Here is a 57,671-nt window from a genome sequence, read left to right on the forward strand (position 1 = left end):
ATCACATTCCAAGTAATTCCAACGACCGCACGTTGCCCATCCGCCTCTGCAGCCAGCTGCATGGAGGTCTCGAAAAGTGCTACGAGTGGAACAACCAGCCGGAATGGGAGACCGCCAACACTTGGAATTCGCGCCAGGTTGCCCAAGAGCCCGACGGGTGCCCCAAGGGCGAAAGCTGCTATTCCCCATGCAAGTATACCAGAGTAATTTACCTCGCCGGTGGCACCAGATTCCAGTCCGGCCGGGGTGGTGGGGCTCAGGCCTTTGAATAGATAGTATGCGACCACGCCGATAGCCAACCCCAAAGAGGACAGCAAGGCTGACTCGATTTTGGATCGGCCGAAATACCCTACCAAGAATGCGTAACAGACCCACGACCATCCATCGGAAAAAGCAACATTCAGAGGGGCGCAAATGGGATTGTCCCATTTTTCGGTAAGGGGACCAGCTAGTCCAAGTAGAAAACCGACCCCGAGGGGCACTGCGAGCGGCGCAACACGAGTGCGCGGAAAGTGTGCGATTTCTTCTTCCCTGTTCCGTGATTAACTCAAAGTAGGAGGTGGCGCCACTCGGAGACTGCGCGGGCAACGGAACAGACCCGAGCGGCCCATCAACCTACCCCACCTACCGAAAGGGTCGCCGCAGGATGCGGGGATCAGACATCTACTCAGAAAGACCGTAGAAGGCTTCGCAGGTGTAGGCAGCGCCCGCCGTCCGGTTGGCGTAGGAGGTTTGGCCAGCGAACGCGTAAGCCTTATTCGAGGCCCCGGCAATCTTGGCCGTGGAATGGTGGTCCTTAGTGCGGTGATAGTAGTTCGAGTAGCAGTACTTACCGTCGCTGGTCAGGTCGTAGCCATAGCACCAGTTTCCGCCACTGGCACCAATACAGGCCTTCGGCGTAACGGTCGAATCGTCCATCTCGATCACCACCGCAGCCCATTCTGAGGGGTTACCCAGCTCTGCGGGCGGCTTCGTCCCGTCACCCTGCTTGTGGAAGGTGACCTGGCCGACCTTGGAACCATCTGCGGCGACGACAGTACCGTTCGCCGTAACGGTGACAGCCTGAGAGGCGTCTGCGGCAGCCGGCGTAGCGAAGCTAAATAATGCGAGTGCGGCGCTCGCAAAGCCGAGAACGACCGATCTACCAGATATCTTCACGGTATTCCTCCCCTAACTCCCCCATTGGGAGTTTGTGTAATGATCTTGGGCGAGGGGGTGGGTCGCAGTCAATAGCCTCGATAGAGACTGTCCGAAAAAGGACTGTCTGCTAAAGGACTGTAGTGCAGTATTCGGCAGGGTGTGGCCGGTTCGCCGTCCTTGACCTGGACTTTTGTGGGCCTACGGTACGGGTCAAAGCCTCGCAACCCGTACCGGATTTGCCCGACGTCGTATTCCGGTGAGATGGGGTCGCCGGAGTCGATGTCGGTGCAGTAGGCGTCGAAGACTTCTCCAGCCGTGAGGGGTTCGAGGTCTCCCGCTCGCAGCCGCCAGCCCTATAGGCGTGCCAAGCGGCCGGGCCAGCGACCGATCCCGATAGAGGTACGAATCAGAGGAGCCTGACATCCACGGTGGACATCAACGACGGCGGACGGAGGTGTACAGGAGCACTCCTGTCCGGTCGCAGTGGTGCCAGGCCACGCCGCCCGGGCCAGCTCCCGATCGAACTCCTAATGCGGTGCTCACGCACGAGCGCCCTCCCGGGCCGTCCTAGGGCCGTGGAAGGGCGCTCAACGATGACCAACGTCGACAGCTGCCGACAGCTCAGCAGCAGGTCAGGACGTTGATCGATTCGACGGCCGCAGGTCACGGCCGCCGATGATCAGTTGTGGCTGTGCAGCAGTTAAGTGCCGCTCAGGGGCGTGCACGCGCGACGGGGCCTCGTCCTCGGCTGGTCGCTACTCGCAGCACGTCCCGCAAAGCGCTGGTCAACTTGGCGGCGAGAAGATGGAGCTCCTCTAGGTCTTCGGTCTCGTCGTCGAGTACCTGGCTTGAGTGCTCCAGCAGTTGGGACGCCATCCCGAGTTGGAAGGCCTCGATGTGGTCCGCCAGGCGGGACACGTAGCCGCCTTGGTCATCGGTGCTCAGGTAGCACGATTTGCCGTCCGGCCCCGCCCACGGGAGAAGTCTGAGTTCGTCCTGTGTCGTCATCCCTGCGTGCGCCTCTCGGTGATCTCGACGTTCGGTGCCGGCGTGCCGGTGGATGCCGAGTCGCTCACAGTCTTAATCCCGGGCCCGGACTGACCCGGTGCCGAGTGGTGGCACACGCATTCGCACGCCTCGTAGATCAAGGGCAGGTCGACCGGCGCTGATTCCGGAGACGACTCCGCGCAGGCGGGGTGCGTGCCGATCTGGCAAGCGGTCGAGCGGTACGAGATGGCCGAGGCGTCCGGGCCAAGAGTCTGCCGCTGGGAGGGCATCAGTGGACCCCCAGGAGTGTCGTCCAGGCGTCGGTCGGCATCCGCGGAGCGATGACGACCGTCGGGTGCCGTCGTGCGCGTTCTTCGTGCGCCAGTACGTAGGGACGGACGAGTGCGGTGTCCTCGCCCCTGAGCGGCTGCCAGCAACTCGCCCTGTCGAGGTCCTGGCCCAGGACGGCCGTCGGCTCGTCAGCGGATGCAGCGGAAGCGGGGGCGGGTGTCGGCCGGGACGGCCGTAAGGGGCGGCGGTGCCTGCCCATGGGGAAGTACCGCGCTCTGGTGAGCGAGGCGGCACGGCGGATACGGTTGAGCACGCTGGTCAGCTCCTATCGCTGATGGCTCGGTCCCCCGACATCGCCCGTCGTGGGGACCGTTTTGCGTACGACCGCCCAGAGGGTGCGGCCATTCAGGCTAGTGGCGAGAAGCCCGAATTGATCGGCCTCAGCCACCGCTTCCAGGACCTCCCGCCATAAGTCGGCGGTGAGTGATTCCGGTACCTCCGCCTCGACCGACGTGTGCCGGTCGTGCTCTTCCAAGCGCGCGGGAAGCCCGAGGTCGGACAGCCGGGCAGCGATGGCTGCCGCGCGAACTCCCGAAGCGGGCACAGGGCAGCCTCCGTCACCGGCGATCACTTTGAGTAAAGCTAGTTAACTAAATTAGAGCTAGTGGACTAGATTTTCCATATGCCTGAGCAGCCGCCCTACCTCCGCATCGCCGACGAACTCCGGCGGCGGATCGCGGAGCACGTGTGGGAGCCGGGGGATCGACTGCCCTCCCGCGCCCAGATCGGCCAGGAGTGCGGCGTTGGCGAGAACGTGGTTCGCCGGGCGCAGGAGCTGCTGATCTCCCAGGGCGTGCTGGAAGGCCGCGCTGGATCGGGGACCTACGTCGCCGAGCCCCGGCAGCGAGTACGGGTCGTCCGGTCATCTGCGCGCGAGCAGCCCAGCGGATCGCCCTTCCGGGCGGACATGAAGGCCGTGGGCAGGCAAGGAGATTGGGAGAGCCGGACTGACGCCAAGATCCCCGCCCCGGCCGACATCGCGGCCCGGCTCGGCATTGCCGAGGGCGACCTGTGCGTCAGGACGTCGTACGAGTTCCTGGCCGACGGCAGGCCGGTGCAGCTGTCGACGAGTTGGGAGCCGTACGACCTCACAGCCGGCACACTCGTCGTCCTCCCCGAGGGAGGCCCGCACGCCGGGGCCGGTGTCGTGAACCGCATGGCCGCGATCGGTGTCACCGTCAGCCACGCCGTGGAGCAGCCGGAACCGCGCCAGGCGACCGCCGAGGAGGCCTCTCTTCTGGGCATCCAGAAGGCCGCACTCGTCACGCACATCCGGCGGACCTACTACAGCGACCAGGGGCGCCCCGTCGAGACAGCGGACATCGTCGTGCCCGCCGCTCACTGCGAGATCGTCTACGAGATCCCGATCAACCGGTAGGCACAGGCTTCGCGGGCGGACTGCGGCGGCGCTTCGGCGCGTCCACGTCAGTCATGCGGTGAGGGCGGTCAGCCCTGCCCTACACGTCGCGACGGTGGCCCAACCCCGCACAACGCTGCCATTGAGATCATCCCTGGGCCGTTCCCGGGCCGTGCGAGGGTGCCCGAGGCCGACCAACGGCGACCGACAGTGACAGGCGAGTCCAAGCCGTCCACCACGAACCCCCAGGTCACAGCCCTCACCACATACGCGTTTCCACCCAGGGCTGGCGGTACGGCAAGATGGGGTGTATCTGCCCACTGCCGTATTCAAGCTGCCGGACGGTTTCTCTTGGCTGAGTTCATTTACACCATGCGCAAGGCGCGTAAGGCGCACGGCGACAAGGTGATCCTCGACGACGTGACGACCAGCTTCTACCCGGGAGCGAAGATCGGCGTCGTCGGCCCGAACGGCGCCGGCAAGTCGACCATCCTGAAGATCATGGCCGGGATCGAGCAGCCGTCCAACGGTGACGCCTTCCTCACGCCCGGCTACACGGTCGGCATCCTGCTCCAGGAGCCCCCTCTGAACGAGGAGAAGACCGTCCTGGAGAACGTCCAGGAGGGTGTCGCCGGGATCAAGGGCAAGCTCGACCGGTTCAACGAGATCGCCGAGCAGATGGCGACCGAGTACACCGACGAGCTCATGAACGAGATGGGCAAGCTCCAGGAGGACCTCGACCACGCCAATGCCTGGGACCTCGACGCCCAGCTCGAGCAGGCCATGGACGCCCTGGGCTGCCCGGCCGGCGACTGGCCCGTCACCAACCTGTCCGGCGGTGAGCGCCGCCGTGTCGCGCTGTGCAAGCTGCTGCTGGAGCAGCCCGACCTGCTGCTGCTCGACGAGCCCACCAACCACCTCGACGCCGAGTCCGTGAACTGGCTGGAGCAGCACCTGGCCAAGTACCCGGGCACCGTCGTCGCGGTCACCCACGACCGGTACTTCCTCGACAACGTCGCCGAGTGGATCTGCGAGGTCGACCGCGGCCGCCTCTACCCCTACGAGGGCAACTACTCGAAGTACCTGGAGACCAAGGCCGCCCGCCTCAAGGTCGAGGGCCAGAAGGACGCCAAGCGGCAGAAGCGCCTCAAGGAAGAGCTCGACTGGGTGCGGTCGAACGCCAAGGGGCGGCAGGCCAAGTCCAAGGCGCGCCTGGCCCGCTACGAGGAGATGGCCGCCGAGGCCGACAAGATGCGGAAGCTGGACTTCGAGGAGATCCAGATCCCGCCGGGCCCGCGCCTGGGCAACGTCGTCGTCGAGGTCAACAACCTCACCAAGGGCTTCGGCGAGAAGCTGCTCATCGACGACCTCAGCTTCACGCTGCCGCGCAACGGCATCGTCGGCATCATCGGCCCGAACGGCGCCGGCAAGACGACCCTCTTCAAGATGATCCAGGGGTTCGAGGAGCCCGACTCCGGTTCCATCAAGGTCGGCGACACCGTCAAGATCTCCTACGTCGACCAGAGCCGCGAGAACATCGACCCCAAGAAGACGCTGTGGGCGGTCGTCTCCGACGAGCTGGACTACATCAACGTGGGCCAGGTCGAGATGCCCTCGCGCGCGTACGTCTCCGCCTTCGGGTTCAAGGGCCCGGACCAGCAGAAGCCGGCCGGGGTGCTCTCCGGCGGTGAGCGCAACCGCCTGAACCTCGCGCTCACCCTCAAGCAGGGCGGCAACCTGCTGCTCCTCGACGAGCCGACCAACGACCTGGACGTCGAGACCCTCTCCAGCCTGGAGAACGCGCTGCTGGAGTTCCCCGGTTGCGCCGTGGTCGTCTCCCACGACCGGTGGTTCCTCGACCGCATCGCCACGCACATCCTCGCCTACGAGGGCGAGTCCAAGTGGTTCTGGTTCGAGGGCAACTTCGAGTCGTACGAGAAGAACAAGATCGAGCGGCTCGGCCCGGACGCCGCGCGTCCGCACCGCGCCACCTACAAGAAGCTGACCCGGGGCTGATCTTGCGGCACCTCTACCGCTGCCCGCTGCGCTGGGCGGACATGGACGCGTACGGCCACGTCAACAACGTGGTGTTCCTCCGCTATCTGGAGGAGGCCCGTATCGACTTCCTGTTCCGCCCGGAGAAGGACTTCAAGCAGGGGTCCGTGGTGGCACGCCATGAGATCGACTACAAGCGGCAGCTGGTCCACCGGCACACCCCGGTGGACATCGAGCTGTGGGTCACGGAGATCAGGGCGGCGTCCTTCACCCTCACCTACGAGGTGAAGGACGACGACCTGGTCTACGTCCGGGCCTCGACGGTGATAGTGCCGTTCGACTTCGAGGCCCAGCGCCCGCGCCGGCTCACCCCGGAGGAACGGGAGTTCCTCCGGGAGTACACGGACGATGCCGAGGCGGAGGCCGTCGCCGCATGACGGTGCTCCACCTCGCCGACGAGGGGGAGGCGGCGGACCTCGCGGCCTTCCTCTCCCGGCTGCTCCACTACGACCGCGGGGCCGCGGTGCGCCTCCAGGCGGCCGGCACCGCCCTGGCCGTGTTCGGGCGCCCGCCGTCCTTCGAGGTGCTGGCCGTGCGCGCGGTGCGGCTGGCGAAGCCGTACGAGGACGGGCTCGATGCCACGCTGGACGTGACCGTGTCCGCCGGGGAGCTGCTGGAGTCGGTGGACGAGAAGGGCGCCACAGCCGTCGTGCCGGGCGCGGTGACGGGCCCGCCGTGGGCGGGCGTACTGCCGCCGCGCGGCGGCTGGCGGCCCGAGCCGGGACTGCCGGCGCCCGACGCGCTGCGATCCCTCGTGGCCGCCTCCGTCGCCGAGTTCCGGTCCCGTACGCAGGAGTTGCCGGCCGAGCGGCGCACGAGGGCCGAGCTGGACGGGATCGGGCGGGACATCTGGTCCCGTACGGTCGGCGACACCCGGCTCCCGGTCCGGGCCGTCCACGCGGCACAGTCGCTCGGCTTCCTGCGGCCCGGAGCACCACTGGGCCTGTTCTCGTCGGGCGCATGGCTCAGGCTGCGCACGCCGTACGGGTCGGTCGCCGTACGGCAGGCCGGGCTCGGGGCGCTGGACGTCAGCGTCCGCTGACCCCCGCCACGCCCCTGCCTGTCGGCCTGGGATGTCAGCCCGGGGTGTTCACCATCGAAGCCGCCGCGTACGTCAGGTAGTTCCACAGCGTCTGCTCGTGCTCCTCGGAGAGCCCGAGCTCCTCGACGGCGACCCGCATGTGCTTCAGCCAGGCGTCGTGCGCCGCACGGTCGACCGTGAAGGGCACGTGCCGCATCCGCAGGCGGGGGTGGCCGCGGTTGTCGCTGTACGTCGTGGGGCCGCCCCAGTACTGGATGAGGAAGAGCGTGAGGCGCTCCTCGGCCGGCCCCAGGTCCTCCTCGGGGTACATGGGCCGCAGCAGTGGATCCTCGGCGACTCCCTCGTAGAAACGGTGGACGAGCCGACGGAAGGTCTCCTCCCCGCCGACCTGCTCGTAGAAGGTCTGCTCCTGAAGCGTGCCGCGCCGAATCTCTCTCACGCCCTCCATGCTCTCAGACGCGGGGGCATAGGACTCAAGGCCTAGGACCAGCTCCGGTGCCCTTACTGTGGGGGTATGGGCGGGCATGCACCCGACAGGGAACCGGACGATCCCGCCGCCTCCGCGCGGGCGGCGCTGGTGCGCCGGATCGACGCGAGCGGAGCCTGGGCCGACGACCCGGTGTGGCGGGAGGCGTTCGCGGCGGTCCCGCGTCACCTCTTCGTGCCGTACTACTACGTCGGTGTCGCGGGCGGCTTCGAACGCCGGTGGGGCGAGAGCCCCGACCCGCGGGCGCGGGAGCGGTGGATACGGGGCGCCTACCAGGACACCCCGCTGGCGACCCGGCTGCGCGACGGCGAACTGCTCTCCTCCAGCAGCCAGCCGTCCCTGATGGCGGACATGCTGGCCGCGCTGCGCGTGGAGGACGGGAACACGGTTCTGGAGATCGGCGCCGGCACCGGCTACAACGCCGCCCTGCTCGCCCACCGGCTGGGCGACGACCGCGTCACCACCGTCGATCTCGACCCGGAGATCACCGAGTCGGCCCGCCGGCACCTGGCCGCGGCCGGGTACCACCCGGTCGTCGTCACCGGCGACGGCGCCCGGGGCGTGCCCGAGCGCGCACCGTTCGACCGGATCATCGCCACCTGCGCGCTGAGCACCGTGCCGCGCGCCTGGCTCGCCCAGAGCCGCCCCGGTGGCCGGATCCTGATGCCGCTCGCCACCGGCCTGGTGGCGCTCACGGTGACCGACGCCGGCCACGCCGAGGGGCGTTTCCTGCACACGCCCGCCTACTTCGTGCCGCTGCGCGGCGGGAGCCGGCCCGGGGGCGAGCCGCTCCCACTGGGCGGCGTACCGCGCCGGGCCAGGGAGGACGACTTGTTCCGGTTCCTGCTGGCGCTGACCCGCGGCACCCTCGACCCGCAGGAGGCGCACTCGCTGTGGGAGCAGGAGGGCAGGCCCCGGCGCGAGCGCTACGGCATCACCGTCAGCGGGGACCGGGAGTGGGCCTGGCTGGACGACCCGGAGGGGCCATACGCCTGGCCCCTCCCGTCGTGACAGGGCTGAGCGGGGTGCTGCTCAGCCGCGGCGGATCGTGATCGTCGTCCAGGCGCCCACGTGCACCCGGTCGCCGTCCTGGAGCGGCACGGGGACGAACGGCTGGATCGGGTCCTCCGAGCCGTTGACCGTCGTGCCGTTCGTCGAGTTCTGGTCGACGACCGCCCAACTGCCGTCGGGCTGCTGGACCAGCACCGCGTGCTGGTGCGAGACGCCCGGGTCCTCCGGCGGCACCGAGAGATCGATGTCGGGGGTGTCGCCGGTGGAGTGCCGGCGACGGCCGATCGTGATCTGGTTGCCGGTGAGGGTGCGCTGCTGCTCGGGCGAGTACGCGGGCAGGTTCAGGCCCGCGGCCTCGGGGCCGGAGCGCTGCATCATCGCCATGAAGTACTCACGGTCCGGGCCGATCGTCGCGATCCAGGTCGCCGGCCCCTGGGGAGCCTGGGGCTGCTGCGGGAAGCCGCCGGGGCCGGGACCGGGCGGGGCCTGGGTCACGCCGGGCTGGGGGTAGCCGTAGCCACCACCGGGGCCGGGTGGGGCCTGGGTGGCACCGGGCTGCGGATAGCCGTAGCCACCGCCCTGACCGCCGGGGCCACCGGGCCCGCCAGGGCCGCCGCCCGGGCCGCCGCCCGGGCCGGTGGACGACGGCGGGGAGATCACCCAGTCGTCACCGCCGCCGCCGAAGGACTGACCGCCCTGCTGCGGGCGCTGGGTCTCCTGCGGGAACCCGGGCGGAGCCGGTGGGCCGGACTGCTGGAAGCCCTGCGGTGCGCCGCCGGGGCGACCGGGACCACCAGGACCGCCAGGACCGCCAGGACCGCCATGGCCGGGCGGGGGCGGGACCGGCCGCGAGGGGTCGGGGCCGAATCCGGGCGGACCGGGAGGACCACCGGGGCCGGGAGGGCCGCCGGGACCGGGAGGACCACCGGGACCGGGACGGCCCCCGGGGCCGCCGGGGGCGGGGTGGCCCGAGGGGTCGCTGCCGAAGGGCGGGAGCGGCTCGGCCGGGCGGTTCACCTGCGACGGGCGGGAGCCCTGGTACTCGTACGAGTCACCGCCGCCGTACGACGGACCGGACGGGCCGGGAGGACCGGACTGACCGGGCTGGCCCGGCGGCTGGAAGCGCACGCCCGGGCCGGGCGCCGGCGGGGGCGGGGCGGCAGGGGTGTACGAAGTCGCCGTGTTCGTCAGGAAGTTCCACCGGCACTCCTCGCAGAACGGTGCGCCGCCCTCACGCGGCGTACGGCACTGCGGGCAGAGCTCCGGCTCGGCGTTCGGCACGGCGGACAGGTGCGGAGGACGCCCACCGGGCGGGCCACCGGGACCACCGGGACCTCCGGGAGGACCGCCAGGACCTCCGGGGCCGCCGGGGGGCGGGAAGCCGTAGCCGCCGCCGGGCGGGGGCGGCGGGGGAGGAGGCGGAGGCACGGCACCCGCCATGCGGTGACCGCAGACCTCGCACCAGTCGTCGGAACCCGACTGGTGTCCGTTCGGGCAGGTCGGCATGTCGGCGCGTCCCTCCTTCGATTCCTTCTAGGTCACTTCTTCACACGAACAGTCTTGGTGGACCGGGTCTCGAGCGTCATCTCGTCGGCCTCTTCGACCTTCGCCTTCAGTCGCACAGTACCGGTCGCGGCGTCGACCACGTCCACCACCTTCGCAAGCAGTTTCGCAGTATCGGCGTTCCCGGAGGCACTCGCGAGCTGAACGGCCCGGCCCAGTTTGGCCGTTGCTCCGTCCATATCTCCAGACTTACGGAGATCCAGCCCTTGTTGGATGACTTGTGCCAGTTCGGCCTGCCCGGTGTAGTGGGCGACCTGGGGGTTGATCGACGTCGAGGCGACCATGTCGTCCGTCCACACGGCCCGCACCAGGCCCTGCGCGCCGAGGTTCTGGACGGTGCCGTCGGGCTGCGGAATGACCAGCGAGATCCGGGCCGCCAGCATCTCCTGCCCGATGTTCGCGGCCGGGACCTCGACGCAGACGTGGTAGTCACGGGACTCGTCTCCCCAGGAACCCAGGGGGTAGTCGCCGGCGCGCGGGCCCGCCTCGGTGCGCCGGCCGGTCAGTTCCTCGACCGTGGGGGCGACCTGCTTGACGAACTTCACAGTGGTGTCGACCGGGGTCCACAGCCGCAGGGAGACGTCCGCGACCTCCTTGCCCATCGCCGTCTCCATCATCTGCGTGAAGTCGGCGGCCAGCCCGGCCGGGTCGGCGACGATGTCGGCGGTGCCGAGCAGGGCGGAGGCGATCCCTGTGACTTCTTTCACTTCCCAGTCGGTTCCCACGCCGCGCGCGTCACAGGTGAAGCGCCCCGCGCACGCGTCGAGCGCGGCCTTCAGATCCTGGGGCGCCTCGTGTTCGTTGCGGCCGTCGGTGAGCAGGATGCCGTGCCGGATGGCGACGTCCGCGGAGGACAGCAGGCGGTCGGCCAGTTTCAGCCAGGTGCCGATGGCCGTGCCGCCGCCCGCGCTGAGCGAGCGCAGCGCCCGTTTGGCCTGCTCGCGGGTGGTGGGGTCGGCGACCGCGAGCTTCCCGCCGCCCGGGTAGACCTCCTTGGCCACGTGCGTCCCGCCGATCACGGCGAAGTGCACGCCGTCGCGCAGGGTGTCGATCGCGGCGGCCGTGGCGTCGCGGGCGTTGCGCATCTTGGTCGCCGGGTAGTCCATCGACCCGGAGCAGTCGACCATGATCGCCACGGCCGCGGACGGGCCCTGGCCGGGCGAGAAGAGGTGGGGCGCCGAGACCGCGCTGCCGATCGTGCCGCCGCCGGTCGCCGTCACCGTGACGATGGCGTTGACCTCGCCGGCGCCCTCCGGCAGGTACTCGTTCTGATAGACGTCCACCGAGAACTGGGGCACGTTCGACTTCGAGAAATTGGCCATGCCTGCTTCGATCCCCCTCGAAAGCCCCCGCCTTCGGCGAGGTGATGACGGTAGGCGGACCGGTCCCCTCCGGTCCGCTGAGGCGTCCCCGTGACGCGGCCTCAGGCCGATCCTGCCCCCTGGGAGACCGCCGGGAACGGCACGAGGGCCACTGTTACGTTGTCGTGGCCCCCGCCGTCCAGGGCATGGCCGACGAGCACCCGGGCGCTGTGCAGCGGATGCGCGGCGGCGTCGAGCGGGACGACCCTGGCCATCTCGTCTGCCGCCTCCGCGTAGTTCCACAGGCCGTCCGTGCACACCACGACCACACCGGGCCGGTCGGGCTTGAACGCGGCGGTGTGCGGTTCCAGTTCGTAGGCGTCCGCGCCGAGCCAGCCGGTGATCGCGTGGGCGCGCTCGTCGGCGTAGGCCTCGGCCTCGCTCATCAGGCCCGCGGCGACCATCTGCGCGGCCCACGAGTCGTCCTCGGTGAGCCGGGCGGGGGGTGCGCTCCGGTCGACCGGGACCCAGTAGGCGCGGCTGTCGCCGACCCAGCCGACGATCAGCAGGCCGGGCGTGACGACGGCGCCGACGATGGTGCACGCGGGGGCGTTCTGGTGCGGGGCGTGCTCGCGGGCCGTGGCGGGTTCCGCGGCGAGCGAGTTGACCGCGCGCGAGGCGGCGATGATCGCGTCGTGCATCGCCTGCTGCGGGTGCGTGCCGCGCGGCAGGGCGGCCAGCAGTGCCTCGCTCGCCGCCTTCGACGCCGCCATCGAGGCGTCGTCGGGGCGGGTCGCCGAGGAGACGCCGTCGCAGACGATCGCCACGGATACGGGTGAGCCGTCCGGCAGCGCGGTGCTGCCGATGGCGAACGCGTCCTCGTTGCGGTGGTGGCGCAGGCCGCGGTCGCTGACCGCGGCCACCGGGCCGGACTCCTGCTCCATGTGGTCCCGTTCGCGCGGCTGGGCGTGGCCGCAGTTCTCGCAGTAGCCGTCGTCGTCCACGCGGCCGGCCCGGCAGGCCACGCAGACCTTGCCGCCGGCGCCCGCGGACTGGGCCGCCTGGTCGGCGGACACCCGTGGGTCCGGTGCCTGGAGGAGGTACACGTCGGGCTGCTGTGCCTGGTGGGTCTCGGACTGTGCCGGATATCCCTCGGGCTGCGGGGCGTAGCCGCCGGGCGGCGCGGGGTGTTCCCCGGCCCGGGGATGTCCCTGGGCCTCGGGCGGGTTGTCGAAGCGGACACCCGCGGCCGGGGCCGGCGGGGCGCCGGGAGGCGGGGGTGTGCCCGGGGGCAGGGCATGCGGGGCGCCGGGCAGCGGGGGTGTGTCCGGGGGCAGCGCGGAGCCGCCCGAGTCCGTGCCCGGGAGGTCCATCGGCTGGTGCGCCGCCTGCGATCCGCCCGCGCCGTCCGGCCCGGGGGCGGGCCAGGGCGCGCCCGTGGGCGGCACCGACGGCGGCTCGGGATACGCGCCGGGCGGAGCGCCCTGCGCGGGCACCGAGCCGTTCATGGTGATGGTCGGGTTGTCCTGAGGCCGTACCGGCACGGCGGACAGGTCGTATCCGCACGCGCCGCAGAAACGGTCACCCGATTCGAGGGGTTCCTCGCAACTCGGGCAGGCGGACAACTGGGGCATCTGCGACATCAACTACACCCACGTCCGGGGGCGGTAACGATTGGCACGTTCCACCAGGTCGATCCTCTCCTCGCCGCCGCGCGCCAGCCGGGCCAGCGTGCGGTACGAGCGTTCCAGGCCGAAACGCAGGCCCCGCTCGTCCAGGCCGCTGCCGAGCAGCGTCCGTCCTCCGGCGGCGGGAGGGGCGGAACCCTGGCCCCCGGAGAGTACCCAGTCGAGCGCGCAACCGAGGACTTCGGCCGACAACTGCTCGCGGCGCGCCGGGTCCAGACCGTACGCGTCCAGGGCCTCGACCTGCGCCGCGGCGGCCGTGAGGTCCTCCAGGAAGGGTACGTCGGAGGCGGTCGCCGTGCGCCGGCGCAGCCGCGCCCGGACGGCGGCCACGCGCGCGGCCGTGTAGTGGATGGAGGACTCCGGGACCGACTCCAGCGTCCGTACGGCACTGCGCCGGTCCCCGGTCGCGAGCTGCACGCGCGCCAGCCCGAACGCGGCGCTCACATAGCTCGGGTCGGTCGACCACACCAGCCGGTAGTACTCGGCGGCGTTGTCGAGCTGGCCCAGCACCTCCGCGCACAGGCCCAGCGCCAGCTTGGGCGCGATCTCGCCGGGGAAGGCGTCGTAGATCGCGTCGAAGGCGAGCGCGGCGCCCTCGTCGTCGCCCGTCACCAGCGCGGCCACGCCCCGGTACCAGACCACCCGCCAGTCGTCGGGCCGCTCGCCCTCCAGTGCGACCAGCGCCTCCAGCGCGGCGGCCGGATCGCCGGTCTCCAGCCAGGCCCGGATCTGCCGCAGCCGCGTCTCGATCGACGGGGCCGGAGCCGCCGCGAGGGCGCCGAGCAGCTCGGCCGGGGCGGAGGTCATCAGGCCCGCCAGGAAACCGGCGTTGGGGTCGGACGGGTCGACGCGCGGGACGGGCAGGGCGAGGGCGGCGGCGCGGGTGTCGACGGGTTTGACGAGGCCGTGGGGGCTGGGCAGGCCCGGCCCCGGCGCGGCGCCTTGAGGGCCGGGGGCGAGCTGGGCGGCGTGAGGCTGGGAGGGGACAGCGGGCAGCGGCGCCGCCGTCGCGGAGTTGCGCCGTTTCCGCACCACCCTCGCCCCCAGCCGGGACACCTCGCCGTCCAGCTTCGGGAACAGCTCCGTGTCCGTGACCCGCAGTTCCGGCCCGAACAGCGTGGAGAGGGCGGGCCGGGCGCGGCCCGACTGCAGGGAGACGACCTCCCGCAGGACGCCCGTCAGCTGCTCGGTCATCTCCTGCGCGGAGGCGAACCGGCGGGCCGGATCGGGGTCCGTGGCGCGGACCAGCAGGCGGTAGAACGACTCGTACTGCCGGAAGACCTCGATGTTGTCCGGGTCGGGCAGGGAGTCGACGTAGACGTTCGTATAGCCCTGGAAGTCGAAGGTGAGGACCGCGAGCGTGCGGGCGACGGTGTAGAGGTCGCTCGCCACCGACGGGCCGGCCTCGGCGACCTCGGGCGCCTGGTACCCGACCGTGCCGTAGATGGCCGACTCCTCGTCGTCCATCCTGCGCACCGCGCCCATGTCGATCAGCTTGAGCTGGTCCTCGGTCTGGATCGCGTTGTCGACCTTGAAGTCGCAGTACAGCAGGTTCCGGCTGTGCAGATGACCGAGCGCCTCCAGGGCCTCCAGGCCGTACGCGCAGGCCTGCTCCACCGGCAGCGGGTCGCGCCTGCCGTGCGGGGTGCGGCGGGCGTTGGCGATCTCCTTCAGCGACTTGCCGCCGACGTACTCCATGACGATGTAGCCGTCGAGGGAGCCCGTGCGCTGGTCCAGGTGCTCGACGAAGTTGTAGATCCGCACGATGTTGGCGTGCTCGATCTCCGCGAGGAAGCGCCGCTCGGAGATCGCCGCGGCCATCGCGTCCTGGTCGCCCGTGTCCAGCAGGCCCTTGAGGACCACCCAGCGATCGGAGACCGCCCGGTCGACGGCCAGGTAGATCCAGCCCAGTCCGCCGTGCGCGAGGCAGCCGACCACCTCGTACTGGCCGTGTACGACGTCCCCGGCCTTCAGCTTCGGAACGAACGAGTAGGGATGGCCGCACTTGGTGCAGAAGCCCTCCGTACGTCCGGGCCGGTCGCCGCGCGCCCGGCCCACCTGGGCGCCGCAGTCCGAGCGCGAGCAGAACCGCTTGCGCTCGGGCACTTCGGGGTTGTCCAGGACCATTTCGCGCGGGTCGGGCCGCGGGATCGGCGGGACCTGGACCAGTCCCGCGCCCAGCCTGCTCCGGGAGGAGGAACCGGCGGCGGCACCGGAGCTGCGCACCGACACCGAGCGGCCCGTCGCCTTGCCCGACAGGGAGCGCGAGAGACGTCCCGACACCGAGCGGCGGGACTTCGACGACTGGGACGACGTACGGGAACTGCGGCTGCTCGTGCGGGAGCTGCCGCTGCGCCCCGAGCCTCCCGAGCCGCGTGAGCCGCCCTTGCCGCCGGCGGTGATGCCGGTGGGGGGCGACCCGACCAGGCCGTTCGGTGCGACGACCGGGGCGAGGCCGCAGGTGTCGCAGTACAGCTCGCCGCCGCCGACGTCCTCGTAACTGCCGCCGCAGGCAGGGCGCTGGCAGGCTCGCTGCGGCCCGCCCTGAGCGCCGCCCTGAGCCTGGCCCGGTGACTGGCTCGGTGGTTCGTTGGGTGGTTCGTTCGGTGCCTGACTCACGGACTTCCCCCTGTCGCTCATGCGCCCGGCCCCCTCCGGTCGTCCTCCGGCACGCCCTGGTCCGGCACCCGCGGGCCACCGAGCACATCCGCCGCGGCCTGCTGGTAGCGCAGCACGGCCTGTTCGGCGGCGCGCAGGTCGCACGGGGCGCTCCACAGCATGCGGCGGGCCTTCTCGTACCGCTCCACCAGCAGCGTGTCCTCGGCGAAGCCGTGCCGGGCGACCTTCGCCTTGTACGCGTCGAGCCGGCCGCGCAGTTCGGCGCGGACCGCCAGGGGTGCGGTGACCGCGGTCAACGACTCGCGGGCGCGCAGCAGTTCGTCCTCCGCCTTCTGCTCCAGCGACTCCAGCAGCGGGGACAGGCGGTGCCACTGGGCCTGTCTGCGGTACTCCGCGGCCGTCGCCAGCTGCTCCTGCAACGCGGTCGGCGGTCCGCTGACGACCGGCACCTCCGTCGCGGCGATCTTCGCGAGGACCTCGCCGCGGGCGGTGCGCGCCTCGGCGAGCGTACGGTCCGCGCGGCTGAGGACGTCGCGCAGTCTGACGATCCGCTTCTCGGCGTCCTGCCGTACCGTCAGCACCGCGTCGATCTCCCGGCGTACGTCCTCCAGGGCGCGCGCCTCCCGGTCGTACACCGTCGTGTCCGGCCTGCCGCCGCCCGGAGCCGAACTGCCCTCCGCCGCAAGCCAGAACGCCAGCGGGTCCGAGACCACCTGCTCGCGCAGCTTCGTGAGCGTGCGGGTGATGCGCTCCAGGTCGTCGCCCGCCGGGTGCTCGCCGGGGCGCACGCCGACCGAGTGCGCGAGCCGGCGGGTGCGCTGGAGCTCGGCCGCCAGCAGGTCGATCCGGGCCGGCAGCGCCGACCAGACCGCGTCGGCCGCGACAACCATGTCCAGGCTCGTCGCGTACAGCTCGTTCATCCGGTCGACGAGGGTGGTGAGCGAGTAGCGTTCGCTGAGTTTGTTCCCCGTGCCGTGCAGGGTCGGCGCGTTGGCCGTCGCCGTGGCGCTGCCCGCGACCGTGACCGACTCGCCGTTCAGCAGCTCCGTCAGCTCCACCAGGTCCTCGCGGCTGGACCAGCGGCGGCGGGCCCGGATCTCCCGGGCGGTGCGCAAGGCGTCCGTGTACGCGTCGAAGTACGTCCACAGCAGCGTGATCGACGCCTCTGTGGACGTCCAGCGCTCCTGGGTGACGCCGGTGAGCTCGGCGCCCTCCAGGAGTCTGCGGCCCGCGTGGTCTTGGAGGGCGAGGAGCGAGGTCTCGATCGCCTCGTGCTCCGCGCCGAGCCGCGCCAGCGCACGGTCCACCTCGTCCCGGTCCATCACCGGCCCGGTGGATCCCGTGACGCCCATCGATCACCTCTCGCTGCGGTTGTGCCGGCCCGGGGGTCGGTGCGGTGGTCAGGTCGTGCGCAGGTACTGCGGTGCGGGTGGTTCCGACTTCTCCGAATCCCTGCCCAGTGTCGCCGACAGCCATTTGCCGTACGACGCCTGCCAACCGGTCGCGGTGTCCTTGCGGTAGTCCACCAGGATCTGGTTGACCCGGCGTACCAGATCGTCGGCGTCCTTCTTCATCGCCACGCCGTAGTACTCGGCAGTGAAGGCGTCGCCCTTGAGCTGGAGCGTCGGATCCTGTGCCGCCTGGCTCGCGGCGAGCGCCCCGTCGGTGACCACCGCGTCGGCCTCGCCGAGCTGGAGCCTGACCAGGCAGTCGAGTTGGTTCGGCACGGTCGTGGAGATGTCGGTGGTGGCGGGGAGTTTGCCGCTCTTCTTGTCGGCTTCCAGCGTGGAGTACGCCGTGGAGCCCGCCGCCGTGCAGACCCTCTTGCCGGCGAGCGTGTCGTCGTAGCCCTTGACGGGCGAGGACTTGGGGGCCAGGACCTGCTGTCCCGTCTTGAAGTAGGGCGCGGAGAAGGCGACGTCCGCGATGCGCGCGCAGTTGATCGTCATCGTGCGGACGACCATGTCCACGCGGCCGTCCCGGATCGCCGGGATGCGCTGGTCGGTGGGGATCGCCTTGAACTGGACCGCGTCACGGTCGCCGAGTATGTCCTCGGCGATGCGGTGGACCAGGTCGATGTCGAAGCCCTCCAGCTCCGCGGTCTTGCCGCTGTTGGGGTCGCGGTAGCCCCAGCGGTAGCTGTTCTGGTCGACCCCGACGATCAGCTTGCGCTTCTCGCCCTTGCGGTTCTTGATCGCCTGGATGGTGTCGCCGTCGGCCGAGGAGGGCGACAGGGTCTGCTTCTCGGGGGCCTCGCAGTCCTCTTCGGCCTTCTCGGCCTTGATCCGGGCCGACTGGGCGACGGCCTGGCCGTCCACGCTCCTCGGTGCGGACAGCGGGACGCACAGCGCGAAGACCGCCACCAGGGCGCAGACGACCGCCATCGCGGCCACCCCGCCCCAGCCCCTCAGCCTGGCCCGCAGACGTCGTGCTCGCATGGTCGCGCCCCCTTTCGCCCGTGTCCCGTTCATCGGTACTCCGACAGCCTGCGGCCGATGCCGAGCACCGCGCCCGCCGCGCCGAGCACCGCGAGGACGGCCGCGCCCGCCGACAGGCCCGTCAGGGCGTCCCGGCCGTCGTCGGCCGCGCGCTTGAACTCGGTTTCCTCGTGCGCGAGTGCCGTGCGCAGGTTCTCGTCGACGCTGTCGAAGCACTCGCCGGTCGTCTTCCCGGTGCCGATGACCTTGTCCAGCGCCTGCTGGTAGTTGCCGTTCTCGTCCTGCTCGCGGGCCGCGGTGTGGCGCTTCTTCCACTCCGTCATGTTGCCCACGGCGGCGGTGACGGGCTGTTCGCCCGAGGGGTCGTCGGCGAGCTTCGCGGCGTCCGCCAGGTACGTGCCGAGGGCGGCGATGTCCGTGCGGAAGTCGTAGTCGTAGGCGTCGTAGGTGTCTTCGCCGACCTTCTTCGTCTCTGCGCCTCGGGCCACCAGGGTCAGGTTCTCGTTGCCCCGTGCCTTGAGGGAGGCGATACGGGCGTCGTGCAGCACGTTCAGCGAGCGGACGCCGTGGTCGTAGGAGTCGTTGAGGCCCGCGCGGGCGAGGCTGTGGCCGACGACCAGCCAGAGGAGGACCACGGTCGCGGTGGCCGTGGCGGCGACCAGGCCGTGGTTCAGGACGCGGTTCGTGCGCTGGTAGTTGCGGTGCTGGGCCCAGGCGAGAGCGGCCAGGGCGGCGATGCCGAGCGCGATGGCGCCCCAGGGGTAGGGCGTGGCGTCCGCGTAGTCCGCGCGCAGCCGCTGGTTTTCCTTCTTGTACAGCTCCTCCGCTGCCGGGAGCATCTGCTTGTGCATCTTCTCGTTGGCGTAGCGGAGGTAGGCACCGCCGACCGGGAAGCCCTGGCGGTTGTAGGTGCGGGCGCGCTCGACCAGGCCCTTGTACTCCGGGAGGAGTCTGTTGAGCTTGGCGATGGTCGCCGCGGACGGGGAGTCCGGGTCCGAGTTGGCGGCGGCGTTGACGAGTTTCTCCGCGGCCGTGCGGATGTCCTTCTCGTAGCGGTCGCGGGAGGCGGCCGTCTCCTGCCCGCCGGCGAGGAAGCCGCTGGAGGCGGCGGTGTTGGCGTCCGCGAGGGAGCGGTAGATGTCGGCCGCGTCCGAACTGAGGGGCTGACTGCTGGTCAGGACGTCGTCGGCCGCTGCCGCGCGGTCGGTCATCTGCCAGGCGGTGACGGCGCCGAAGGCGACGACGAGGAGCGCGAGGAGGGCGCCGATGATCCGGAGACGGCCGGGCTCCGTGGTGGCGGCGGCGCGGAGCCGGTCCAGTCCCTCGGCGAAGGCGGTACGGCGGGGCTGGGGCTCCCTACGGCCGTGCGGAGCGTGCGGCGGCTGCGCCGGTGCCGGTTGGGCCGGTACCGCCGGGAGGGTGGGCAGGCCCGGGCCTGTTGGTGGTGTGCTGCTCGTCGGCAGGTGTGTCACTGTGACCTCCCCCATGGTCATCCGTCGCCGCAAGTATCCCTTCCGGCACTGACATCCGCACCGCCCTTGCCACGATCTTGATCTGATCGCAGCGCGAGGCACCACCCCTTGCCCAGAAACACGTCCGTGGGACCGGTTCGGTTCCCGCCGGGCATGCGGGCGGCTACTCCACGTAGCGGACCTTGTCACAACCGGCCGTCTCCCCAGCCGCACGGCCGCCTTGAGATCCCCGGAGACGGCGAAGCCGAACCGTACGACTTCGCGCACCCGGAATGCCACGTCCTCGTGGTGACGACCACGCCGGTCCCCGACCCCACCTTGCGGACCCGGTTGGAATCCATCGACGGCCTCGTGCATCTGGGGCACGAGTCGGTATGAGAACCGGCGTCGGCGGGCCGGTCCGGCTCAGTCCCCCGTCGGAGCCTCCCTGCGGCGGAGCACGATCAGGGTCGTTCCGCCGATCAGGACCAGGGTGATGGCGATTCCGGCGATGAGGGGCGTGACGCCCGAGCTGCCGGTTTCGGCGAGGTTGGTGTCCGTCGCCGTGCCGCCCACCGAGGCCGGGCTCGGTTCGCTGAGAGTCTGCGTGGCCGTGCCCGTCCCGCTGCCCTGGACCTGGCAGTCCAGCATGCCCGTGAAGCGCTGGGTGAAGCCGCCCGGGCCGTGGATCGTGAAGTCGTACGCCTGGTCCTCCTGGAGCGGAACCGTCACCGTTCGGGACTCTCCCGCGGCGATGGTGTGCTCAAGGCCCGCCAGTTCGAAGGTGAACGGCTCGTCGCCCTTGTTGGAGGCGATGATGTCCACGCCGCCCTCGGCGCAGTTCTTCGCCGCGGACAGGGCCGGGATCGCGCCCTTCTTCGCCCAGGTCGCGCCCGCCGTCGCCGACACCGTCGACTCGCTGGAACCGGCCAGGATCTGCGTCTGGCTCCGGCTCTCGGAGGCGAAGGCACGGCCGACCGGCACCGTCGTCGAGGCCTGCGCGGTCAGTTCCGCCGTGCCGGCCGCCGCCTCCTCGGGCACCTCGAAGAACACCTGCCCGCCGTCGGACGTGGACGTGACGGCCTTGCCCTGCTTGTCGACGATCCGCACCCCGCTCGTGGCGGCGTCCGCCGGCGGGCTCACCGTCACGCTGCCGGCGTTGGTGTGAACCGTCACCGGGCCCAGCCGCTCCCCCGGCCTGCCGGAGACGGCAGGCGGGTCGAGGGTGAGCGAGGCCCGGGGCTCGGGCAGGCTCCCGGCGTGCTTCTCCAGGTAGTCCGCGAGCTGCTCGGCCTGCGGGTCGAGGGCGTCGACCGCCACGTCGTCCGAGTACCGCCAGATCGCCACCTGCGTGCCGGCCGCCGCGTCCTGCTCGGTCAGCGCGCCACGGACGCCCGCCTTCCGGGCCAGCGCCGCGAGGTCGTTCACCTGCGGGTAGGAGTTCTGCAGGATCCAGCGGATCCGGCCGGCGTCCTTGTTGGCCCCCAGGGACGTGCCGCTCCAGGGCGTCTCGTGGTACTCGGCGTCCCGCTGCGTCGGGTTGTGCAGGTCGACGCAGTACGTCTGGAGCATGCCGCCGCCCTCGACGGACATCTCGAACAGGCCCGCCGACACCTGCTGGTCCCCGGTGGCGCCGTGTATCACTGCGGTGCCGAAGGTCTTGAGCCCGGCTATCGTCGCGGTCGCTCCGCCCTGACTCGGCGTCGTCTCCTCTGCTGCCGCCTGGCCGGCGCCGGCCAGCACACCCGCGGCGACGAGCCCGGACACGAGCGTCGCGGCACCGAGGCGGGCAGCCCCTCGCCTGCGTACGAACACCGCAGAGAACGAAGCAAACACCAAATTCCCCTTCGAGCAGGACCCGTCGATGTGGGGGGTACGGTCCCACCAGCAGAATCACAGACCTCACGGGCCGCAAGAGCCCCGAGAGCCATGCCCGGCATCCTAGGTACGCGACGGACACCGCTCGCCGGTGAGACCGTCGGACGAGTGATCCGACTCGGAATCGTTATCGCCAAGACCCCTTGTGAGCAGGGCTTATCGACAGTTCACCCCCGATTTTTCGGTGCGCACTCGTCAATAAGCCGCAGTTCGGGCACGCAGCTGCGGGTGTTTGACGTTACGTCAATACAGCGGATTCCGGAGGTCGTTGGGCCGAAGCATCAACCGTCTCCGGTGAACCCTCCTGCGACGTCTCCCAGTTGGGCTCCGGCTGCGTGGGCGCCGGGGCCGTTTCCGGCTTGCCTCCGCGGCGGAACGCCGAGGTGCCCCAGGCCAGGTCGTGCCCGATCGCCACCGCGTCGATGTCCGCCGACGTCCAGCTCTGCCCCTCGCGCACGTCGGTCCGCACCTTCAGCCTGCCCTGGACGATCACGGGCTCGCCGACCGTGAGCGACGCCGCCGTGTTCGTGGCGAGCTGGCGGTTGGCCCACACCGTGAAGAAGTTGGTGTGCCCGTCCGTCCACATGTTCTTCTCGCGGTCCCAGTAGCGCGCGGTCACCGCCAGCCGGAACCTCGCCGACGGGCCGGACGCCACCTCCCGGTACACCGGCTGCGTCGCCACCCTGCCGACCGCGCAGACCATCGTCTCGTTCATCGCGAACCCTCCCTCGCCCGGACTGCGACACCGGGCCGACGCGTACGGGCCCGTCCCGTACGGCTGTGTCTGCCAGACTGCCGTCGCAGGGCCGGGCCCGCTGTGCGCTGTGGATCACCGCCCGGCCTGTGGACAACCCCGCCACCCGGACGGGTGACACCGAGCGGTCAGTGACGCCGTAAGGCGAGCAATCCCCCCCGAGCACCCCCCTTCGGAGACGTCACGTCCCCGCCCCCACCACCTTCCCGTACTGCTCCCGAACCTCCTGGTACCGCAGCAGCTCCGCCGCCACCGGATCCAGCACCCTGGCCCTGCCGCACCCGGCCGCCGCCTCCCGCAACCGGCGTTCCGCCTCCAGCCCGTAGCGCCGGGCAGGCCCCCGCGCCGCCATCCGGCAGCTCCACTCGATGAGCGGGCCGCCGACGATGCCGATCAGCATCAGCAGCACCGGCACGCCCAGGTTCGGCGACATGACCCCGACGATCTGACCCACCAGCCACAGGCCGCCCAGGAACTGAAGGATCGTCATGGACGCCTGGGACAGCACGGCCACCGGCCACCACCCCGGCCGCGGCGGCCGCCCCGTCGGCACTCCCGCACGCGCACTCAACTCGTCCAGCGCCTCGGGCAGCCCCTGGGAGCCGCGGACGGCCGCCTCGCGCACCGCCTGCGCCCAGGGCGCGGGCAGGCCCGCACAGGCCCGGTCGGCCACCGTCCGTACCGCCTGCTCGACCCGCTGCCGGGCGGTGGCCTCCTCGTCGGCCTGCGTACGCGAGGGGAGCCGTCCCGTGGTGGGCTCGCCGCGGTCCTGGTACCAGCGCCACAGCCGCAGCCAGGGCGTACCGCAGGCGCGGTTGGCGTTGCGCAGCCACGCGCGTTCGGCGGCCTCGCCCGCCGCCGTGGCGCCCACCGCGTCCGCGAGCCGGTCCGCGAACTCCTCCCGGGCCTGTTCGCTGAGCCCGGTCCGCCGCCGCGTGGCGTAGACGGGCAACAGCCGTGCCGCCGCGATGTCCACGTCGGCCGAGATACGCCGGGCCGGCGCCGTGCGCTCAGCGACGAACTGGCCGAGCGCCTCGCGCAGTTCACCGACGCCGTCCCCGGTGAGCGCGGACAGCGCGAGCACGGTCGTGCCCGGTTCGCCGTACTCCCCGAGCGCGATGCCGTCCTCGTCGAGGAGCCGCCGCAGATCGTCGAGGACCTGCTCGGCGGCCTCCCCGGGCAGCCGGTCGACCTGGTTGAGGACGACGAACATGACCTCCGCGTGGGCCGCCATCGGCCGCAGGTAGCGCTCGTGGAGGACGGCGTCGGCGTACTTCTCCGGGTCGACGACCCAGATGACCGCGTCGACGAGCCCCAGGATGCGGTCCACGTGCTCGCGGTGCTGTACGGCGGCGGAGTCATGGTCGGGCAGGTCGATGAGGACGAGCCCGCGCAGCTGGGACTCCGCGTCCCCGGTCGGCAGCGGACGCCGGCGCAGCCGGGGCGGGATGCCGAGCCGTTCGATGAGGCTCGCGGCCCCGTCGCTCCAGCTGCACGCGATGGGCGCGGCGGTGGTGGGACGGCGTACTCCCGTCTCCGAGATGGCCACCCCGGCGAGCGCGTTGAACAGCTGCGACTTGCCGCTGCCGGTGGCGCCCGCGATGGCGACGACGGTGTGCTGCCCGGAGAGCCTGCGGCGGGCGGACGCTTCGTCGAGCACCCGGCCGGCCTCCGCCAGCGTCCGGCTGTCGAGCCGGGTGCGGGAGAGCCCCACGAGCTCGCGCAGGGCCTCCAGCCGGGACCGCAGCGGCCCGTCGTACACCAGCGGGGAGACCGTCGGCGGGGCCGCGGGGCGGCTGTCCAGCACGGCGTACTGGTGCCCTCCGGCGGTCTCGTCGACCCGCCGCGCGATGAGCCCGTCGTCCCAGGAGCCGGCGGATCCCGGGGAGGCCGGGGAGGCCGTTGGGCCCGGGGAGGCCGTACAGGAGGCGGAGTCGCCGTCCGGCACGCGCGCGTGGGTGCGGTCCGTACTCTCACCCCCGGAGGCGTTCCCGGAGGCGTTCCCGGGGGCGTTCCGGGGGGCCTTCGCCGACGGGTTACCGGCGGCGGCTGCCCCTGCCTTGTCCCCGTCGCCCGGCTGGTCGGCGCGCTCGTCGTGGTCCTGGTCAGTGACGGCGGTCACCGGTCACCTCTCCTTCTGCAGTACGGACAGGGCGGCGATGAGTTCGGCCTGGGGCTCGGCGTGGACGTCGAGGGCGTCGAGCGGGGCCAGCCGGCGCTCGCGTTCGGTGTGCAGGACCCGGTCGACGTGCTCGGCGAGCAGCCGTCCGGCCCGGTCGCGCAGCCGCAGCGCGCCGTGGGCGCCGATCCGCTCGGCGAGCCCCTCCCCCGCCATCCGTCCCCGGCGGCCGCCCAGCAAGGAGGTGGCGACCAGGGCGGCCACCAGGTCAGGGTCGGGCGAGAGGTTCCGGTCGAGCTCACGGACCTCGTCCTCGGCGTACTCCTCCAGCTCCCGCCGCCACCGCCGTACGGCGAGACCGATCCGGTGCTCCGCGCTCTCCGCGGCGGGTTCGCGGTCGGCGAGCCCGGGTGCGGCCGCCGCGGGTTCGCGCCGCCAGGCGTCGTCGATGCGCTCGTCGGCGGCGGTGACGGCGCACAGCAGCAGCGTGCTCAGGCTCTCCACCAGTGCGTCGAGGAGTTCCCCGGCGGTGCAGTCCAGGGGGAAGGCGCGCCACCTCTTGAGAGCGTCTCCCGCGAGCACCGCCCCGGCCTGCAACCGGCCCCGCACGCGCGTGTGCTCGCTGTCGTACGCCCCGTCGACGGCGGCGGTGAGCCGCAGCGCGGCGGCGTACTGTGCGGCGGCGGCGCCGGCCAGCTCGGGCATCCGGGCCTTGAGGGAGTCGAGGACGCCGTGCGCGGTGCGGGCGACGGCCTGCTGCCGGGCCGCCGGGTCCTGGACGTGATGGATGAGCCAGGTACGCAGCTGGGCCACGGCGCTGGCGGGCAGGAGCCCGCCGCCCCAGGCCGACTCGGGCAGCTCGGGCACGGTGAACCGCGGCACGTGCCCGAGTCCGGCCTTGGTGAGCAGGGCCCCGTACTGCCGCGACACCTCGGCGACCACCTGGTGGGGTACCCGGTCCAGGACGGTGACGAGGGTGACGTCGTACTCCTTGGCGGTGCGCAGCATGTGCCAGGGCACGGCGTCGGCGTAGCGGGCGGCCGTGGTGACCATGATCCAGACATCGGCCGCGCAGATGAGCTCGGCGGCCAGGACACGGTTGTCGGAGACCAGGGAGTCGATGTCGGGGGCGTCGAGGAGGGCGAGGCCGGGCGGCAGCGTTTCGACGGTCTCGACGCGCAGCACGCGCGCGGGGTTCTCGCCGGGCAGCAGCAGGTCGTCCGCGGACTCCTGCTGGGGCACCCACACACGGGTGAGGTCGGGCAGCACCCTCATCCCGCTGAACCAGTGATGGTCCTCCGGATGGCAGACCAGCACGGGCGTCCGTGTCGTCGGCCGCAGCACCCCCGCCTCGCTGACCCGGCGTCCCACGAGGGAGTTCACCAGCGTGGACTTCCCGGCTCCGGTGGAGCCCCCCACGACGGCCAGAAGTGGCGCTTCGGGGTCTCGCAGCCGGGGCACCAGGTAGTCGTCGAGCTGGGCGAGCAGTTCGTCGCGGCTGGCACGCGCGCGTGGGGCCCCCGCCAGGGGCAGCGGGAAGCGTGCGGCGGCGACACGGTCGCGCAGGGCGGAGAGTGCGTCGAGCAGCTGAGGCCGTACGTCCAAGGTCACCACATGCGAAGAATGCCCAATTTTAGGGGAATTCTGAAGCATATGAGCATGTCTGCGCGCCGATGGAACACAAGGGACGGAAGGGACGACTGCGACACGGGCCCACTCCAGGCATAACGAGTGCACAACACCCGATGCCTCTGACGCCAAAAGCGGTGCACGATTCGTACCTGCCTGCGATTATCAGGACCGCTTCACCGAACCTCCACATCGAGCCACGGAGGCGAAGCAACCAGGACAAGGAGCCGGGAGCCCTATCCTTGTCCCCGGCAACGTCACGGATCAGCCCACACCCGGGCACCGCGACAGAGGCCACCACACCAGGCCCCCGTAGCTCAGTGGATAGAGCAGGCGCCTTCTAAGCGCTTGGCCGCAGGTTCGAGTCCTGCCGGGGGCGCCACTGGCGTCACGCCAGAATGACTGCGTTTTCCCTGGTCAGACTGTGTCTGATCTCCGCACGTCTCCAGCGTACGCCGGACCTTCGAGGAGCGTGGGAGTCCGGCTGACACCGGCTGAAACTGGGTTTCTGCGGGTGCCTGTCCCCCATGCGTCCCCCAGCTTCCACCACCCAGATACATCAAAGGGACGTCTGCCGAGTAACACCGAAGGGCGGTGTGGGACCCAATGCACCGGGGTCCCACACCGCCCTTCTCGCATCCGGCTTACCCGGCCTTGCCGACATACCTGACGTCGTAAATCTGCTTCAGGTAGTTGTCCCGCTGGCCGACGATGCACCGCGCATAGATGGCCAGAAGTACGGGCACGCTGTTCCCGGCCCACTCGGCGACCTGGGCCGGGGGTATGCCCTTGTTGAGCCACGCGGTGAGGCAGGTGTGGCGGCAGTCGTACACGCGCTTACCCGCCGGCGACTTGTATTCGTGGGGCTGGAGGACCGCCTCTCGTGCCTTGTCCCAGACCCGTCGGAACACCGAGCCCGCCAGCCTGCCGCCGAACTCTCCAGGGAAGAGGAGATCGGTCGGCTTGAGCTTGTACTGGATGACCACCTCGCGAAGGAAGGCGACAAGGTCAGGATGGATGGGAACGGTCCGGGTGTCGCCCTCCGCTCGCCCCTTCAGGTCACGGTCGTCGTGAGGCTCTCCGCTGTCGGTCCAGTGGCTGCCGACCTCCGGCCGGGCGCTGTGGACGATGAACTCGCCCCAGCCCGTTTCGGGCAGCGTGGCGTCGCTCACATGAAGTGCGACGGCTTCCTCCGGACGGAGGCCGGCGTAGCAGAGGGTCGCGAAGAAGGCTCGATAAAGAGGCCCCCGCCGCAGGGGCCGTGTGCCGATCCAATCGAGGAGCGCGGGGTTCAGCAGAGAGCGTTTATCGATGGCCTGCGCGACCTTGGGGGCGCCCCCTCCACTGCCCTTGCCCTTGGGCAGGGGGTTCTGGCGGAGGATGCCGTGGCGGACGGCGTACTCCATCCAGGTTCATGATCCGCCGGTTGCGGGACACGGAGCTGGCCGCTGCGGCAGTGCCGTCCAGCAGCGTTCCGAGAGCGGAGACGACCGTGTCGATTCGGTCCGACTGCTCCCACGCTGCCATCGACAGCGTATTGCGCTGGACCCAGTCGAGGATGACGCGAACCTCGTCGGGCATCGGCTCTTCGGGGTTGGTCCGGCGCTTGGAGTTGAAGGCCCACTCACGCAGCGCCATCCGCACCTTGACGGGGTCGAACTGCTTCGGAGGCATCCGGAGCAAGGCGATGGTCGCGGCTGTCATCGCCTTGGCCACGTTCTTCCGCTGATTGGCGGAGAAGTGCGGCCAGGACTTGTCGACGAACTCGACTGCGAAGTCGTACCAGTTGGTATCCACAGCCTTGCTGGCGTACGAGAGCGGCATGCCGGTCTCGGTGCTGAAGGGCTCGCCATGCTTGACGGCGGTCAACAGCTCGGAGCGTCGAGCATCCGCGAGTGCTTTGGTCGGGTAGGTCTTGCTGTGCTTCTTGGTACCGACCTTCCAGACCACCTTGTAGGTGTACCCGTTCGCTCGTGTCCGGCGCTCGATGTTGTAGATCCGTACGTCAAACGTGCTGTCGATCAAGGGGCATCCTCACAATCACTCAGCCAATTTTCAAAATCGTTGTGCCGTATCCTGAGACTGCCGTTGGGAAGCCGGATGCAGCGCGGACCTCGCCCCTTCTGCCGCCAGTCGTAGAACGTGGACCGAGCTATCCCCAGCTCGTCACACACGTCATCGACCGTCAGCTTCTCCCGAGACCGGACTGCTACCGCCATGCCGTCACCTCGCCGCCGCCGCGAACGGTGCTCGGGGCCGTGCCGAGGCAGGAAAGGGCAGGGGGTAACGCGGATCGGTTCATGGAAGGGTTTCCTTGCTGGGGAGCGAGGAGCGACAGGAATGCAGCAGCTTCACCTCGTGCGGAATGCACCAGGACGGCCACCCGCCAGTGGCACGCGCTGCCCACGGCAAGACGCCGCAGCAGAGCCACCTCGCGCCTCCTCTTGCCAACGCGAAGCTGCTCGCGTCCGCCACGGCTCCACCGCCAAGCGCAGCCGAAAAGCGAACACCTCCATGGTCACGACGATCGCCGGTTTGGCTAACCGGCGATCGTCGGCTATGTTGCGCGCCGCATCACGTACCCGACCTCTGCTCCGCCTCGCAGTCGGCGGGGGGAGACAGGTTTGAATACTGAGGTCCAGGCGCGTCGCCCGAGGCGACGCCTAGGGGCCGTCACCCGTAAGCCGTTCTAGATTCACTGTGGGCCGCCACTGCGGAAGACCGGGGACGCAAGTGAAGCGAAGAAAGCAGATCGGGTAGCGGTTTCAGACAGACGGCCCTCCAAAGCTGAAGCCACGCCAGCGGACTTACCCACTCGACGCGCCAATCCGAGCATTTTCCAGATCGTGATCGCAGTCGAGCGCTAGCACCATCTGACCTGGTGTTTTGCGGGACGTTGTACGTTGACATAGCCGTGCCGCGGCTATCCAGTCTTACGGCACTCTTTCTTGTCTGCCGTCGGCGAATGCTCGGGACTTCGCCTGCCGCGCGGACGAGACGCTCAACGCAGGCAAGGCCATCTCAGGGCGGTTGCAAGTTCCGGGTGTGTGCGGCTGGTCGGGTTGCGACCGGTTGGGGCGCATAACTGGGCAGGCACGGGCTTCGTGATCATTGTAGTGTCTAAGCCTGATGATCACGGGTCCCGTGCCTGCCGCTGCATCTTCTCCCGTTCCCGCCGTGCTGGTGAAGCTGGGTCCGCTGGGCGTCGGTCGAACCGTCATCTGGCCAGCTCACCGACGCACATAACCCGACCTACAGGGGCTTCTGATAGACCTGGAAGACGGCAGTCAACCAGGCGAGGTCCTGCGCATGCTGGCCGAACCGGCCGGATCCGTCGGGCACTGGGGCGAACGCGCCCTGCAGCGCTCCCTCCTGGCCACGGCCGAGCACACCGGCCGGCGCATCGAGGCATACGCCGATGACCCGGCGAACACCCCCTTCCAGCTCGTCGTCGGCGCCCGCCGCGCCCTCGCCGACATCGCCGCCGTCCGCACCCGCTGGCAGAACGCCACCGGAGCCACCCCGCCACAGCAGCGGCGACCGACGCCCGCCATCCGCGCAGGCCCGCCGACCACCACGGCCGCACACGGCGCCCGGCCGACACGAGCAACCCGATAACTCGCGATTACGCCGGTGGCCGGACCCGCAGGCCCGGCCACCGGCAGAACAGATGAGACCCCCACGTGACTCCCGCCATCGACGCCCATGTCCGCCTCGACGCCCACCCCACTCACACCCCGTCAAGGTCGAGCAGCAACGTCGTATCGTTGAGCAAGCCCGTGGCTCCTGCATGATCGTTCTGCGTAGAGAACAGAAATGATCACGCAGGGCCACGGGCACCTTGCATCCAGGGCCAAGCAACCCGACCCAACACGGAGCGTGACGCCGTGTCAGCAAATCGAACCAGCGCACCGCTCAACTTCGAAGACGCACGCGCGCCGTTCGAAGAACACTGGAGCTGCCGAGCGGGCGTCCGCAGACGAAGCCACCCGACGTTCCGGGTGGACGACGTAGGGTTCCGGGTGGCGCGGTCGGGGGTGGGGTCCCAGTCCGGGCGCGGACCTCGGCGATCCGCTGCCGGTCGGCCGAACGCAACCGCGCCCGTTCCTCGGCCAACCGCCCCTGCGCGGCCCGCGCCGCCTCGATGACGGAGGTGTCCGACGCACCCTTGGCCTCCTCGGCTGCGATGAGCGCGTGTACGCGCCGATAGCCCCGTTGACGGCCTCGATGGTCCGCAGCGTTGATCGCTACCGTACGCGACGCAGGGTGACGTTCCAGGAGATTTTGTTGGGGTGGTTGATCTGCACGACCTCCCAAACCTCCTGCCCAAACTCAAATGTTTCTCCTTCGGTCAGGATTTCCGTCCGCTCGTCTCCGTCGGCAGGAATGATGGCGAGCTTCACCCGAGCAGGCAGCTCCGCGGTTGCTGGAACGCTACTCATTCCGCCAATTTCTCCCGCCCGCGCCCTGGCGACCGTGCCGCGTAGAACCATCAGTTCCTCGGCTGTCATCCGGCATCGTCCTCTCTACAGGAGCGTGGTGTAATCACCACGACCACCCTTTGGTTGAAATGCGTCCACGAACTCGTCCATGGTCAACGGCTTCGGATGCATAGTGTTCCATGGATTACGCAGATGAATCCTTTCATCCTGCACCGAGATGACCTCGTACGCGTGGCCGTCAACGACGCCACAGGGAAGCTCGATCTCCCCACTGTCCGCGTCCAAGCCCCGACTCCCCGTCAAGACTGGTTTTCCATTGGCCAGCTGATACGCGAAGTGACTCATTAGGCTTGAATTCGCGTCAGGGCCTTCAGGGAAGAGGTATACGGCACTTTCCTGACCCGTCATCTGAGTGAGCATCTCAGAGCGATCCCATGATGTCGACCCACGATTAAGGCGCTCATATCCCTCGGGGGTCGGGCCGTCCTGCAGTCCCTGACTCGATTTCTCCTCGCCCCAACGCGCTTCCCACTCCTCACGCCGGCCGGAACCCCACGTCTGGTCGACACCGGCCATCGCCTTCTCCATCAGAGCACACCATGCGGTGCCCTCTGTCCTCGCGAGCACCGAAACCCCAGGCTGATCCTTGACGGCAGGAAGGTCCGGGGTCAGAACGAGTTCCATCTGTCGACCGGTCGGACGCGCGATCCCGTCTACACCACGCTCCGTCTCGTGCAGGGAGACCGAGTATGTCCCGTCGCCGTTTTCCCGGATGCTGCTGAATATCACATCCGGGCGATGCCCTGCCACGGCACCGAGCGTGGCGATCACGCCGCAGTCGTACAGCGATCCCTGTGCGGTTTGTTCACGGGTGGGCGGGCCGTAGAAGAGAGGAATCCGTTTGCCACCGGAATTGATCGGGTCCCCGTACTCTGAAGGCGGGAGCGGGCGCTCATACATGTGCTCCACGCGGGGACGGTCAACCTTTTCCTCGATCTTTTCCGGCCCGTCTGTCGGAAGCTCGCTCTCCTCGCTCTCGGCCTTGTCGGAATCCAGGTCATGGCCGTCGGGCTCCTGAGCCGTGTCGCTTCCCTGAGCCAGAGCGTCCGGGTCGTAGTCGGCGAGTTCACTGGTCTCGGGCAATGACTCAGCGAAGTGATCCGGGGCGTCATCGAGTTGTTGACCGCGAGCATCGTCTGCATCGAATGGATCTGGTGCCTCTGAAGCATCTGTCGCCTCACTGGGCTGCTTCGGCCGCACGTCACCTTCTGGTGAGTCCGGTTCGTCGTGGCCGACAAGGTCCGCACCGAGAGCAGGCAGTTCGGGGGCCTCTACCGAGTGGTCTATGTCAGACGGGGCCAGAGCCTGCTCCGGGGGCTCGGCGTCCGCAATCTCCCCGGAGTCTCGTGCGTCCGCCTGGTCGAGAGCAGCGGGCGACTCCTGGTCTGAGGCGTCGCCCGGTATCGGATTCTCACTTGAGGTCTCCTCGTCCGCAGACTCTGGCCCCGGTGCTTCGGTTGACTCCGAAGCGTCTTGGGCCGGGGTTTCTACCAACAAAGACGTCGGATCCTGCGCTTCCTCCGTCGGGGCCGCGGCTTCTGGGGGGTTCAGAGCGACGTCATCCTCTTGGGCCCGATGCTCGGGCACGTCGCCCTCACGTCGCGTTGCTACCGCGCCCTTCTCCGGCACGGCCAACTCCTCAGCAGATGCAATCTCCCCCCTCCCCGCATCACCATCGTCAGCATCACCTACGGCATCTATATCCCCCGCCGTCGCATGCCCTGATTCGTCGTGATCTGAAGACCCGCTGTCGATCGGGTACGCCGACTCCTCCGGCGCACCGTCGCCGTCGGCCTCCGCCCCTGGCATCCCCGTCCCTTGGTCACCGTCGACCGGCACTTCCAGGTCCTCCGGCGCGCCGTCACTGACCTTCTCTCCTTCTGCGCCACAAAGGGAGGAATCGTCGGCATCAATGTCCTCCATTGTGGTGTGGCCGGGCTCATCATCGCCCTGGGAGGGATCGTTGTCCGGTGTCTCTGGGATCTCCGGCTCAGGCAGCGTTTCCGGAGCGTCTGCGCTCATGGCCTCCTCCCGTCTGTTGTGGTCACTGCCTGCACGAACGACTTCAGTGGCCACCATGGCACTTGGAGGAAGGAAGCCGCCTTCTTCAGCCGTTCTTGGGGGTCTCTCGCGTTGTGCAGCGCATCGCATGCCTGGCGCCAGGCCATGGATTGGCCCCGCACCGTAGTCTCCGATGGTCGCCAGGTGTCGGGATGCGCTTTCCAGGCTTCCAGTTGCTCCTCGACGGTGCGGCCCGGCAGCCGCAGCCCACGGGCGGCCCAAGCCGCCGTGTCGGGGTGAGGGCCCTCCCTCGACGTACCGGCCGCCTTGAGGGCCCGGTACACGTCTGCCCAACGCCAAGTACCTGCCTGCCACTCGACTTCACCGCGCGGGCAGGCGCTGCCTCCGGCCAGGACACGCATCGCTGAGGCCGTCACGTGCTCCAGCAGGCTCTCCGGCGGATAGAAGTCCGACAGTCCTGCCCAACGGTCGTCAACGGCTGCGTTGATGCGCGCAGCGATGGCGCACTCAAGGATCCGTTTGTCCGCCCGGTTCCGCAGTCCCTCGAGCCAGGATGCGTGGGGCTGCGGCGAGGACCAGCCGCATACATGAGCGATCGTCAGTAGCTCCATCCAAAGAATCAAGTCGGGGCCCTCGGCCAGATCGCTGCCGAGACTGATTTCGCGCAGAGCAGGGGGCCGGTCCCAATCCATATATCCCAGCGCGGAGTGCGGGTTCGACGCTGTGGGAAGGGCTCTGGAGGCTTGTGTTGTGCTCTCGCGGGCCAGTCCCAGCGGCACGGCGATCCGCAGGGGGCGGTCCATGCCGTCCGCGAAGGCGGCCGCCCGGCCTGGTGGGAGGGAGACGATGTGCCGGGACTGCTGGGGGGTGAGGTTCATCGTCGCGCCAACGGCCTCGCGGTCATCAGTTGCCGGGAGCCGGTGGACGATTTTCAGGGCCGTGTTTTTGACGACGTCCGGCAGGATCTTCGACGGGATCTGCTCTGCGACCACAATGCCCTCGCCGTAGGCTCGGATCTCGGCGAGCAGCGAGGCGAAGAGCTCTACCGCGTGGGCGGCCGGGCTGCCCGGCGGGACGTTTTTGAGGAGTCGGTGTGCTTCTTCGATCACTGTGACGTGCCGCAGTCCACCGCCTCCGGTGGTGTCGGTGCGGTGGACTCGTAGGTGTTCGTAGATGCGGATCAGTACGGCTCCGATGAAGAACGCTTTGTCCTGGTCGTTGCCGATGTCTTCGATCTCGAGCACCACGTTGCGGTCCAGGAGGCTGCTCATGTCGATGGGGTGGTGGGCTTCGAAGAACCACCCGGGGGTGCCCATCCGGAGCGATCCGAGTCGTACGTCGATGAAGCCGCGTACGTTGTCGGCGACTTCCTTGCCGTATCCGATGTTGTCCACGACCTCCAAGGCGGCTTTCTGCACGTCGGCCAGGCCGGGATAGCGTGGTGCCCTGGGAACGCCTCGGCAGGTGCCCAGCGCCAGGTTCCAGCCCATCTCCTGGTAACACCTGGTCAACGCCTGGCTGAGAACCTGCGGAAACGGATCCGTGGCCTCGAAGGCGGCCAGGAAGAGGGCCCGGACGAGGTCGAGGTGGGTCTGCAGCGGGAACCCAGCCTCCGGTTCGAGCGGATTCAGGCCCACCGGGACATCATCGGGAGCGCCGGGACGGATCACCGTGACCTCGGCGCGATCGGCCAGCCGGCCCGCCATGTTCGCGTACTCGGCCTTGGCCGGCTCAATGACCAGCCAAGGGACCTCGATGTCGTGCAAGGACTCCAGCAGATGCCGTACGGTCTGCGATTTTCCGGAGCCGGTGGCGCCCGCGACGAAGGCATGCCGGTTGAGGGTGTCCGTGGTGATGCCCAGGGCACTGATCGGCTGGTCTGCTTCGTCAAGAACCGAGCCGAGCACAATGTCCCCGGTTGATTCGGGGGTGACATCAAAGTCGGCGCGCTCGACGTGACGAACGCCTGGCAGTTCCTTGCGCGGTGGACGGGCCAGCACGGCCAGCAGCTCGGTGCTCGCAGGGAAGGGGGAGGCTGGTTCGCCGGCCGGGGTTGTTGCCGCCTGCCATGCCTGTGCCAGATCACCGACCGGCGGTCCGGGTACGAGGGTGTAGGGCTGCTCGTCCAGATCAGCGGAGCTGCACAGCAGAGCGGCTGCCCGACGGGTGGTGGACGCGTCGGGCGAGCCGACCAGGACGTGGATGTTCCACATCCCGCTGGGGCGCGCCCTGGACAGCTCCCGATACCGGGCCTGGGCACGTTCGAGTGCGACACGGTCCAGTTCGGAGTTCTCCCGCTGCCTGAGCCCCGGAATTCTCCCGGTCAAAGCCGTGCGCTCCCTCTCCAGCGCCTCATCGCTGAGCGGTTCCGCGAGCACCATCCAGACGAACGGGTCACGCATGTGGCCGACGTGGTCATCGAAGCCACCCCGCATGACCTTCGGCCGGTCCGCCGCCGGCGTCCACAAAGGATCCGCCTGTCCCCGGCAGCGGGCCCAGGATGCGAAGCCGGCTAAGTCGGGAACACAGGCGGGCACGGCCACCGCACCCGGCGGATACAGCAGGGGGTAGCCGCGAGTTCCGGTAGCTTGCCCGTGGTCTCTGGCGAACGGTACGAAGGGACATCCTCCCACCAGGACATCGAGCTGCTGGCTGCCGGGGGCCCGATGCCACACCATGGCCAGTGCCGCCCCTGGGCAATCGCTGAACTCGGCCCGTGCGGCGGCGAGTGCGGCGAACAACTCCGCCGGCGTACGGTCCGGCCCTAGGTCTTCGGCAGCCTGCCGGGGGATGTCCAGCAGCCGGTGAAACCGGAAGCCCTCTAAGATCATCGATGCCTTGCTGGAAGAGGCGCGGGGCTCACCGCGTTCCGTCACAGCGATCGCCTCCCTACTCGGGTAGCCGCGGGGCATCGGCTACGTGCGGTAGGAGGGTGATGGCAGGGTTGCAGTCGCCGAACACGACGCGTCGGCTTTGCGGACTCGTCTCGATCAAAATGAGTCCGGTGGGCGGCAGCGATTGGATTTGTGTCGGCTCCACTGTGAATTCATAGACCCGGGATACCGTCTCGCCGCGCGTCACGGATTTATCGGTCGAACTGTTGACGGTATTTTGCCAACTGGTCGACCATCCCCCCGTCTCGCTATCACCTCCGCCGTAGCTGTGGGATCGCCCCATGGAGTGTGATTCTCCTACCTGCCGCGTCAGCTGATTCATCACGAATTTGTGTCCCTGGCCGATAAATTCGGCGGCGGCTTTCGCTTCTTCGGCGTTTCCCAGCCTCATGAGGACCGTCGCGCTGTCCTGACCTCCGAGGAGCGGCCGGATCTCCTCGCGCACATGTGTCATAAGAAGCATGAGCCGGACGCCGGCGACGCGCGCCTGGCGAGCAATGGATTCCAGAGCGGAGCGTCCTAGGTGCTCCGCGCCGGCGATGACCAAGGTGCCGGCGTCCGCCGGGACGCGGCCACGGCGAAGCTGATGCAGGATGAGGAAGAAGACGACGCGGTCGATGACGTCCTTGCGGCGCTCGGTCACATCGTGCGTGGAGAGGATGGTCAACTGCCCGGGAGCCAGCCACTGGTCCGGGGCGGGGAGGGTGAGGGGGTTGTGCTGGGCGCGGGCCAGCAAACGCGTCACGTCATATACGAAGCGCAGCTCGTTCTGAATCCGCTCGCTTTGCCCGACGACATCGATGGCCGTGGTGAGACTGTCCAGTTCCCTGGCCGACAGGGGTTCCGGCGCGCGGTCGGGTTCGTGGACGCGCAGGAGGACCTCCAGTCCGGAAGCGATCCGGCCGAAGGTGACCGCCCCGTCCAGTCGCTCGAGCACAGAGTGCAGGATGCTGGCGTCCGTCGCGCGCAAGTCAGCGTCGGCCCCGTCCGGCCGCAGCGTGGAAAGGGCCTCCGCCAGCACCTCGGCCAGCTCCTCCGCGGACAATCCCCACGACAGGTCAGGAGGCGCGGAGGCCGACGGCAGCTCCACGCGCACCACCGGCACCCCTCGCGTATCGGCCAAGGCCGCCAGCTCCCGGCCTACCGTCTGATGACTGAGATCGAGGAGCCACAGTCCCTTTCCGTTGGCGAGGAGAGACGCTCCCAGAGTTACCAGAAGAGCCGCCCACCCATCCGCCGTGCCGCCATAGACATCAACCCGACGCGGGCGGGATGTGAGATGAACCGGAAACCACCGCAACGCCTCGTCGACCCGCCGCCGCTCCGCGGCATCGTGCGTGAGGACATCCGCCTTCCAACGCTCGAACGCGGCCTCGTGAGCCTCTCTGAGTTCTTCCCGTTTCTGCTGCGCACCCGACGCTTTCCATTTATATCCAATATAGGGAGCGACGCGCATGATGAGGATTATCCCGGCAGGGATCCAGGCCACGGTGGCAACAACAAAGCTTCCCAATATCGCAAATAGAGCTCCCGCAACAAACATCCCACTGAAGACACATCCCAAAAGTGGAGGGAGTGCGCCTCCTCGATAAGTGGGCATGGGTGGGTCATGCCATACCGGCGGATTGTTATGATCTGGGTGGAGGCGAGGGACCGGATGAATGTACTCCCATCCCAGCCTTTCCACGCCATCGAACACGCGCGTTGATAATTCGACGCGCGCGTCGGATTTCCTCTCCACCGCTCCCCCTCATTGTCTACGCATTACCGTCACGCCACCAAACCGCGACAGGACGACGCACGCTGAAGCGAAAGGCCACCGCCCCTGGCAGCTCTCCCATTGAACAACACCAGACGCCTCGTCAACAGGCCCACCAACCGTCGTGAAACCCCGACTTGGCGCCAGACCAGAGACCCACACGACTCAGCCGCGCATGCACTTGGCACGTCAATGCCCGGCGCGGGGTCCGCGGGCGGGACGGCCACCGCGTGTGCGTCAGCGCTCTCGCTTCGGGGGGTTCCCAGCCCAGCCCACCACGTCCGCGACACCACATTCACCCAGGACGCCTCCAGGATCCACAGCGTTGGCCTGCCTCGCACCATGACCGCCCTGCGGAACCTCGCGATCAGCGTGTTCCGCCAGGACGGCCACACCAACATCGCCCGCCGTCTGCCGCCACACCGCCCGCGACCGACGGCGGCCCCTCGCAGCCCTCGGAATCATGTAATCAACCGGACAGATCGCCTACATGCAAAGACCCTGGGCCTCCCGGGCGGCGAATGTTCTGGCCCAGACCGGAAACGCCGAAATCGATAAGTTCGGGCCGACGCATGACCGCGGATATGGCGCACGGACTTCAGCCGTGCTATGCCTCGCTCGAACGGTGCCCAGGACGATCCTCATCGCATAGCCGGCGCACGAGGGGCGAAGGCTCGGTTGTCGCGTAGAAGGGCCCACAAGACACTGACGCGCCGGCGGGCGAGCGCAATGACGGCCTGCACGTGCTTGCAGCCCTCGCCTCGCTTCTTGAGGTAGGAGTCCCTGTTCGGGCCTTCGCGGATGATGCTGGTCTGCGCAGACAGGTAGAACACCCTGCGCAGGCGTCGGCTATAGCGCTTGGGTCGGTGCAGGTTGCCGATACGACGACCTGAGTCCCTCGGCACGGGCACCAGCCCCGCTGCGGAGGCCAGATGGCCCGCGTCCGCGTAAGCCGACAGGTCACCGGCGGCTACGACGAACTCTGCACCAAGTATTGGGCCCATACCGGGCAACGATTCGATGATCTCGGCCTGAGGATGGGTGCGAAACGTCTCCCGGATCTGGCGGTCGACGCGCTTGAGTCGGTCATCCAAACTGAGGACCTGGGCAGCCAAAGCAGCGATGATCTGCGCGGCGACGTCCTCACCGGGCAGCGAGGTGTACTGGGCTTGAGAAGCCTCCAGCGCGGTGGTGGCGACCGCGGGGGCGCCGCGAACGCCGCGGTTGGCAAGCCATGCCGTCAGCCTGCTCAGCCCGCGGCGACGGATGGCTGGTGGAGTCTGGAATCCGGTCAGCAGGACAAGGGCGCCCTTGTGGGCCGAGTAGTCGAAGGCTCGTTCCAGTGCGGGAAACACACCACTGAGCACATCACGCAACCGATTAATCATACGGACACAGTCGGCAACCAGGTCCGACCGGTGTGCGGTGAGCAGCGCCAGGTCGGCTGCCGGCTGGGCAGGCACCTCGATGGTCGCGAAGTCGCGGCGGTGGCGGGCGGTTTCGGCGATGATGTAGGCGTCGCGCGCGTCGGTCTTGGCTTCACCACGGTAGGCGCCAGCCATCCGGTTGACGGTACGACCGGGCACGTAGACAGCCTGCTGGCCGTGGGCAGCGAGCAGGGCCAGCAGCAGAGCAGATGCTGTTCCGGAGATGTCTACCGCCCAGCGGACCTCATTCGCCAGATCGAGTATCTCGCCGAGCGCGGTCAGGATCGCTGTCTCGTCGTTGTCGATCTTCTTCGACCAGAGGGTCCCGCCGGTCTCGTCAACCACCGCCGCCCCGTGATGGACCTTGCCCGCGTCGATCCCACACCAGACTTGGTCGCGCCTCTCGCTCACTCGCCCCTCCTCGTTCCAAACAGCTGAGCCGTGGGCCCGAGGAACGGCCCCGCTGTCCGCTCCGTAAATAGCGACCGCACAAGGCGCGCACATCTCAATCAGCAGCCAGGGCGCCCCGGAGAGCCGGACGGCCACTCCTCGCTAGCCACTACTGGCAGGCCCTACTCAGCCACATCCGGCCCTCCCGGGCCGCCCAACAACTTACGGAGCCCTACTGGGCCGCCGACGCCGCCAAGCACCTGATCAGCGAGGGCATCACCGTCGAAATCACCCCGCGCCTCCAGGAGGCCATCGACGAGGAATGGACTGGGCCGAACTACCCGATGCCCTGGTGCACCCGCAGCGAAATCCGCGAGGTCTCCAATGAGGCGCAGAAGATCCACGACGACATCAGCAACGGCCACCTCCTCATCCACGCCCATGCTCACGACGGCCACACCACCGTCGCGGTCGGCACATACCTTTACCGGGACGGCAAGTCTGTCTACCTGCACGGCGAGGATCATCTGCGTCAGGTCGCCGATACCTAGGTCCACGCAGCCGAGATGCGCCCCGGCCCGGCGCCCTTGACCGACACCGAACGCGCCGCCATTGCAGCGCGTTCCGTCTTCGACGTCACCACAGCCAAGCCCGAACCACCCCGCCCCCAGCTGGAGGCCGTCCCCGTCTACCTGGCCGATGCCGGCGACCACGACGCGCTCCTCGACAGTTTCCTCGACGCACACGGCGAGTTCGAAAAGTGGCGGGCCTGGTCCGATGAAACGACCTACGCCATCCATGAATCGCAGACTCTGCGCATCGAGCGCGCCCACGAAACCCTTGCCCGCGAGACCGCCTGGACCGTAGCCGCCTACGAGACACCCGTCTCCGATCGCATGTGGCACCTCACCGCGACCGACGCCACCCCCTCCCCGGTGCTGCAGAGTCTGCTCATCCACCTCGCCGAGGGCGACGGCTGGGACACAGTCATCGGCACCCCGGTGGACGAGAGGACGGTCACCACAACCACGCAGCCGCTCGCTGAGGCCGGGTGGAAGCACACCCTGACAGGGCACGGGATCCGGTGGACATCCCCCGACGGGCAGGCAGGCGTCCGGTTTGACCCACTGACCGCGCAGCACCCTCAGAACCCGGCCACCTGGACCATCTGGGCCGGCTCTGACCCGGACCAGCCCACCTGGGCCATCACCGCGTCCCCTCACACCCCGAGCTCGCTACTGGCCGACCTCTCCGAAACTCTCGCCCACGAGACCGGCACGCGTCAGGCGCAGCCGGGCCACGAGCACAGGCCCCGCCTTGCTGCCAGCGCGCTGGCGCCTCCGGCGGTCACGGCCGGCCGACCCGCCAGCCGTTCACGCTGATCATCGGCCCGCAAAGCGGGGCAACATAGCGCGGGATCGCCGGTTGGCCAAACCGGCGATGCCGCACACCATGGATAGTCCACCGCCACGCCCTGCCCGCACGTCGAGAGGCTTTTCCCACAACCACGACCACGGACACGACACATAGCGCAGCCCGCCACAAGGCCGGTCAGCGACGGGCGATCATGCCGCCACGTAGCTTGCCCGGAACAGATCCTGCGCCCGCTCCACGTCTCTGAGCGTACGAAGCTGGACCTCAAGATCTCCCGTCCCGTGGTGGCCGAGACCGGACACGTCCCGGGTGAAGCCCGGAACGAGGTCGACGTCCTTCGGGTCGACCTTCAGGTAGACGAGCAGCTTGCTGCGCTGCGGCGGGCACAGGCAGGCGAAGTTCCGCAGCCGCTGATAGGCCCGGTAGGTCTTGCGCTCAACCCGGTTCACGCCGTCCCCGAGCCCGAGCAGGACCTCGTCGACCGCGCCCGCCAACTCGCTCATCGCCGCGCCCTGGACGTCGGCCGCCGCCCGGGCAACCGCCCGGCGCCCCGCCCGTCGAGCCACCTGCATGCCGCCGCTCACGGACGCCACGGTCTCAAGGCCGAGCAGGTCCCTGCCGAAGAGTCGGTAGCGGACCAGGTCGATCGAGCGCCGGTGCTCGCGCACGGCATGCACGTCGTAGCGGGTGAAGTCGCCGGCGATACAGATCAGGCGCGGGCCGCTCCACAGGACCTGGGAGGCGGCCGTCACCCCGAGCCGGTCGCGGACCAGGTGCTCGAACTCCGCCCGGTGGTCCATCAGCCACGAGAGGTAGAACAGCCCCTGGTTGATGACGCCGGCGTCGACACCGCGCTTGTACTCGACGATGACCGGCGATCCGTTCTCGTCCAGGGCGAGCGAGTCAATCCGCCCCCCGTGGACGGGCCCAGTGCTGTACTCGCTCGCCAGGAACCGGACGCCCAGCAGCGTCTCCATATGCGCCTCGACGAGACCCTGCACATCGGCCTCGATCTCAGCAAGGCGCGGCATGACCTCGGTCATGCCGCTATTCGTCGTGTCCGTGCGGAACAGCTTCAGGCCCGACACCTTCCCCTCCTCGGCTCGGAGATCACCAACGCCGGTGAGGTACGGGATTGTTTCCGCGAGAGGCTTCGAGGGCGTGAAGATAATGTGAGACCCTACGTACGGCCCGATCGGGGAGCGCTCGCGTCCCCCGGGCATCGGGAATCCGCGATTCCCCCATGTGTCCCCCGCGACTCGGGGGACAGCGCCCGGAAGCTGCGTTTACGCAGGTCAGCCCCCGTAGCTCAGTGGATAGAGCACGTGCCTTCTAAGCGCTTGGCCGCAGGTTCGAGTCCTGCCGGGGGCGCAAGTCTCCGCCCTCCCATCGGGAGGGCGTTTTTTTCGGCGCCGAGCGCATTCGTGTGCTCCGGCTTCCCACGTCACCGGCCAAGCGCGATCATGACCCCTGGAACCCAACCGTGGACCGGACCACGGGCCGTGAGAGGGGGATGACGTGCGGCTGCGCTGTGCTGTGCTGGACGACTTTCAGAAGGTGGCGACCGAGGTCGCCGACTGGTCGGTGGTCGCTGACGACGTGGAGGTCGTGTCCTTCGACCGCCACATCGACGGCGAGGACGCCCTGGCCGCCGCCCTGGCCGACTTCGACATCGTCGTGACCCTGCGCGAGCGCGTGCCGTTCCCCGCGTCGCTGATCGCCCGGCTGCCCCGGCTGAAGCTGCTCATCGCCTCCGGCATGCGCAACTCGGTCATCGACTACGGGGCCGCCGAGGCGCACGGCGTCACGGTGTGCGGCACGGCCAGTTCCTCCACCCCACCCGTCGAACTGACCTGGGCGCTGCTGCTCGGCCTCGCCCGCGGCATCGTCGAGGAGAGCGGTGCGCTGCGCTCCGGCGGCGCCTGGCAGAGCACGGTCGGCGCAGACCTGCACGGCCGGCGCCTCGGGCTGCTCGGTCTGGGGAAGATCGGCAGCCGTGTCGCCCAGGTCGGCCTCGCCTTCGGCATGGAGGTTCAGGCCTGGAGCCAGAACCTCTCCCGTGAGCGCGCCGACGAGGTGGGCGTGGAACTCGCTCCCTCGAAGGAGGACCTGCTCGCGAAGAGCGACTTCGTCTCGGTCCACCTCGCGCTGAGCGACCGCACCCGCGGCCTGCTCGGCCCCGCCGAACTCGCCCTCCTGAAGCGGACCGCGTACCTGGTCAACACCTCACGCGCGGCCATCGTCGACCAGGACGCGCTCCTCGCCGCCCTGTACGAGGGCCGAATCGCCGGTGCCGGCGTCGACGTCTTCGACGTCGAGCCCCTCCCCGCCGGCCACCCGATGCGCACGGCCCCCCGCCTCCTCGCCACCCCGCACCTCGGCTACGTCTCCCGGGCCAACTACGCGACGTACTACGGCCAGGCTGTCGAGAACATCCGCGCCTTTCTGGCCGGTGCGCCCATACGGCTCCTGGCACCCCACTGAGGTGTGGGGCCTGGTGACGCCATGCCCGGCGGCCACGGGCGCCCGCGTCGGCGGCTACTGACCGGCCGGTCCCCGCGGTACGCCCAACGGGCCTCGCCGTGCCGCGTTCGCGTGCCGCGCGTGCGCAGCCGCGCCCGTACACGGCTCGTACGGACTACGCGTACCGGTAGATCCGGCTGTGGTCCTCCAGCTCTGCCGGTGTGACGCCCCAGGGCGGCATCCGCTCGTGCAGCGCGATGACTCGGCCGCGTTGTGCGTCCCCTCGGGCCAGCGGCTTCGCGGGGAGATAGCCTGCGTCCGGGTGCCGCCGCTGCCAGCGGAACCAGAGAAGATCCACAAAGGCGTGGTGCAACCAGAAGACGGGGTCGTTGACAGACGCGCCGCCCATCATCTGCCCGCCTACCCAACGGTGGACCCGGTTGTGGGTGTGCCACGAAGCGGGGCCCCGCCCGGAACCCCACCCCTCCAGCTTGTTGCGGAACCCTTTGGTCGACTGGGAGTTCCAGGGTGCCGTGTCATAGACGGGATCGCTGAGGGCCCCTTCGATGTCTGAGGCCTTGGGCAGCGCGAACGGGTCCTGGGGGCGGCCCAGATCACGCGTGAGGTATGCCGTGTCGGTGAACCCCACCTTGATCGTCCACATGCCGTGGCGGTAGGCGAAGGGGCCGGACATCACCTGCCGGTCGGAACGCCGCCCGGTGCCGCCGAGCAGGTCATCGGTCCACGGTACGGCCGTCGGCGTGCGGTTGCGCGTCCAGTCCCAGTACGGCAGGGTCACCGACTCGTCCACGCGGCGCAGCGCGTTCTCCAGTTCCAGCAGGAACCTGCGGTGCCAGGGCAGGAAGGAAGGTGCCATGTGGGCGGTGCGCAGGCCGCCCTCGCCGTCGGGGGCGTAGTACTCGATGTGCATACGCACGAACTCGTCGTACTCCCCGCGTCGTTTGAGCTCCAGCAGCGCGTTGACGAGCCGGCGACGTTCGGACTGGGTGAGCGTGCTGACGTCCTTACGTGTGTACACCATGGCGATGCTCCCCCTCGGTGTCCTTGTTGCCGTTCGCCGTACGGCTGTCCTCCGTGCGGCTGCCCCGCTCCTGCGGCGTGCCCAGCCGTGCGCCGGGGCCGAGTTCGTCGACGGCAGCGCGCGCGGCGGCGAGCGGGGTCGCGTACGACTGGTAGTGGTCGATCATGCTCATCCAGCTGCCGTCCGCCCGGCGCATCAGATGCAACGTCCGTCCGTCGACGGTGACGTGCCACGCGCTCGGGCCCTCCTCCGCAGGCCGCTCGGCGTCATGTCGGACACCTGTGATGCGGCGCCCGCGGTACGTCTCGTCGAACCGTTCCCCGTCTCCGGCCGGTCCCGGCGCCTTCCCCTCCGATCCCGATGCCATCGGGGTCGTCCCCGACGCCACCAGGGCTGGGGCGAGAGCCGCCGTGAACGCCGATGCGAACAGCCCCCACAGCACACGGCGTCGCACCGTGGCCCTGGCGTGGTGGGCGGGCGACTTCGCGGGGTGCGCGGAGCCGGCAGCCGCGGGGATGACCGTCGCGGGCGCCGCGGGGCGCCCTGGTTGTGACTGCGGTGGTTCGCCGGTTCCCAATGCTGGCCTCCTCATCGCCTTGAAAAAGGCGGTCCACGTGACACACGCACGACGCACCGATCCCATGCGCGGTGGGACCGACGCGGGAGTCCCGCTCAGCCCTGCGCCTGCAGTTGAGCGGCGGCACCGGCCACGATCAAGGACCCGGCAACGAGGGCGGCGGCCTTGAGAGACTCCATCGTGTTCCTTTCGACGGCAACTCGAAAGTCACCGGCGGGATTACTTCACCGCCTTCAACGAGCCCCGGACCGAGCGGAAACCCCGCACGCGGAAAAATACGGCGGCCCACACCGAAGGTCACCCGAATGAAGGGCACACCTTGTCCGCCTTTCTCATCCTCGTATGAGCAGGGAAAGACATGGTCGGCATGGTCCAGCCGTCACAAACACGTCGTACCGGCCCGCCGCAGGGCCGGTACGACGTCCGGGCCGAGTGCCTGCTTCACCTCAGGCGCACCTGCCCGTACTCAGGAAGACAGCGGGACCGGCAGGCCCGGCAGGTTGCCCAGGAGGCCTGTGAGGGTGGACACGAGCCCCAGCGCCAGGTCCGTGATCGCGGGCAGGATGGCGGCCGGGTTGGAGAGGGCCGCGAGCAGGGCATCCACCAGTGACTGCAGGTCCTCCAGGCCCTGCCTCGTCTCGGCCGCCTTCGCGGTGTCACGTGCCGTGGTTCCCGTCGGCGACAGCGGCACGGACGCCTGGTTCGTCGACGCCGGCGGGGTATTCGGCACCACGGGGGCCGCCGGAGTGGCGGAAGCCGTCGTGTTCGTCTGTACGGCGGTGGCGGCCCTGGCGATGGCGGCCCTGGCGGCGTCCCCGAGCTTGGCGGCCTCCGTGGCGGAAAGCTCACCCTTTTCGACCTTGAGCGCGGCGTCCATCAGCGCGGTGACCGGCGACACCACGGTTCCGATGTAGCCCAGTTGCTGAACCTGGGCCTGGAGGGTGGCCGCGTCGGCGACGGGGGCCTCCACGGAAGTGCGGTCGCGCACGGTGTCGGCAGCCAGGGCAGCGGGAGCCGCGACGCCGAGCGCGAGGGTGGCGCACAGTGCGGAAGACGCGATGCGCCGAGCCGAGAGAGCGGGCATGGAAGTTTCCTTTCGCAGGTCATGCATGGGGGTTCCTGCGTCCAGAGTGAAAGCAGCCACCACTGTCTGCAACACGTACAACACCCTGTGTAGTGGAAGCTACGTCAGGAGGGGGAGTCGTCGCTGGTCAGACGTACCGCCGGGGTCGCCCGCCACCCCTCCGCATTCGGCGCAAGACCCGAACCAGGCCGGGAGTCGCCAGGGCCGGACGGTGTACCTGATGACGCGACGAACCAGCCGGCAAGGCCTGATGTGCTGCACGCGCACAGCGCCAAGGCCGGACTCGCGGCCCGGCTGGTGGTGCGGGACGGATCCCTACGGTGTTCCAGCCGCACGCCTGGTCGTTCGAGGCGTGTGGCTGTGGCACCGCGGCGTGGGAACGGTGCGGGGCGCGCTGGACCACCTGCGTGGTGTGCGTCAGCAAGGCTGAGCGCGTGCCCCAGCTGTGGAATGTCTTCCGGGGCGACATGGGCCCTGGTCGGGCCGCGCCCCGAACGGCCTTACTTCGTCGCCGTGTTCAGCCAGACCTACCCCGGTTACGCCGCTCGCCAGCGGCAGGACGTGTGCATCCTGTTGCGCACCGCCGCCGCGCTGGTCCGGCCACCTGCCATACCGTCACGGCTCCTGAGCTATCGCCACGTGAGTTCCCCGTGCGGGTGAGCCCTGGCCAAGAGCCAGGAACGAGTTCGGGTGCCGGACATGGTTCGTCCGGCACCCGGAAGGAGCACTATCGAGCGGTCTCGTTACCGACGAAACCCGGCTCGGCCTCGTCGGTACACGACGGTGCCCCCTGCCACCAGCAGCGCGGCGGCTCCCGCGGCTACGAGCACCTGCTCGTCCGCGCCGGTTTCGGCGAGTGAGGGCGGCTCCGCCGGGGGCTCGGTGCGAGGGACGTCCGGGGAGGTCGGGTGCGGGGGCGTGGGCGTCTCCGGCTCTGACGGAGGTGAGCTGGGCGGTGACGTGGGCGGGGTGGACGAGTCGTCGCCGTAGCCACCGTCGTCCCCGTAGCCGTCGTGCCCGTAGCCACCATCGTCCCCGTAGCCACCATCGTCCCCGTAGCCACCGTCGTCCCCGTAGCCACCATCGTGCCCAGAACCACCGTCGTGCCCGTAGCCACCGTCGTGCCCGTAGCCACCATCGTGCCCGTAGCCACCGTCGTGCTTGGAACCACCGTCGTCCCCGTAGCCACCGTCGTGCTTGGAACCACCGTCGTCCCCGTAGCCACCGTCGTGCTTGGAACCGCCATCGTCCCCGTAACCACCGCCGTCGGCGGAGCCGCCATCGTCCCCGTAACCGTCGTCCGCGGAGCCGCCATCGTCCCCGTAACCGTCGTCCGCGGAGCCTTCGTCGCCGTAGCCCGGGTCATCGCCATAGCCGCTGTCATCGCCGCGACTGCCCTGGAGGTCGGCACCCTGGTCGCGGCCGTCGTGGGAAGCGTCGTTCCGCCCGCGCGGATCCGGGTCGCTGGTCGAGGCTGCCTCGTCAGACGAGTTCGCCACCTCGCCCTCGCCGGCGGAACCGAGGGCCGCCCTCACGGCAGCGTCCGCTACGGACTCCGCTTCGTTCCCCGCCACCGCGCTGGGTGACACCCCGGCGCTTCCCTCGGAGCGCGCGTCCGCGTCGCTGGTCGAGGCTGCCTCGTCAGACGAGTTCGCCACCTCGCCCTCGCCGGCGGAACCGAGGGCCGCCCTCACGGCAGCGTCCGCTACGGACTCCGCTTCGTTCCCCGCCACCGCGCTGGGTGACACCCCGGCGCTTCCCTCGGAGCGCGCGTCCGCGTCGCTGGTCGAGGCTGCCTCGTCAGACGAGTTCGCCACCTCGCCCTCGCCGGCGGAACCGAGGGCCGCCTTTACGGCAGCGTCCGCTACGGACTCCGCTTCGTTCCCCGCCACGGCGCTGGGTGACACCCCGGGGCTTCCCTCGGAGCGCGGGTCCGCGAACGCCGGCATGCCGTACAGGGACAGAATGCTCGTCGCGGCGGCTGCCACGACCATTCCCCTGCTCAGGTTCTGTCGCAATCTGGTTTTCCTCCTACTCGAATCAAGTGCAAAAACCAACCCCGGGACCGAAGGAACAGACCCCGAGGCCGGCCCCTGCCGCAGCCGTTCGGCTGACGTGGTGCGGAGTCCTGTACGTGGTGCACACGGGCCTGACGACGCCGACGGCGGGCCCCGACGCGCCCTCTCTCGTCAGGTTCTCCCCCTCTTTTTGCGGCTGCGCCGGGGAGCGGCTTCACGCCTGCCGTAGTTTCGTTGCCGCTTGATCTTCTGACTTGTCAGAAAATGAGATCCGGTGAAGTGCCAATAACGGCAGCCGGGGCACCGATAGATCCGGTCCGGGATCTTCTCGATCAGCGGCTGCCTGACGAGCCAGGCGCGAGCCTCGTCCTCGCTACGGAACGACGCCTTTCCCGACTCCGGGCAACGCGGCAGAATGATCGTGTCACTCATTTCCCCTCCGAAGTGCACTGCGTGCGCGATCGCCTACGGCGCCCATTTCAAGTGATCATCATCAAATCTGACAAAGCGAAAGCGTCTCTCCCTCGGCGGATGAGGTAGTCGCCCCATCCGCCGCCAGGGAAAGACGCTTTCAAGTGGGTCACGACCCCCGAGGGAATCGAATGCGGGTGCCCCTGCCGCATCGGACTTGAACAGTCACCATCCGGAAAAGGGGAACTCCGTGCGTCCCGTGGACGTCAGCCGCCGAGGAGGCCACCGAGGTCGACGGTGATGGCAGCCGAGGCCGTGTTGTCGTTGTCGTTGACAGCGACAGCGGTGTTGTCGTTGTCGTTGTCGTTGTCATTGCTGTTGGTGTTGGTGTTGGTGATCTCGTTGACCACGGTCACCGGCGGCTGCTCGTCGTCGCTGCCGCTGTAAGCGCTGGCAGCCGAGGCGGAACCCGCGAGGATGGCCACCGCCGCCAGGGACGCGGCAGCACCGCGCTTCATGCTCTTGCGCATTGGAATATCTCCGTTCTGTTTCTTCCCCGTTGGAAGAACGAGACCGATATTGCCCCAGCGCCGAAGCAGACGCCACTTCGAGCACCCCTGACTGCGGAACTTCATCCACATGGCCCCAACAGGGCAGGTAATAGGAACTACCCAATGCCCAGGTCGCGGCCCATTACCTCCACCAATGGAGTAACGCCACACCGGCAGCACAACGGGCTTGAACTCGCGCGCAGAGCCCTTCCCTACCTCTGTCATCGAGGTACGGAATGAGCGGGCAGGTGATAGCCGACCCGAAGGATCGTCCCCTGTGGGTGCCCCGGCCGACGGGACCGAGCTGTCGACACCGGGGGCGGCGAAGCCGAAGTCCAGGTGCCGGTATGGCGGGAGGGGCCGGCCTGGTCGGTGCTTCCGGTGGACTGCCGGCGCATCATCACAGCGCTCGCTCGACCGCCGTCAGCCCGGACGAGGGCGAGGCGGTGGTGCGCGGCGGCCACCTGCTCAGGCAGTACCTGAGCGGCTGCGTGGTTCGCCGTCGTCGAAGTCCTGGGGGCCGGCGCCGACGACAGCTTGTAGCGGACCTGTCCGCGCAGCTGGTCGTGGAACTCCTTGACCAGGCCGTGGTCGCGCCACTTGATGCCGTTGCCCACGAGGCAGCGGACCGCGTCCAGCGTCGCCCGGCGGCGGTACGCCCGCGGCCGGCCACCCCCAGCCGACGCATCCAGCCCGGTGGCGGCGGCAGCGTCCCGGACGGCCGCAACCCCTGCTTCGGCTGGAGGAGGGTTCAGTCTGTCACTTCGTCAACTGCGATGCTGCCCAAGAGTGTTCGTACCCCTGCGGGATCGCTGACGGCACACGCTGTTCACACGAAAGTCGCCGCCCCCCAGACCTCGCGGATCGCGAAGTGGGCGACGGCGGCTGTGTACGTCAGGCGGACGGCGACGAGAGAGACCCGTCAGCGGGTGCAGACCGTGGCGCTCTGGCCGTCGGTCTCCAGCGTGGCGCAAACGCGTGGCACAGCGGGCACGGTGACACTGACGTTCTCCGTAACGCCTGCCTTGACGTCCTTCTTCACGTTGGCGAGTTCGGTGTCACCGGCGGAGATCCGCACCCCCACGGTCCGCGCCGCGCCGCATGTGATGCCGACGGTGACCGTGCTGCTCCCGTCGCTGGTGATCTGCTGCAGCCCGACGACACAGGGGAAGCCCTGCGGAGCTGCCTGCGCCGGCGCGACAGCCAGAAGCGGCGCTGAAGCCAGCAGCACGGTGGCCGCCGAGCGAAGCATGCGGTGAGACATGGGTCCTCCAAAGTGACTGGTGGCAGGCCGCCATCAGCGAGCTGCCCCTGATCTACGGCGCCGAAATACCCCTTACGCGCCTTACGGGAAGATGTGACCACGGGCTCAGGAGCCCCGCAATCTGCCACGCCCGGCTGCTGACCGGTCCGCCTCGGAGGGGTGATCAGCCTCCGTGGCCTTCACGCTTGTGTGTGCGAGGGGGCCATTGAGTTGGCATGGGCGGTGAGTTCGGGCATCGCGTCTGCCTCGGTCCGCAGCTGAATACCGCGAGCCGATGGACAGCGCACCCCTGGCGCGATCCGGCAGATGTTGTCGGCCCGGATGCCGGCGGAGTCCTCGGTGATGTCGAAGAACACCCGCTCGCCCGCGAGTGGCGTGCGGTCCACACGACCGTGAACCGCGGAACGACAGGCGACAACATCCGATGCTCCGCCGTCCCGCGCGATGACGCCCACTCCCCGGTCAGAATCGAACCATTTCACGACACCACTCGGCACAGCCACCCCCGGCATCCAGCGACATTGACGGAGAGTTCACGCGGCGTCCGCGCGCACATCCTCGTCCTCAACCTCGCCCTCACCCCGCACACATCTGGTACGCCTTGCGTAATCCCGCGATGCTGGTGGAAATCCGCCCTGCCTGCCCCAGGGATTCCCTGTGGACCCATGGTTGTCATCTGGACCGGCCACCACTGCGAAGAAGGGTTCCAGCGGTCCGCGTTCCACACACAGGACACTGCCGCCGCGGGGCGGCCCGGGCCGCGAGAGTGCCCAGGGCCTGCTGGAGAGCCGCTTCCACGGCTGTGGGAACAAACAGCGTTCCCACACCGTCGGGGGGAACAAGCCAGCGGAGACGCCCTGGGGCCCGGTGCGGCGCGGGTACCGTGACCCATGCGCCATGGCCCAGGTATCGGACGTCCATGCCGATCCAGCGGCCTGCGGGATGCGGCGGCAGGAAGAAGCCCACTCTGCGGGCGACGGCGTCAGCCAGTACGGGGCCGGGCGCCTGGGGGGTGCGTAAGAGGGCGTCCAGGGCCAGTGCGCCCAATTCCTCCGGCACACTCAGCACATCCCAGTACCGTCCGCAGGCCAGCACCGCGACGCCGCTTTCTCCGTGCCACTGCCGTTTGCAGTCGCGCGGATCGGTCGCTGCTCGGGCGAGCCACTCCGTGGCCTGCCTCCTGATGGTTCGCATGAGGTTCCTCCGGATCCATTGGAAACGGCATTTTCCCCCTTGCCACCCAGGCTGGTCAGGCCCGGCCCGTTCATGATGATGGATTTCTCAATTGCGCGGAAGGGGTGGCGTGCCATGGCGAATTTCCTCTGAAGTGCTCGATACCGGGCTCCGCGTTCCCCTGAGTTCTGAAAATCGCCCAAGAATATGAACGTTCATTCTCGGTCGGTGCGCTTCAGGCGCTTCGCCGTGTCGATGGCCTCCGCGAGGCGGCGTATCTCCGTGTCCTCCGTGCGGTCCGCCAAGTCCTCGGCGTGCTCGGCGAGTTCCCCGAGCCCCGGGGCGCCCGGCAGCGAGGGGTCGTCGTGGCGCAGGGCGTCGGCGAAGTAGGCGGCCGTCGCGGTGACCTGGAAGGAGCGGTTCGCGCTGCGGACGGAGTCGTCGAGGGCGTCCGTCTCCAGGGCGCCGGTCTCCTCGTGCGGGTCGCGGGTGCCGGGGTCGAGCCAGCGGACGGTGGCGGTGGCGAGGTGGCCCTCGGCGCCGGGCCTGACGCGCACGGCGTACAGGGCGGTGACGGTGTGGCCGGGGCCGACCTCGCCGCCGTCGACGCGGTCGTCGCGGAAGTCCTCGTCGGCGACCCTGCGGTTGTCGTAGCCGACCAGGCGGAACTCCTCGACGGTCTCGGGGTCGAAGGCGACCTGGGCCTTGGCGTCGCGGGCCGTGAGGTCGATGTTGCGCGGGAGTTCCTCGCAGAAGACCTTGCGGGCCTCGTCGGTGCCGGACACGTACACGGTGTGGCCGTCGCCCTTGTCGGCGAGGCGTTCCATCAGGGCGTCGCCGTAGTCGCTGCCGACACCGACGCCGAAGAGGGTGATGCCGTGCTCGCGGCGTTCCCCGGAGATCCGCTCCAGGATCGTGTCGGCGTCGGTGTCGCCGGTGTTGGCGAGGGCGTCGGAGACGAGGACGACCCGGTTGGTCGCGCCCTCGCGCAGGCCCTCGACGGCCGTCTCGTAGCCGGTCTCGACGCCCGCGCCGAGGTTGGTGGAGTCGCGGGTGTCCAGCTCGGAGATGACGTCGTGGATCTCGTCGCGGTGGCCGTCGAGGCGGGTCATGGGCAGGACGGTCTCGGCGTCGTCGCTGAAGGTGACGATCGCGACCGAGTCGTCGTCACGCAGCCGGTCCGTCATCACCGCCAGGGACTCCTGGGCGAGGTCCAGGCGGCCCGGTTCGGCCATGGAGCCGGAGATGTCGATGACGAAGGTGAGGGCGGCGGGCGGGCGTTCGCCGGTGCGCCCGGTGGTGCGGGTGGCCAGGCCCACGCGGACCAGGGACCAGTCCTCGTCGGCGGTGCGGGCGCCGTCGACGGTGACCGAGAAGCCGTCGCCGTCGGGGCGTTCGTAGTCCTGGCGGAAGCTGTTGACGAACTCCTCGGGGCGGACCGTCGAAGGGTCCGGGAGCCTGCCGTCGGCCAGGGTGCGGCGGGCGTAGTCGTAGGAGGCGGTGTCGACGTCGAGGGCGAAGGTGGAGAGGTGGTCGGGATCTTCTCGGCGGTCGTCGCGCTCGCTGCTGCCCTGGCTCTGGGCGGGCGCGGGCAGGCCCGAGGTGTCACGGTCGGCGGCCTTGCTGCCCTCGCTGCCGGCGCCGCCCCCGCTGCACGCGGTGAGCAGCAGTCCGCCCGCCGCTGTGAGCGCCAGCAGCAGCTTGCGTGTCCGGTACCGCTCGTACGGCTTCATCGTCCGTGCCCCCTGAGTCCGTTGGCGTCGCCTTCTTGCGACTGTGACGGCGCAGGGGGCCGGAACGTGCGGTACGGGGGGTTGCGGAAGCGTCTCGAAGCGGCCACGGGGACCGGCCTTCGAGACCGGTGGGTGATCCTCCGTTGACCTAGGAGACGACGTCCTTGCGGGCGAAACCGCGGAAGGCCAGGGCGAACAGCACGAGCGCGTACGTTACGGAAATCGACGTGCCCTGGATCATGTCCGTCCACTGCAACCGGGGTTGGACGGCGTCGAGCCAGGCGTACTGCCAGTGCGCGGGCAGGAAGTGCCGCCAGTCGCCGAGGGCCGTCACCTCGTCGAGGACGCTGCCGATGATGGTCAGGAACACCGCGCCGCCGACCGCGCCGAGCGGTGCGTCCGTCCGGGTCGACAGCCAGAACGCGAGGGCAGCGGTGACCAGTTGGGACACCATGATGTACCCGACGACGATCAGCAGGCGCTGGGCCGCGGTGCCGGTGGGCAGGGTGCCGCCGGTGGGCAGTTCGAGCGGGCCCCAGCCGTAGGCGGCCGTGCCGACGAGGAGGGCGACGACCGGGAGCAGCACCAGCGCGGCCAGGCTCAGGCTGAGTCCGACGGCGAGCTTGGACCACAGCAGCCGGGCCCGGGGCACGGGCGCCGCGAGCAGGTAGCGCAGGGACGACCAGCTCGCCTCGGAGGCGACCGTGTCGCCGCAGAACAGGGCGACGGGGATGACGAGGAGGAAGCCGGCGCCGGAGAAGAGGTTGACGGCCGCGAAGTTGGCCCCGGACGCCGTCGCCGTGTCCATGAGGTTGACGCGGTTGTTGTTGCCGCCCGGGTCGCCGCCGACCTGGAAGGCGATGAGCAGGATGAGCGGCAGGGCGAACAGGACGCCGCCCATGACCATCGTGCGGCGCCGCTTCAGCTGCCGGACCAGCTCGACGCGGAAGGGCAGGGTGCGGCCCGCGCGGTAGCCGTCGGCGACCTCGACGGGCTCGGCCCGGTCGGCGAGCTTGCTCATGCTTCGGCTCCGATCAGGGTGAGGAAGGCGTCCTCCAGTCGGCGGTGCGGGCCGACCGACCGCACGGGCACGTCCAGCCGTACGAGTTCGGCGACCAGGCGCTGCGGGGTGCCGTCGGCGTCGAGCTGGACGAGGAGGCCCTCGTCGACGGGCACGGCCGAGGCGACGCCCGGCAGGGCGGCGACCTTCTCGACGACGGGCCCGTCGACGGGCGTGGCCGTGCCCACCAGGAGGGTGTCGCCCGAGCCGACGATGTCCTCGACCGGGCCCGCCTGGACGAGCTGTCCGTGGTCCATCACGACCAGGTGCGTACAGGTCTGCTCGACCTCCGCGAGGAGGTGGCTGGAGACGATGACCGTGCGCCCTGCCGCGGCGTAGCGGATCATCACCTCGCGCATCTCGCGGATCTGGGGCGGGTCGAGGCCGTTGGTCGGTTCGTCGAGGATGAGCAGGTCCGGCATGCCGAGCATGGCCTGCGCGATGGCCAGGCGCTGGCGCATGCCCTGCGAGTAGGTGCGCACCGCGCGGGCGAGCGCGTCGCCGAGGCCCGCGATCTCCAGGGCTTCGTCCATGTGCGCGTCCTCGGCGGGGCGGCCGGTGGCGCGCCAGTACAGCTCCAGGTTCTCGCGGCCGGACAGGTGCGGCAGGAATCCCGCGCCCTCGACGAAGGCGCCGACCCGGGACAGGACGGGGGCGCCCGGGCTGATGGCGTGTCCGAAGACGCGGATCTCGCCGCCGTCCGGCTTGATCAGGCCCATCAGCATGCGCAGGGTGGTGGTCTTGCCGGCGCCGTTCGGGCCGAGCAGGCCGAGGACCTGGCCCTTCTCCACGCGGAACGACAGGTCCTTGACGGCGTACCGGTCGGAGGACTTGGCGTACCGCTTGGTCAGGTCCGTGATCTGGAGGGGCACGTCGGCCAGTTCGGGGTCCGGCGGGGCGGGTGCGGCCGTGCGGCGGCGGCCCGTGATGATCAGCGCCAGGGCGATCACGGCGCCGGCGGCCGGCATCCACCACACCCAGGCGGGCAGCGGGCCCTGTGCGGTGCTCTCGCCGAGCGCCGACGGGACCTTGAGGTCGCCCTTGAGGGAGACGGTGTATGTGGCCGGGGTCGCCGGGGAGGCGTAGCCGAGGTCCGTGGAGGCGAGGACCAGGCGCAGCCGGTGGCCGTCCTCGACCTGGTGGTCGATCGCCGGGAGGGTGACGGTGACGTCCTTGCCGGCCTTGGCGTCCTCGACCCTGATGGGTGTGACCAGCTGGGAGGGCAGCACCGGCTGGGTGCGGCCGGGGCCGACGTCGTAGACCTTGGCGAAGAGCACGGCGTCGTCGCTGGTGGACTTCACGTGGATCGTGGCGGTCGGGGAGCCGGTGATCTGGACGTCGTCGCGGAAGGGGGCCGACTCGAACGCGGCGAACTGGCCGGGGAAGTCGAGGGAGATCCCGACGCCGAGCGAGGACAGCTGGCTGAGGCCGCCCGCTCCGCCGAGGCCGGGCAGGGCGGAGACGCCGGGCGGGCTGGCGCCGGGCGGGTTGTCGAAGCTCTGCTCGCGGCCGGCCAGGGCGATGGAGCGCTGCTTGTTCTCCAGGCCGGGGTAGCGGTCCGAGGTCACGCCGGTCAGCCGGGGTTCGCCGTCGCCGGAGCCGAGGCCGAGGGTGCGGGTGACGCGGAAGGCGGGGCCGGTGTCGACGCCCTTGTCGTCCTTCAGATAGCGGTCGAACCAGCTCCGCACGCGCCCTTGGACGCGGCTCGTCTCCATGTCGCCGCCGTCGTGGCCGCCGGCGATCCAGTCGACGTCGACGGGGGCGCCGCCCGCACGGATCGCCTTCGCCGCCTGGTCGGACTGGCCGAGTGGGAAGAGGGAGTCGGACTGGCCCTGCATCAGCAGCGTCGGCACCTTGATGTTGTCGCCGACCGCGGAGGGCGACCGTGCGTCGAGCATCTTGCGGGCCTCGGCGTCCGGTTTGCCCGACTCCGCGACCCTCTCGTACATCCGGCACAGCGCGGGCTCGAACCGCTCGCAGCCGCCGCCGGAGTTGACGAAGATGCCGGCCCACAGCTTCTTGAACACGCCGTTCGGGAACAGCGCGTCGGCGAGGTTCCAGTACGTGATGGCCGGGGCGATGGCGTCCACCCGGTCGTCGTGTCCCGCCGTGAGCAGGGCGATCGCGCCGCCGTAGGAGGCGCCGGCCATGCCCACGCGGGGGTCGCCGGGCTTGTCGAGTTCGACCTGGGGCTGCTTCGCCAGCCAGTCGATGAGCTTGGAGACGTCGGCGACCTCGCCCTTGGGGTCGTTCAGCCCGATCTTCCCGTTCGACTTGCCGAAACCGCGCGCCGACCAGGTCAGGACCGCGTAGCCGTCTCTGGCGAGATCCTCGGCCTGCTGCCGTACGTCGTTCTTGCTGCCGCCGAAGCCGTGGCCGAGCAGGACGGCGGGGCGGCGGCGGTCTCCTTGGGAGGTGAAGAACGAGGTGTCGATCCGCACGCCGTCCGCTGTGTCGAGGAGCCGGTCGGTGCGGTGGACCGGGGCGGTCTCGTCGTCTGCGACGGCCGTCCATGTGCCTGCGCCGGCGAGAACGACGACGGCGGCCCCGGCGGCGAGGAGCCTCCGGGGCCTCCGCAGCAGCCCGTTCAGTCCGGGCAGTCGAAGATCCATGCGTCAACGGTACGGGGTCAACCTGTCGATGAGTTGTCGACCAGAGACCGAAGTGCGAGGCCTTCCAGGGGTGTACACGGAGTTTTCGGCGTACTGCGGGTGGTGTACGGCGTCGAGCTCAGGCGGTGTGGTAAGCGACGACCTCAGTGGTTGCGCGGGAAGCCCAGGTCCACGCCCGCCGGGGCGTCGGCCGGGTCCGGCCAGCGGGTGGTGACGACCTTGCCGCGGGTGTAGAAGTGCGTGCCGTCGTTGCCGTAGATGTGGTGGTCGCCGAAGAGCGAGTCCTTCCAGCCGCCGAAGGAGTGGTAGCCCACGGGGACCGGGATCGGGACGTTCACGCCGACCATGCCGGCCTCGACCTCCAGCTGGAAGCGGCGGGCCGCGCCGCCGTCCCGGGTGAAGATCGCGGTGCCGTTGCCGAACGGCGAGGCGTTGATCAGGTCCAGGGCCTCCTCGTAGGTCTCCGTGCGCAGCACGCACAGGACCGGGCCGAAGATCTCGTCCTGGTAGGCCTTCGCGCTCGTCGGCACCTTGTCGAGGAGCGAGATGCCGATCCAGTGGCCGTTCTCGAAGCCGTCGACGGTGTAGCCGGTGCCGTCGAGGACCACCTCGGCGCCCTCGGCCGCCGCGCCCTCGACGTAGGAGGCCACCTTGTCGCGGTGGACCTTGGTGATCAGCGGGCCCATCTCGGAGGCGGGGTCGTTGCCGGGGCCGATCTTGATCTTCTCGGCGCGCTCGCGGATCTTCGCCACCAGTTCGTCGCCGACCGAGCCGACCGCGACGACCGCCGAGATGGCCATGCAGCGCTCGCCCGCCGAGCCGTAGGCGGCGGACACGGCGGCGTCGGCCGCCGCGTCGAGGTCGGCGTCCGGGAGGACCAGCATGTGGTTCTTGGCGCCGCCCAGCGCCTGGACGCGCTTGCCGGCCGCGGAGGCCGTGGAGTGGATGTAGCGGGCGATCGGGGTCGAACCGACGAACGACACCGCCTTCACGTCCGGGTGTTCGAGCAGCCGGTCGACGGCCACCTTGTCGCCGTGGACGACGTTGAAGACGCCGTCCGGCAGGCCCGCCTCGGCGAGCAGCTCGGCGAGTTTGACCGACGCCGACGGGTCCTTCTCCGACGGCTTCAGCACGAACGTGTTGCCGCACGCGATGGCGAGGGGGAACATCCACATCGGCACCATCGCCGGGAAGTTGAACGGCGTGATGCCGGCGACGACGCCGAGCGGCTGGCGGAGGGAGGAGACGTCGACGCGGCTGGCCACCTGCGTGGACAGCTCGCCCTTCAGCTGGACGCTGATGCCGCAGGCCAGGTCGACGATCTCCAGGCCGCGGGCGACCTCGCCGAGGGCGTCGGAGTGGACCTTGCCGTGCTCGGCGGTGATCAGCTCGGCGATCGCGTCGCGGTTGGCGTCGAGCAGCGCGCGGAACTTGAAGAGGATGGA

At 69.5% G+C, this 57,671-nt stretch carries 45 protein-coding genes, 2 tRNA genes and 3 pseudogenes (1 of these 50 cut by a window edge); 14 read left to right on the plus strand and 36 right to left on the minus strand.

The window, feature by feature from the left end; genetic code table 11:
• Nucleotides 1–663: 663 nt before the first annotated feature.
• From ACFZDA_RS07190 to ACFZDA_RS07205, 4 genes are all read right to left on the minus strand, one after another.
• Nucleotides 664–1,158: a lactococcin 972 family bacteriocin gene (locus ACFZDA_RS07190; RefSeq protein ID WP_391076135.1), complete on the minus strand. Its 495-nt coding sequence runs from the start codon at nt 1,156–1,158 to the stop codon at nt 664–666.
• Nucleotides 1,159–1,851: 693 nt separating this feature from the next.
• Entirely contained in the window at nt 1,852–2,148 is a 297-nt protein-coding gene (locus ACFZDA_RS07195; protein ID WP_391076138.1) for a hypothetical protein, read from the minus strand.
• A gap of 268 nt (nt 2,149–2,416) precedes the next feature.
• Entirely contained in the window at nt 2,417–2,731 is a 315-nt protein-coding gene (locus tag ACFZDA_RS07200; RefSeq protein WP_391076141.1) for a hypothetical protein, read from the minus strand.
• 12 nt (nt 2,732–2,743) lie between these two features.
• The gene (locus tag ACFZDA_RS07205; RefSeq protein WP_391076804.1) at nt 2,744–3,022 is read right to left on the minus strand and encodes a hypothetical protein; all 279 of its coding nucleotides are present in this window, start codon (nt 3,020–3,022) and stop codon (nt 2,744–2,746) included.
• 78 nt (nt 3,023–3,100) lie between these two features.
• Between ACFZDA_RS07205 and ACFZDA_RS07210 the strand changes: the two genes are divergently transcribed.
• The 4 genes from ACFZDA_RS07210 to ACFZDA_RS07225 all read left to right on the plus strand — a co-directional run bounded on the left by ACFZDA_RS07210 (nt 3,101) and on the right by ACFZDA_RS07225 (nt 6,932).
• Nucleotides 3,101–3,856, plus strand: coding sequence for a UTRA domain-containing protein (locus tag ACFZDA_RS07210; protein ID WP_391076144.1), 756 nt, complete (start codon nt 3,101–3,103; stop codon nt 3,854–3,856).
• Nucleotides 3,857–4,186: 330 nt separating this feature from the next.
• Entirely contained in the window at nt 4,187–5,851 is a 1,665-nt protein-coding gene (gene ettA, locus ACFZDA_RS07215) for an energy-dependent translational throttle protein EttA (RefSeq protein WP_391076147.1), read from the plus strand.
• Nucleotides 5,852–5,853: 2 nt separating this feature from the next.
• Nucleotides 5,854–6,267 (plus strand): thioesterase family protein, encoded by a 414-nt coding sequence (locus ACFZDA_RS07220; protein ID WP_391076150.1) that lies wholly within the window; start codon nt 5,854–5,856, stop codon nt 6,265–6,267.
• The gene (locus ACFZDA_RS07225; protein WP_391076153.1) at nt 6,264–6,932 is read left to right on the plus strand and encodes a hypothetical protein; all 669 of its coding nucleotides are present in this window, start codon (nt 6,264–6,266) and stop codon (nt 6,930–6,932) included. Before ACFZDA_RS07220 ends, ACFZDA_RS07225 begins: the two co-directional genes overlap by 4 nt.
• A 34-nt stretch (nt 6,933–6,966) precedes the next feature.
• Here the strand turns inward: ACFZDA_RS07225 and ACFZDA_RS07230 are convergent, their stop codons facing one another.
• A complete protein-coding gene (locus ACFZDA_RS07230) occupies nt 6,967–7,380 on the minus strand; it encodes a globin (protein WP_391076156.1) in 414 nt (137 codons plus the stop codon).
• A 66-nt stretch (nt 7,381–7,446) separates the two neighbouring features.
• Between ACFZDA_RS07230 and ACFZDA_RS07235 the strand changes: the two genes are divergently transcribed.
• Nucleotides 7,447–8,430: a methyltransferase domain-containing protein gene (locus tag ACFZDA_RS07235; RefSeq protein WP_391076159.1), complete on the plus strand. Its 984-nt coding sequence runs from the start codon at nt 7,447–7,449 to the stop codon at nt 8,428–8,430.
• 21 nt (nt 8,431–8,451) lie between these two features.
• Here the strand turns inward: ACFZDA_RS07235 and ACFZDA_RS07240 are convergent, their stop codons facing one another.
• The 11 genes from ACFZDA_RS07240 to ACFZDA_RS07290 form a co-directional block, all read right to left on the minus strand.
• A complete protein-coding gene (locus ACFZDA_RS07240) occupies nt 8,452–9,936 on the minus strand; it encodes an FHA domain-containing protein (RefSeq protein WP_391076162.1) in 1,485 nt (494 codons plus the stop codon).
• Between the two features lie 32 nt (nt 9,937–9,968).
• Nucleotides 9,969–11,315, minus strand: coding sequence for a VWA domain-containing protein (locus tag ACFZDA_RS07245; protein ID WP_391076165.1), 1,347 nt, complete (start codon nt 11,313–11,315; stop codon nt 9,969–9,971).
• A 101-nt stretch (nt 11,316–11,416) separates the two neighbouring features.
• The gene (locus ACFZDA_RS07250) at nt 11,417–12,937 is read right to left on the minus strand and encodes a protein phosphatase 2C domain-containing protein (RefSeq protein ID WP_391076170.1); all 1,521 of its coding nucleotides are present in this window, start codon (nt 12,935–12,937) and stop codon (nt 11,417–11,419) included.
• Nucleotides 12,938–12,940: 3 nt separating this feature from the next.
• A complete protein-coding gene (locus tag ACFZDA_RS07255; protein ID WP_391076173.1) occupies nt 12,941–15,601 on the minus strand; it encodes a tetratricopeptide repeat protein in 2,661 nt (886 codons plus the stop codon).
• 17 nt (nt 15,602–15,618) lie between these two features.
• Nucleotides 15,619–16,953 (minus strand): hypothetical protein, encoded by a 1,335-nt coding sequence (locus tag ACFZDA_RS07260; protein ID WP_391076176.1) that lies wholly within the window; start codon nt 16,951–16,953, stop codon nt 15,619–15,621.
• 48 nt (nt 16,954–17,001) lie between these two features.
• The gene (locus ACFZDA_RS07265) at nt 17,002–18,039 is read right to left on the minus strand and encodes a transporter substrate-binding domain-containing protein (protein WP_391076179.1); all 1,038 of its coding nucleotides are present in this window, start codon (nt 18,037–18,039) and stop codon (nt 17,002–17,004) included.
• A 29-nt stretch (nt 18,040–18,068) separates the two neighbouring features.
• Nucleotides 18,069–19,526 carry a hypothetical protein gene (locus ACFZDA_RS07270; RefSeq protein WP_391076182.1) on the minus strand — a complete coding sequence of 486 codons (1,458 nt, stop codon included), beginning with the start codon at nt 19,524–19,526 and terminating at the stop codon, nt 18,069–18,071.
• Nucleotides 19,527–19,916: 390 nt separating this feature from the next.
• On the minus strand, nt 19,917–21,326 hold the full coding sequence (locus ACFZDA_RS07275; RefSeq protein ID WP_391076185.1) for a Cys-Gln thioester bond-forming surface protein: 1,410 nt from the start codon (nt 21,324–21,326) through the stop codon (nt 19,917–19,919).
• A 280-nt stretch (nt 21,327–21,606) separates the two neighbouring features.
• The gene (locus ACFZDA_RS07280; protein WP_391076188.1) at nt 21,607–22,083 is read right to left on the minus strand and encodes a single-stranded DNA-binding protein; all 477 of its coding nucleotides are present in this window, start codon (nt 22,081–22,083) and stop codon (nt 21,607–21,609) included.
• Between the two features lie 220 nt (nt 22,084–22,303).
• Nucleotides 22,304–24,244, minus strand: a complete 1,941-nt coding sequence (locus ACFZDA_RS07285) for a GTP-binding protein (protein ID WP_391076191.1) — start codon at nt 24,242–24,244, stop codon at nt 22,304–22,306.
• Between the two features lie 3 nt (nt 24,245–24,247).
• Nucleotides 24,248–25,855 (minus strand): dynamin family protein, encoded by a 1,608-nt coding sequence (locus ACFZDA_RS07290; RefSeq protein WP_391076194.1) that lies wholly within the window; start codon nt 25,853–25,855, stop codon nt 24,248–24,250.
• 321 nt (nt 25,856–26,176) lie between these two features.
• Here ACFZDA_RS07290 and ACFZDA_RS07295 point away from each other — a divergent pair.
• A tRNA-Arg gene (locus ACFZDA_RS07295) sits at nt 26,177–26,252 on the plus strand.
• Nucleotides 26,253–26,514: 262 nt separating this feature from the next.
• Here ACFZDA_RS07295 and ACFZDA_RS07300 read toward each other — a convergent pair.
• Genes ACFZDA_RS07300 through ACFZDA_RS07310 form a run of 3 tightly spaced genes read right to left on the minus strand, consistent with a single transcriptional unit; the run spans nt 26,515 to nt 28,089 of the window.
• A complete protein-coding gene (locus ACFZDA_RS07300) occupies nt 26,515–27,276 on the minus strand; it encodes a tyrosine-type recombinase/integrase (RefSeq protein ID WP_391076197.1) in 762 nt (253 codons plus the stop codon).
• Nucleotides 27,176–27,895: a hypothetical protein gene (locus ACFZDA_RS07305; RefSeq protein WP_391076200.1), complete on the minus strand. Its 720-nt coding sequence runs from the start codon at nt 27,893–27,895 to the stop codon at nt 27,176–27,178. The genes ACFZDA_RS07300 and ACFZDA_RS07305 overlap by 101 nt, the downstream gene beginning before the upstream one ends.
• The gene (locus tag ACFZDA_RS07310; protein ID WP_391076203.1) at nt 27,892–28,089 is read right to left on the minus strand and encodes a helix-turn-helix domain-containing protein; all 198 of its coding nucleotides are present in this window, start codon (nt 28,087–28,089) and stop codon (nt 27,892–27,894) included. The genes ACFZDA_RS07305 and ACFZDA_RS07310 overlap by 4 nt, the downstream gene beginning before the upstream one ends.
• A gap of 1,054 nt (nt 28,090–29,143) precedes the next feature.
• Between ACFZDA_RS07310 and ACFZDA_RS07315 the strand changes: the two are divergent.
• Together ACFZDA_RS07315 and ACFZDA_RS07320 are read left to right on the plus strand one after the other, a co-directional pair.
• Nucleotides 29,144–29,488: pseudogene (locus ACFZDA_RS07315) on the plus strand (replicative DNA helicase); the annotation flags it as partial.
• A gap of 323 nt (nt 29,489–29,811) precedes the next feature.
• Nucleotides 29,812–29,904 (plus strand): annotated as a pseudogene (locus ACFZDA_RS07320) (formylglycine-generating enzyme family protein); the annotation flags it as partial.
• Between the two features lie 213 nt (nt 29,905–30,117).
• On the opposite strand, the gene ACFZDA_RS07325 reads toward ACFZDA_RS07320, so the two are convergent.
• From ACFZDA_RS07325 to ACFZDA_RS07345, 5 genes are all read right to left on the minus strand, one after another.
• Complete coding sequence (locus tag ACFZDA_RS07325) at nt 30,118–30,381, minus strand: DUF6406 domain-containing protein (protein WP_391076206.1); 264 nt, start codon at nt 30,379–30,381, stop codon at nt 30,118–30,120.
• Nucleotides 30,382–30,396: 15 nt separating this feature from the next.
• Nucleotides 30,397–32,394, minus strand: a complete 1,998-nt coding sequence (locus ACFZDA_RS07330) for a hypothetical protein (protein WP_391076209.1) — start codon at nt 32,392–32,394, stop codon at nt 30,397–30,399.
• Nucleotides 32,391–35,270 (minus strand): helicase HerA-like domain-containing protein, encoded by a 2,880-nt coding sequence (locus ACFZDA_RS07335; protein ID WP_391076212.1) that lies wholly within the window; start codon nt 35,268–35,270, stop codon nt 32,391–32,393. The genes ACFZDA_RS07330 and ACFZDA_RS07335 overlap by 4 nt, the downstream gene beginning before the upstream one ends.
• A gap of 13 nt (nt 35,271–35,283) precedes the next feature.
• Nucleotides 35,284–36,744, minus strand: a complete 1,461-nt coding sequence (locus tag ACFZDA_RS07340; RefSeq protein WP_391076215.1) for a hypothetical protein — start codon at nt 36,742–36,744, stop codon at nt 35,284–35,286.
• A 944-nt stretch (nt 36,745–37,688) separates the two neighbouring features.
• Entirely contained in the window at nt 37,689–38,885 is a 1,197-nt protein-coding gene (locus ACFZDA_RS07345; RefSeq protein WP_391076218.1) for an IS110 family transposase, read from the minus strand.
• A gap of 323 nt (nt 38,886–39,208) precedes the next feature.
• Between ACFZDA_RS07345 and ACFZDA_RS07350 the strand changes: the two genes are divergently transcribed.
• Nucleotides 39,209–39,415, plus strand: a complete 207-nt coding sequence (locus tag ACFZDA_RS07350) for a hypothetical protein (RefSeq protein WP_391076221.1) — start codon at nt 39,209–39,211, stop codon at nt 39,413–39,415.
• A gap of 36 nt (nt 39,416–39,451) precedes the next feature.
• Nucleotides 39,452–40,246: a DUF317 domain-containing protein gene (locus ACFZDA_RS07355; RefSeq protein ID WP_391076224.1), complete on the plus strand. Its 795-nt coding sequence runs from the start codon at nt 39,452–39,454 to the stop codon at nt 40,244–40,246.
• A 183-nt stretch (nt 40,247–40,429) separates the two neighbouring features.
• On the opposite strand, the gene ACFZDA_RS07360 is transcribed toward ACFZDA_RS07355, so the two are convergent.
• On the minus strand, nt 40,430–41,326 hold the full coding sequence (locus ACFZDA_RS07360; protein WP_391076227.1) for a DUF5655 domain-containing protein: 897 nt from the start codon (nt 41,324–41,326) through the stop codon (nt 40,430–40,432).
• 210 nt (nt 41,327–41,536) lie between these two features.
• Between ACFZDA_RS07360 and ACFZDA_RS07365 the strand changes: the two genes are divergently transcribed.
• Nucleotides 41,537–41,609 (plus strand) — tRNA-Arg (locus ACFZDA_RS07365).
• A gap of 147 nt (nt 41,610–41,756) precedes the next feature.
• Nucleotides 41,757–42,722: an NAD(P)-dependent oxidoreductase gene (locus ACFZDA_RS07370; protein WP_391076230.1), complete on the plus strand. Its 966-nt coding sequence runs from the start codon at nt 41,757–41,759 to the stop codon at nt 42,720–42,722.
• Between the two features lie 154 nt (nt 42,723–42,876).
• Here the strand turns inward: ACFZDA_RS07370 and ACFZDA_RS07375 are convergent, their stop codons facing one another.
• The 3 genes from ACFZDA_RS07375 to ACFZDA_RS07385 form a co-directional block, all read right to left on the minus strand.
• On the minus strand, nt 42,877–43,743 hold the full coding sequence (locus ACFZDA_RS07375) for a tyrosinase family protein (RefSeq protein ID WP_391076233.1): 867 nt from the start codon (nt 43,741–43,743) through the stop codon (nt 42,877–42,879).
• On the minus strand, nt 43,727–44,197 hold the full coding sequence (locus ACFZDA_RS07380) for a tyrosinase family oxidase copper chaperone (protein ID WP_391076807.1): 471 nt from the start codon (nt 44,195–44,197) through the stop codon (nt 43,727–43,729). The genes ACFZDA_RS07375 and ACFZDA_RS07380 overlap by 17 nt, the downstream gene beginning before the upstream one ends.
• Nucleotides 44,198–44,786: 589 nt before the next feature.
• The gene (locus tag ACFZDA_RS07385; protein WP_391076236.1) at nt 44,787–45,404 is read right to left on the minus strand and encodes a hypothetical protein; all 618 of its coding nucleotides are present in this window, start codon (nt 45,402–45,404) and stop codon (nt 44,787–44,789) included.
• Nucleotides 45,405–45,832: 428 nt separating this feature from the next.
• On the opposite strand from ACFZDA_RS07385, the pseudogene ACFZDA_RS07390 reads away from it, so the two are divergent.
• A pseudogene (locus tag ACFZDA_RS07390) lies at nt 45,833–46,064 on the plus strand (sugar transferase); the annotation flags it as partial.
• Between the two features lie 353 nt (nt 46,065–46,417).
• The gene (locus ACFZDA_RS07395; RefSeq protein WP_391076239.1) at nt 46,418–46,990 is read left to right on the plus strand and encodes a hypothetical protein; all 573 of its coding nucleotides are present in this window, start codon (nt 46,418–46,420) and stop codon (nt 46,988–46,990) included.
• Nucleotides 46,991–47,593: 603 nt separating this feature from the next.
• Here ACFZDA_RS07395 and ACFZDA_RS07400 read toward each other — a convergent pair.
• From ACFZDA_RS07400 to mmsA, 8 genes are all read right to left on the minus strand, one after another.
• Nucleotides 47,594–47,854, minus strand: coding sequence for a hypothetical protein (locus ACFZDA_RS07400; RefSeq protein WP_391076242.1), 261 nt, complete (start codon nt 47,852–47,854; stop codon nt 47,594–47,596).
• 245 nt (nt 47,855–48,099) lie between these two features.
• Nucleotides 48,100–48,363, minus strand: a complete 264-nt coding sequence (locus tag ACFZDA_RS07405) for a hypothetical protein (protein WP_391076246.1) — start codon at nt 48,361–48,363, stop codon at nt 48,100–48,102.
• A gap of 943 nt (nt 48,364–49,306) precedes the next feature.
• On the minus strand, nt 49,307–49,636 hold the full coding sequence (locus ACFZDA_RS07410) for a hypothetical protein (protein WP_391076249.1): 330 nt from the start codon (nt 49,634–49,636) through the stop codon (nt 49,307–49,309).
• 191 nt (nt 49,637–49,827) lie between these two features.
• Nucleotides 49,828–50,160 carry a cold shock domain-containing protein gene (locus ACFZDA_RS07415; RefSeq protein WP_391076252.1) on the minus strand — a complete coding sequence of 111 codons (333 nt, stop codon included), beginning with the start codon at nt 50,158–50,160 and terminating at the stop codon, nt 49,828–49,830.
• A gap of 876 nt (nt 50,161–51,036) precedes the next feature.
• The gene (locus tag ACFZDA_RS07420; protein WP_391076256.1) at nt 51,037–52,554 is read right to left on the minus strand and encodes a von Willebrand factor type A domain-containing protein; all 1,518 of its coding nucleotides are present in this window, start codon (nt 52,552–52,554) and stop codon (nt 51,037–51,039) included.
• 148 nt (nt 52,555–52,702) lie between these two features.
• Complete coding sequence (locus tag ACFZDA_RS07425) at nt 52,703–53,575, minus strand: ABC transporter permease (RefSeq protein ID WP_391076259.1); 873 nt, start codon at nt 53,573–53,575, stop codon at nt 52,703–52,705.
• The gene (locus ACFZDA_RS07430; RefSeq protein WP_391076263.1) at nt 53,572–56,226 is read right to left on the minus strand and encodes a CocE/NonD family hydrolase; all 2,655 of its coding nucleotides are present in this window, start codon (nt 56,224–56,226) and stop codon (nt 53,572–53,574) included. The genes ACFZDA_RS07425 and ACFZDA_RS07430 overlap by 4 nt, the downstream gene beginning before the upstream one ends.
• Before the next feature lie 143 nt (nt 56,227–56,369).
• On the minus strand, nt 56,370–57,671 hold the 3' portion of the coding sequence (mmsA, locus tag ACFZDA_RS07435) for a CoA-acylating methylmalonate-semialdehyde dehydrogenase (protein ID WP_391076267.1). The gene runs 201 nt beyond the window's last position; the window shows 1,302 of its 1,503 coding nt (coding positions 202–1,503); the start codon falls outside the window, past its right edge; the stop codon is at nt 56,370–56,372.

Origin of the sequence: Streptomyces sp. NPDC007991 (assembly GCF_042958445.1) — a bacterium.
Lineage (GTDB): Bacteria > Actinomycetota > Actinomycetes > Streptomycetales > Streptomycetaceae > Streptomyces.

Excerpts from the sequence above, each read along its gene's own strand:
- ACFZDA_RS07235 (WP_391076159.1), top strand. The coding sequence starts at position 7,447 with ATGGGCGGGCATGCACCCGACAGGGAACCGGACGATCCCGCCGCCTCC.
- ACFZDA_RS07240 (WP_391076162.1), bottom strand. The coding sequence starts at position 9,936 with ATGCCGACCTGCCCGAACGGACACCAGTCGGGTTCCGACGACTGGTGC.
- ACFZDA_RS07330 (WP_391076209.1), bottom strand. The coding sequence starts at position 32,394 with ATGAGCGCAGACGCTCCGGAAACGCTGCCTGAGCCGGAGATCCCAGAG.
- ACFZDA_RS07300 (WP_391076197.1), bottom strand. The coding sequence starts at position 27,276 with ATGGAGTACGCCGTCCGCCACGGCATCCTCCGCCAGAACCCCCTGCCC.
- ACFZDA_RS07420 (WP_391076256.1), bottom strand. The coding sequence starts at position 52,554 with ATGAAGCCGTACGAGCGGTACCGGACACGCAAGCTGCTGCTGGCGCTC.
- ACFZDA_RS07245 (WP_391076165.1), bottom strand. The coding sequence starts at position 11,315 with ATGGCCAATTTCTCGAAGTCGAACGTGCCCCAGTTCTCGGTGGACGTC.
- ACFZDA_RS07410 (WP_391076249.1), bottom strand. The coding sequence starts at position 49,636 with ATGCTTCGCTCGGCGGCCACCGTGCTGCTGGCTTCAGCGCCGCTTCTG.
- ACFZDA_RS07415 (WP_391076252.1), bottom strand. The coding sequence starts at position 50,160 with ATGCCGGGGGTGGCTGTGCCGAGTGGTGTCGTGAAATGGTTCGATTCT.
- ACFZDA_RS07270 (WP_391076182.1), bottom strand. The coding sequence starts at position 19,526 with ATGGGGGAGGTCACAGTGACACACCTGCCGACGAGCAGCACACCACCA.
- ACFZDA_RS07325 (WP_391076206.1), bottom strand. The coding sequence starts at position 30,381 with ATGACAGCCGAGGAACTGATGGTTCTACGCGGCACGGTCGCCAGGGCG.
- ACFZDA_RS07425 (WP_391076259.1), bottom strand. The coding sequence starts at position 53,575 with ATGAGCAAGCTCGCCGACCGGGCCGAGCCCGTCGAGGTCGCCGACGGC.
- ACFZDA_RS07310 (WP_391076203.1), bottom strand. The coding sequence starts at position 28,089 with ATGGCGGTAGCAGTCCGGTCTCGGGAGAAGCTGACGGTCGATGACGTG.
- ACFZDA_RS07210 (WP_391076144.1), top strand. The coding sequence starts at position 3,101 with ATGCCTGAGCAGCCGCCCTACCTCCGCATCGCCGACGAACTCCGGCGG.
- ACFZDA_RS07225 (WP_391076153.1), top strand. The coding sequence starts at position 6,264 with ATGACGGTGCTCCACCTCGCCGACGAGGGGGAGGCGGCGGACCTCGCG.
- ACFZDA_RS07430 (WP_391076263.1), bottom strand. The coding sequence starts at position 56,226 with ATGGATCTTCGACTGCCCGGACTGAACGGGCTGCTGCGGAGGCCCCGG.
- ACFZDA_RS07260 (WP_391076176.1), bottom strand. The coding sequence starts at position 16,953 with ATGGGCGTCACGGGATCCACCGGGCCGGTGATGGACCGGGACGAGGTG.
- ACFZDA_RS07250 (WP_391076170.1), bottom strand. The coding sequence starts at position 12,937 with ATGTCGCAGATGCCCCAGTTGTCCGCCTGCCCGAGTTGCGAGGAACCC.
- ACFZDA_RS07280 (WP_391076188.1), bottom strand. The coding sequence starts at position 22,083 with ATGAACGAGACGATGGTCTGCGCGGTCGGCAGGGTGGCGACGCAGCCG.
- ACFZDA_RS07195 (WP_391076138.1), bottom strand. The coding sequence starts at position 2,148 with ATGACGACACAGGACGAACTCAGACTTCTCCCGTGGGCGGGGCCGGAC.
- ACFZDA_RS07375 (WP_391076233.1), bottom strand. The coding sequence starts at position 43,743 with ATGGTGTACACACGTAAGGACGTCAGCACGCTCACCCAGTCCGAACGT.
- ACFZDA_RS07350 (WP_391076221.1), top strand. The coding sequence starts at position 39,209 with ATGCCCTGGTGCACCCGCAGCGAAATCCGCGAGGTCTCCAATGAGGCG.
- ACFZDA_RS07265 (WP_391076179.1), bottom strand. The coding sequence starts at position 18,039 with ATGCGAGCACGACGTCTGCGGGCCAGGCTGAGGGGCTGGGGCGGGGTG.
- ACFZDA_RS07400 (WP_391076242.1), bottom strand. The coding sequence starts at position 47,854 with ATGAGTGACACGATCATTCTGCCGCGTTGCCCGGAGTCGGGAAAGGCG.
- ACFZDA_RS07230 (WP_391076156.1), bottom strand. The coding sequence starts at position 7,380 with ATGGAGGGCGTGAGAGAGATTCGGCGCGGCACGCTTCAGGAGCAGACC.
- ACFZDA_RS07405 (WP_391076246.1), bottom strand. The coding sequence starts at position 48,363 with ATGCGCAAGAGCATGAAGCGCGGTGCTGCCGCGTCCCTGGCGGCGGTG.
- ACFZDA_RS07340 (WP_391076215.1), bottom strand. The coding sequence starts at position 36,744 with ATGCGCGTCGCTCCCTATATTGGATATAAATGGAAAGCGTCGGGTGCG.
- ACFZDA_RS07385 (WP_391076236.1), bottom strand. The coding sequence starts at position 45,404 with ATGCCCGCTCTCTCGGCTCGGCGCATCGCGTCTTCCGCACTGTGCGCC.